Genomic DNA, 57,671 nt, shown 5'->3' with positions numbered 1-57,671 from the left:
CGCATCTCGAGGTGTTCGGCACCGATTACCCGACCCGCGACGGCTCGTGCCTGCGCGACTACATCCAGGTCTCCGACCTCGCCGAGGCCCATATGGTGGCCCTCGATCACCTGCGCCGCGGCGGCGACAGCCTGACCCTGAATTGCGGCTACGGCCGGGGCTACTCGGTGTTGGAGGTGATCGAGGTGGTCAAGCGCATCTCCGGCCGCGATTTCGAGGTCCGGCTCTCGCCCCGCCGTGCCGGCGACCCGGCCCAGATCATCGCCGGCGCCGACCGCATCCGCAGCGAGCTCGGCTGGGCGCCGAAGCACGACGATCTCGACGCCATCGTCGGACAGGCGTTCGCCTGGGAGGATGCCCTGACCAAGCGGAACCGCCGGTGAGGGTTCGGCTCGCCGCGCTCCTCACGGCTCTCCTCGCCGCCACTGCGCCCGCATGGGCGCAGGAGGGCGATTTCCCTGGATTCCTTGCCGGGTTGCGCCCGGAAGCCAAGGCCCGCGGCATCTCCCAAGCGACATTCGACGCGGCCTTCGCCGGCGTGACCGCGCCCGATCCGGAGGTGATCGCCCGCACCCGTCGCCAGAACGAGTTCAGCCGTCCGGTCTGGGACTACCTCGTCGGCGCGGTTTCCACGGGCCGCATCGCGCGGGGCAAGGCGCAGGCCGCGCGGCTCTCGAGCACCCTCGCGGCGATCGAAGCGAAGACCGGGGTGCCCCGCTCCGTCATCCTCGCCTTCTGGGGCGTCGAGTCGGATTTCGGGGCGAGCGCGGGCAGCCTGTCGGTCCTGCGCTCGCTCGCGAGCCTCGCCTATGCCGGTCATCGCGGCCGGCTGTTCCGCGACGAATTGCTCGCCGCTCTCCAGATCCTGGAGAACGGTGACGTGGAACCGCGGAACATGGTCGGCTCCTGGGCCGGCGCCATGGGGCAGGTGCAGTTCCTGCCCTCGGTCTATCTGCGCGAGGCGGTCGATTTCGACGGCGACGGGCGGCGCGACATCTGGCGCTCGGAGGCCGACGCGCTGGCCTCCATCGCGCATTACCTGCGCTCGCTCGGCTGGAACCCCGCCGTGAGCTGGGGCTACGAGGTCAGCCTGCCGAAGGACTTCGACCTGACGCGCTATCGCGGTCCGCTCTCGGATTTCGCCGCCCGCGGCGTGCGCCGCACCGACGGCAAGCCGCTGCCTCCGAAGGGCGAGGCGAGCCTGTTCCTGCCCGGCGGGCTGGGCGCGCCGGTCTTTCTCATCACAGAGAATTTCGAGGCGATCCGCGGCTACAACACCAGCGATTCCTACGCCCTCGCGGTGGGCCATCTCGCCGATCGGCTGGCCGGCGCCCCGGCGCTGGCCGCCCCCTGGCCGAACAACGCCGCGCGCCTCGACGGGGCAGGACTGAAGCGCCTGCAGACCGGGCTCGCCCGCGAAGGTTTCTACGACGGCGAGGCCGACGGGCGGGCCGGGCCGAAGCTGCGCGAAGCGGTCCGGCGCTACCAGATCCGCGAACACATCCCGGCCGACGGCTATGCCCGACCCGCTCTGCTGGAACGTCTGGAGGGTGGCCGCTGATCGCGGATGCCGGGCGGGGCGACAATCCCGCGCGCGGCGGCCTTAGACGGATGCGCCGTCTCGCGTTATCCTCGTTCCTTCGAACCGGGTCGGACATCACCCGGTCCGCGTGTCACCGATCGAGGTTTCTGGATGGCCCGTTGCCCGACCGATCGCCCGGCGCTGCCGCGCCCCGCCGCGATCCTCGGCCTTCTCGCACTCGGCGCCGCTTGCCTCGCCGGCCCCTCGCCGGTCTCGGCCCAATGGGGCGACACCTACGACGCGCCGCAGCAGGATCCCTATTATGCCCCGCGCCGCCCCCGCGGCGGCTACCGCGACGACGGCTATGCCCGCCCCCAGCCCCGCCGTCCCGCCCCGCAGCCCCAGCAGGAATCGCGCTCGTTCTACTGGCCATGGGAGGATCAGCCGCGCAGCCCGCCGCCTCCGCCGCCGGGCCAGGCTGCGCCGGGCGCCGCCCCGCCGCCGGGCTATGCCCGTCCCTCGCGCCCCCGCGCACCGGCGGTGACCAGCCGGTCGGAGGAGGAGCGCGCCGCGCGCCGCCGTCGCCCGAGCCCGCCGCCCGCCGTCGCCCAGCCCAAGCCCGCCGTGCCGAAGGCGGCTCCGACCACGCAGGTCGCCGTGTTCGGCGATTCGCTGGCGAGCTATCTCGGCAAGGGGGTCGACGAGGCGTTTTCCGACAGTCCCGACGTGGCGGTGGTCGATCGCTCCAGAGGCGATAGCGGCCTCGTGCGCCGGGACGTGGTCGATTGGGCCAAGAGCGCCGAGGATTTCCTCAAGGCGAACGCGAACCTCTCCTACGCCCTGATGATGGTCGGCGTGAACGACCGGCAGGCGATCCGCGAGGGAGACCAGAGTATCGAGGCTCTGTCCGACCGCTGGCGCGAGCTCTACGCCACCCGGGTCGATGCGGTGGTCAAGGTCTTCGCCGACGCCAAGGTACCCCTAGTCTGGGTCGGCCTGCCGCCGGTGCGCAGCGAGAGCCTGACCCGCGACTTCGCCAGCATCAACGACCTCGTGCGCGAGCGGGTGCAGAAGGCCGGCCAGACCTATGTCGACATTTGGCAGGGCTTCGTCGACGACCGCAACCGCTTCACCGCCACCGGCCCCGATGTCGAGGGTCAGGAGGCGCGGTTGCGCACGGCGGACGGCATCCACTTCACCAGCGCCGGCGCTCGCAAGGTCGCGCATTTCGCCGATGTGGAGCTGAAGCGCCTCATGGGCGCCCGCGGCGGCCAGCCCTCCGAGCCGCCGACCGCCGCTCCGGTCGCCACCAACAACCCCGCCGAGGGCACCCCCGCTCCCGGCCTCGACGACACCGCCGCCATCGACCGCAAGATCACCGCGATGCTGCCGAGCCTTCCCGAGCCGCCCGGCATCCCGACGCTCCCGGTCAAGCCCGCGGCGGGCCCCGTTGTGCCGCTCGGCCGGGCCGAGACCGCGCCCGGCGGCACGCTCCTCAGCGGTCGCCCCTCCGAGGGCGATGCCACCGGGACCCGCGAGCGCAGCCTCCAGCGCGGTGCCGCCCCCCTGCCCCAGCCGGGCCGGGCGGATGATTTCCGGTGGCCGCCGGGGTGACGTGACCCGCTCCGTTCGATCCGCCTCACGTATGAACAGGTCTTGGGTGGCCGGCGAAGAGCGGGTGCCGGTATCCGTTCGCTCTGAGCCAGAAGAGGAATAACGGTCAACGAAGCGCGAGCTTCGAACCGAACAAGCCGGTTGCTCAAGAAAAAAGGGCCGCCGCTTGCCAGCGACGGCCCCTCGATCGATCCGGACGATGCCGTCAGCGCGGCAACACCGACGAACCCATCAGCGCCTCATCGATCGACCGGGCGGCCTGTCGGCCTTCGCGGATCGCCCAGACCACCAGGGACTGGCCCCGGCGCATGTCGCCCGCGGCGTAGATCTTCGGGTTCGAGGTCCGGTAATCCTGCTCGTTGGCCGAGACGTTCCCGCGACGATCCACCGTCACGCCGGATTCGGCGACCAGACCCTTCTGAACCGAGCCGGCGAAGCCGATCGCCATGAAGACGAGATCGGCGGGCAGCACGAACTCGGAGCCCTCGATCGGCTGGCGCTTCTCGTCCACGCGGGCGCAGACCACGCCGGTGAGCTGGCCCTTGCGGTTGCCCTCGAGCCGCAGGGTCGCGGCCTGGAACTCGCGCTCGGCGCCCTCGGCCTGGCTCGACGACGTACGCATCTTGGTCGGCCAGTAGGGCCACACCGTCAGCTTGTCCTCACGCTCCGGCGGACGCGGGCGGATGTCGAGCTGCGTCACCGAGAGCGCGCCCTGGCGGAACGAGGTACCGACACAGTCGGAGGCGGTGTCGCCGCCGCCGATGACGACGACGTTCTTGCCGGCCGCGAGGATCGGCAACTCACCGTTGCCTGGCATCGGCTCGGCACCGACCCGGCGGTTCGATTGGACGAGGAAGGGCATGGCGTAATGCACGCCGTCCAGTTCCTGGCCCGGCAGCTGCGGGTTGCGCGGATCCTCGGCCCCGCCGCAGAACAGCACGGCGTCGAACTTGGCGGTCAACTCCTCGAGGGGCACGTTGACGCCGATATTCGCCTTGTAATGGAAGACGACGCCCTCGGCTTCCATCTGCTTCACGCGCCGGTCGATGTGGCGCTTCTCCATCTTGAAGTCGGGGATGCCGTAGCGGAGCAGGCCGCCGGCCTTGGGCTCGCGCTCGTAGACATGCACGTCGTGCCCAACCCGGGCGAGCTGCTGCGCCGCGGCCATGCCGGCCGGGCCGGAGCCGATCACCGCCACGCGCTTGCCCGTGCGGGTCTCGGACGGCTCGGGCTTGACCCAGCCCATGTTCCAGGCGCGATCCGCGATGGCCTGCTCGATCGTCTTGATCGCGACCGGCTGGTTCTCGAGGTTGAGCGTGCAGGCTTCCTCGCAGGGCGCCGGGCAGATGCGGCCGGTGAATTCGGGGAAATTGTTGGTGGAGTGGAGGTTGCGCGCGGCCTCCTCCCAGTCCGACTGGAACACGAGGTCGTTCCAGTCCGGGATCTGGTTGTGCACCGGGCAGCCGGTCGGCCCGTGGCAGAACGGGATGCCGCAATCCATGCAGCGCGCCGCCTGCTTCGACAGGTCGTGCTCGTCGAGCGGCAGCGTGAACTCGCGGAAGTGCCTAACCCGGTCCGCGGCGAGCTGATACTTCTGCTCCTGCCGGTCGTATTCGAGAAAGCCCGTGACCTTGCCCATCGATCAACCCTTTGCAGGCGCGGATCCCTCGACCACGCGGCCTTGCCGTCGTTCCGTCATCGCTGTGAAGCGGTCGGCGGCCATCGCCGCCGACCGTATGGTCCGAAAGAACGCAGCCGTGTGACGCTGCCTACTCCGCCGCCACCGGCATCCGCGCCATTTCCATCTCGCGCAGGGCCCGGCGGTACTCGACCGGCATCACCTTGACGAACTTGGTGCGGAAGCCCGCCCAATCGTCGAGGATCTGCTTGGCCTTCGGCGAGCCGGTATACTTGAGATGGTTGGTGAGGAGCTGGCTGAGCCGCTCCTCGTCGTGGCCCGACATGTCGGCGAGGATATCCACCCGGCCCTTGGTCTCCAGATCGCCGTCCTGGTGGAAGCGACGCATGATGTCGTCCTCCTCCTCCACGGGCTCCAGATCGACCATCGACAGATTGCAGCGGTCGCGGAACGAGCCGTCCTCGTCGAGGACATAGGCGAGACCGCCCGACATGCCCGCCGCGAAGTTGCGGCCGGTGACGCCGATGGAGACCACGACGCCGCCGGTCATGTATTCGCAGCCATGGTCGCCCATGCCCTCGACCACCGCGATGGCGCCGGAATTCCGCACGGCGAAGCGTTCGCCGGCCGCGCCGCGAATGTAGCATTCGCCCGCGATGGCGCCGTAGAGCACGGTGTTGCCGGCCATGATCGTGCGGGCGGGCGGCGCCTTCAGCCCCTCGCTCGGACGGATGATCAGCTTGCCGCCGGACAGGCCCTTGCCGACATAGTCGTTGCCGTGGCCGGTGAGGTCGAAGGTCACGCCCGCGGCGAGCCACGCGCCGAAGCTCTGGCCGGCGGTGCCGGAGAGCTTCACCACGATGGTGTCGTCCGGCAGGCCATCGTGGCCATGCGCCTTGGCGACCGCCCCGGAGAGCATGGCACCCGCCGCGCGGTCCGAGTTGCGGATCACGTCGGTGAGGGTCACGGCCTCGCCCGTGGCCAGCGCCTGCTCGGCGCCCGCGATCAGGCGGCGGTCGAGCACCGTATTGATCGGGTGGCTCTGCTTCTCGACATGGCGGATCGCCACCTCCGGCCCGACTTCGGGACGGTGGAACAGCTTCGAGAAGTCGAGCCCGCGGGCCTTCCAATGCTCGATCGCCTCGCGCTTGTCGAGGAGATCCGAGCGGCCGATCAGGTCCTCGATCTTGGTGAAGCCCATCGCCGCCATCAGCTCCCGCAGCTCTTCGGCCACGAAGAAGAAGTAGTTGACGACGTGCTCGGGCGTCCCCTTGAAGCGCTTGCGCAGCACCGGATCCTGGGTGGCGACACCCACGGGGCAGGTGTTGAGATGGCACTTGCGCATCATGATGCAGCCCGCCGCGATCAGCGGCGCGGTCGAGAAGCCGATCTGGTCGGCGCCGAGCAGCACCGCAATCATCACGTCCTTGCCGGTGCGGATGCCGCCATCGGCCTGCAGCGCCACGCGACCGCGCAGGCCGTTGAGCACCAGCGTCTGCTGGGTCTCGGCGAGCCCGGTCTCCCAGGGGCCGCCCGCATGCTTGATCGAGGTGAGCGGGGCGGCACCGGTGCCGCCGTCGAAGCCCGAGATCGTGATGTGGTCGGCGCGCGCCTTGGCGACACCCGCCGCGACCGTGCCGACGCCGACCTCGGAGACGAGCTTCACCGAGATGTCGGCCGCCGGGTTCACGTTCTTCAGGTCGAAGATCAGCTGGGCCAGATCCTCGATCGAGTAGATGTCGTGATGCGGCGGCGGCGAGATCAGGCCGACGCCCGGCGTCGCGTAGCGCACCTTGGCGATCTTGGCGTCGACCTTGTGGCCGGGCAGCTGGCCGCCCTCGCCGGGCTTCGCGCCCTGCGCCACCTTGATCTGGATCATGTCGCCGTTGACGAGGTACTCGGTCGTGACGCCGAAGCGGCCCGACGCCACCTGCTTGATCGCCGAGCGGCGCGAGCGGCCGTCCGGACCGGTGACGAACCGGCGCGGCTCCTCGCCGCCCTCGCCCGAGTTCGAGCGGCCGCCGAACGAGTTCATCGCGATGGCGAGCGTCTCGTGCGCTTCCTTCGAGATCGAGCCGTAGGACATCGCGCCCGTGGCGAACCGCTTGACGATCTCGGCGGCCGGCTCGACGGCCGAGAGGTCGACCGGCTCGCGGCCGAGATCGGCGGCGGTCTTAATCCGGAACAGGCCGCGCAGGGTCTTGAGGTGGTTCTCCTGCTCGTTCACGAGCCGGGCATATTCGCGGTAGCGCTCGTCCGCGCCGAGGCGCACCGCGTGCTGCAGCGTCGCCACGGTGTCGGGCGTCCAGGTATGGGTCTCGCCGCGCAGGCGGTAGGCGTATTCGCCGCCGACATCGAGGGCGTTGCGGTAGATCGGCGCGTCGCCGAAGGCGTCGCGGTGATGCTCCGCCGTCTCGCGCGCTACTTCGGCCATGCCGATGCCGCCGATGGTGGTGGCGGTGCCGAAGAAGTCCCGCGCCACGAAATCGGCGTTGAGGCCGATCGCGTCGAAGATCTGCGCGCCGCAATAGGACTGGTAGGTCGAGATGCCCATCTTGGACATGACCTTGAGCAGACCCTTATCGATCGACTTGATGTAGCGGTAGACGATCTCGTCGTCGGTCAGGTCCGGCGGGAACTCGTCCTTCATCGCCAGAAGCGTCTCGAAGGCGAGATACGGGTTCACGGCCTCGGCGCCGTAGCCCGCGAGGCAGGCGAAGTGATGCACCTCGCGCGGCTCGCCCGACTCGACCACGAGGCCGACCGAGGTGCGCAAGCCCTTGCGGATCAGGTAGTTGTGGACCGCCGCGGTCGCCAGCAGCGCCGGGATCGGGATGCGATCCGGCCCGACCATGCGGTCCGACAGGATGATGATGTTGTAGCCGCCGCGCACGGCGACCTCGGCCCGGTCGCACAGGCGGTCGAGTGCGCCCTCCATCGCCGTGGCACCGGCCTCGGCGGCGTAGGTGATGTCGAGGGTGCGGGTGTCGAAGCGGTCCTCGAAATGCGAGATCGAGCGGATCTTCTCAAGGTCGCCGTTGGTCAGGATCGGCTGACGGACCTCGAGCCGCTTGCGGCGGGAGGCACCCTCCATGTCGAGCAGGTTCGGCCGCGGCCCGATGAACGAGACGAGGCTCATCACGGCCTCCTCGCGGATCGGATCGATCGGCGGGTTGGTGACCTGCGCGAAGTTCTGCTTGAAGTAGGTGTAGAGCAGCTTGGGCTTGTCGGAGAGCGCCGAGAGCGGCGTGTCCGATCCCATGGAGCCGACGGCCTCCTGGCCGGTCACGGCCATCGGGGCCATGAGCAGCTTGAGGTCTTCCTGGGTGTAGCCGAAGGCCTGCTGGCGATCGAGCAGCGACACGTCGGTGCGCGAGGCGCGCGGGCTGATCGGATGCAGTTCCTCCAGCACGATCTGGGTGTTCTTCACCCACTCGGCGTAGGGGTGCGCGCCGGCCAGCTCACCCTTGATCTCCTCGTCGGAGACGATGCGGCCCTTCTCGAGGTCGATCAGCAGCATCCGGCCCGGCTGGAGACGCCAGGACTGGACGATCTTCTCGTCCGGGATCGGCAGCACGCCCATCTCGGAGGCGAGCACGACGAGGCCGTCATCGGTGACGATGTAGCGGGCCGGCCGCAGGCCGTTGCGGTCGAGGGTGGCGCCGATCTGGCGGCCGTCGGTGAACGCGACCGCGGCCGGGCCGTCCCACGGCTCCATCAGGGCGGCGTGATACTCGTAGAAGGCGCGCCGCTCCTCGCTCATGAGCGGATTACCCGCCCAGGCCTCGGGGATGAGCATCATCATCGCGTGGGCCAGCGAGTAGCCGCCGGCCACGAGGAATTCGAGGGCGTTGTCGAAGCAGGCGGTGTCGGACTGGCCCTCGTAGGAGATCGGCCAGATCTTCGAGATGTCGTTGCCGAACAGCTCCGAATCGACGCTCGCCTGACGCGCGGCCATCCAGTTCACGTTGCCGCGCAGCGTGTTGATCTCGCCGTTATGCGCGACCATCCGGTAGGGGTGCGACAGGCGCCAGGTCGGGAAGGTGTTGGTGGCGAAGCGCTGGTGGACCAGGGCCAGAGCCGAGACGTAACGCGGGTCCTTCAGGTCGGTGTAGTAGTGGCCGAGCTGGTGCACGAGCACCATGCCCTTGTAGACGATGGTCCGGCTCGACACGGAGACGGGATAGAACTCCATCAGTCGCTGGTCGCCGTGGCCGTAGACCTTCCCGGAGATCACCTTACGGGCGATGTAGACCCGCCGTTCGAAGGTGTCCTGCTCGGTCACGCTCGACGGGCAGCCGATGAAGACCTGACGGTGATGCGGCTCCGTCTCCTTCACGGCCTTGCCGAGATCGGTCGAGTCGACCGGCACGTCGCGCCAGCCGAGCAGCGGCAGACCCTCGTCCGAGAGCGTCTTCTCGACGATCTCCTCGATGATCGCGCGGGCCTCGCCCGCCTGCGGCATGAAGAACTGGCCGATGGCGTATTGGCCGGCGGGCGGCAATTCGAAGCCCAGGCGCGAGCATTCCTCGGCGAAGAAGCCGTGCGGGATCTGGGTGAGAATGCCGCAGCCATCGCCCATAGTCGGGTCGGCGCCGACCGCCCCACGATGGTCGATATTCTCCAGGATCTTCAGGCCCTGCTCGACGATCGCATGGCTGCGCCGGTCATGCATGTCGGCGACGAAGCCGACGCCGCAGGCGTCGCGCTCATGGGCCGGATCGTAGGCACCCTGCGCCCGCGGCAGGGCGGGATCGCGCAGGATCAGCGGCGCGGGACCAGCCCGCGAGGGAGCCGGAGCCGCCATGGAGGCTTCTTGCTCGACCACCGACAGTTCAGACGGAATTCCACTCATCGTCCGCCAATCTCCGACCCTGCTCGCATGCGAGCATGTTTCGTGCCCGAACACCAACGGTGACCGGGCCGCGCGCTTCTTTAGCCGATCGGATCCTGTCGGGGTCTTCCTGCCGGAATCGCCCGCGAGACCCGCGGGCTGCAGCGTCCGGCTTCGCTCAGCCGTCGCTCGCCCGGATCGCCTTGACGGTCGCCGGTTTGTCAGCTCGTTCGGACGTCACGTCGTTCACGTGAGGAATCCCCAAAGCTCGCCCGGCGGCCAGCGCGACAAATGGGACAGTGTTGCTGTCCTATAGGGGACGTTGCCAGATTTTAGAGTTTCCAGCAAGGGGCGTGGAGCCGCAGCCGCGCGCCTTTCAATCATGCGCCGGAGCATGCCCCCAATTCGCTCGACGCGCCCCTCTGCCCCGGCTTGCGCCACCGCCCGCCATCGGTCGTCGCACGGGGCGGTTGCTTCCGCTTCGCAATCTCGCCCCATTCGGAGTCTTCAACCCACGGCGCCGACACGGAGGGAATGCGGGGATCGCGACCACCCGTGGCGCCGGGAGACCTGCGACCAACAGCGGGCTCCCGGGCTCAAAGTCTTTTCCCGTTTCGCTCTCGCGAGGTCCGTATGGCTCCGAGCCGTCCCGTCCCCGGTCGTGCCGCGAGGATTCTGCGCCGCGCGGGCGTCGCCGCGCTCCTCCTCGGCGTCGGCCTGGAGGGAGCCGCCGCCCAAGGTTTCGCCAGACCCTACTCTTGGGGTCACTCTTTGGGGCACTCTTGGGGTTACGGCCCGGAGGACGTCTATGACGACCGCGCCGAGGCGCCGCTGTCGCCGCGCGCCGTGGCCGGCAGCCTGCAGGATCGCGGCTTCACCGAGATCGGGCGCCCGCGCTTCGATGGGCGTGCCTATCGGGTCGAGGCCACCGGCCCGCGGGGCGCCCGGATGCGTCTCCTGGTCGATGCCCGCGACGGCGCCGTGATCGGCCGCGAGGCGCTGGGCGAGGCCTATTACCCCTCCGCCCTGCGCCCGCGTCCCGTGGCGCCGGGCTATGGCTGGACCGAGGAGGACGACCGGCCCCGTCGTATCCGCGAGGCCGAGCGGCTCGTGCCGCCCGCCGACATCCCCTCCATGGCCCCCTCCGCCGCCCGCTCCCCTGCCCCCTTGGCGCCGCGCGGCCCGTCCCTCGACGACGGCCGTATCCGGTCCGAGCGTGCGGCACCGTCGCGCCCCGTGCTTCCGCGCCAGGAGGCCAATGCCGGTATCGCCCCGCAGATCGCGCCGGACGCCAACCCCTCCGGTCTCAACCCCGACGCGGCCTCCCGCCCGGACGCACCGCGCCGGACCGCGAAGGTCGCGCCGCCGGCCAAGCCCGCGGCCGCCCGCACGGCTCCCCTCGCCCCCGCCCCCAGCCTGCGCCCGGCCGAGGCGGCGGCGCCCCGGGAGATGACGCCGGCGGCGAAGACGGACGAGAAGCCCGTGGATGCGGCGCCCGCGAAGAGTGCCGAGCCCACGGGTCAGCCGGCGGCGGCCAAGACGGCCGAGTCCGCGCCTGCGCCGAAGGACCGCGCTTGGCAGGATCCGCCCGCTGACGGCGCACGCAAACCCGTCCGGGTGATCGGCGGCGCGACCATCGTCCCCGGTGGCACCGGCGAGGCCGGCGCGAACTAGGGCGACGGCCCGAAGAGCCGGAACCGGCTGTCGCGAAAAGCGAATGCGGAACAGAAGCCGAGAGAAACGTCCTGGATCTGACAGTCAGGACGATTCTCGGCGGCGTCAGCCTTCCTCGCCCGCGAGGATCAGGCGTTCACGTCCGGAAAACACCGTCAGGGTGTCCGACCGGGCGATGGCGCAGAGCGTCATGCCGTGGCAGCGCGCCCGCTCGATGGCGAGCGAGGTCGGCGCCGAGATCGCCACCAGCACCGAGGCGCCGAGGGTGGCGGCCTTCTCCGCCATCTCGAAGGAGCAGCGGCTAGTGATGACGAGGAAGCCCTCGTCCGGACGCACGCCCTCCTGCATCAGGGCGCCGATCAGCTTGTCGAGGGCGTTGTGACGGCCGACATCCTCGCGCACGGCGGCGAGCGTGCCGTCGAGCCGGGCCCAGGCTGCGGCGTGAACGGCACGGGTTTCCCGGTTGAGAGCCTGCCGGTCGGATAGGGCATCGAGCGCCGCCTGGATCGCGCCGAGGGCGACCCGCGGGCCGCTCACGGCGCCGTCCTCCCGCACCCGTGCCATGGGCAGGGCCGCGAGGTCGTCGATGCCGCAGACCCCGCAGCCGGTCCGACCGCTGATGGCGCGCTTTCGGGCGAGATGCTCACGCAAGCGCCCCGGCGCCAGATCGACGAGCAGTCGCAGGCCGCCCTCCCCCTCCTCCACCGAGACGGCGCGGATCTCGTCGGGCGTCTCGACCACGCCCTCGGTCAGGCTGAAACCGTAAGCGAAATCGGTCAGGTCGGCAGGCGTCAGCATCATCACGGCGTAGGGAACGGTCCCGTACACCACGTTGACCGGCGTCTCGACGGCGAGCGCGCGCGAATCGGCTTTCGGCGCCGGTGCGTCGTAGGCCAACACCAAAGTGCCGACCCTGACGGAAGACGGCGGAAACGCCGCACCCGTGCCCGCTCCGCCCTGATCCATCGTCACGCCTTCATAAACCGCCGAATGTCATGCCAGTACCATTGACCCGCGTCCAACCGACGCGAAGCGACGCCGTTGCGGTTGCGGTTTTATGATCAGTATGGTTCTACGTCGCGATCGCCCGTCCGGCAGCGCCAGGTCAAGCCGAAGAACTCGGCTTGGCACGTCACGGTCGGGTCGCCCGCGGGATTTGCGACCACGCTGCGCGAATTCAAGGGCTAAGAACTCAACAGGTATTTTGGGGAGCCAGGCGGGGAACATGCGGAAGACGCAGGCGCAACATCGGTCATCGTGGGGGGCCGGCGCGCTCGTCGCCCTCCTCTTCACGTCGTCCTCCGCCCTCGCGGCCGGGATCGGCCAGCCCGAGCCGTGGCAGATGGACCGTCAGGTGGCGGTGACGGCGGAGGCCGCCGACCTTCATCTCTTCGAGAACGGGCTGCATTGGCTCGCGTTCGGCATCTCGCTGTTCGTGCTGGCGCTCATCGTCTACGTGATCTTCAAGTTCAACGAGAAGGCGAATCCGACGCCCTCGCGTACCACCCACAATACGATGATCGAGGTCGCCTGGACAATCATTCCGGTGCTGATTCTCGTCGCCGTGGCGATCCCGTCGTTCCGCACCCTGCGCACTCAGCTTTCCGATCCGAAGGCCGACGTGATGGTCAAGGTGATCGGCCACGCGTGGTACTGGTCCTACGAGTACCCGACCGCGGGCGATAAGGGCGGCTTCACGTTCGACGCCAACGTCGACGAGGACAAGCAGCCCAAGCTCCTGGCCACCGACAACGACATGGTCGTGCCGGTCGGCAAGGTCGTGAAGGTGCAGGTCACCTCCGGCGACGTGATCCATTCCTGGGCGGTTCCCTCTTTCGGCGGCAAGATCGACGCGATCCCCGGCCGCCTGAACCAGTGGTGGTTCCGGGCCGACCGCGAGGGCGTGTACCACGGCCAATGCTCCGAGCTGTGCGGCGCCCGCCACGCCTACATGCCGATCACCGTGCGCGTGGTCTCCGAGCAGGCCTATGCCGAGTGGCTGACCGAGGCGAAGACCAAGTTCGCCGCGATCGACGACGGCTCGCGCCTCGCGGACGCCCGCTGACGCTTCGACGGGCCGGGGCCGCCGCTCCGGCCGACCCTTCAATCGCCAGAGGCGACAGACATCTGAGCAAGGCATAGAGATGGCCACAGCCGCAGCACATGCCGGGCACGACGCCCACGACGACCACAAGCCTTCCTTCTTCGCCCGTTGGTTCCTCTCCACGAACCACAAGGATATCGGCACCCTCTACCTCGTGTTCGCCTTCATGGCGGGCACCATCGGCGCGTTCCTCTCCTTCGGCATCCGCATGGAGATGGAGGAGCCGGGGCTCCAGTACTTCTCGAATCCGGCCACCTACAACGTGTTCGTGACCGGCCACGGCCTCATCATGGTGTTCTTCATGGTGATGCCCGCCCTCATCGGCGGCTTCGGCAACTGGTTCGTCCCGCTGATGATCGGCGCGCCGGACATGGCCTTCCCGCGGATGAACAACATCTCGTTCTGGCTGACCGTGTCGGGCTTCGCCTGCCTCGTCTGCTCGCTCTTCGTCGAGGGGTCGCCCGGCGCGCAGGGCGCAGGAACCGGCTGGACCGTCTACCCGCCGCTCTCCTCCTCGGCCGGCCATCCGGGCCCGGCGGTCGATTTCGCGATCTTCTCGCTCCACCTCGCCGGTGCGGGCTCGATCCTCGGCGCGATCAACTTCATCACCACCATCCTGAACATGCGCGCCCCCGGCATGACGCTGCACAAGATGCCGCTCTTCGCCTGGGCCGAGCTGGTCACCGCCTTCCTGCTGCTCCTGTCGCTCCCGGTTCTCGCCGGCGCGATCACGATGCTGCTCACGGACCGTAACTTCGGCACCACCTTCTTCGCCCCCGAGGGCGGCGGCGATCCGGTGCTCTACCAGCACCTGTTCTGGTTCTTCGGTCACCCCGAAGTGTACGTGATGATCCTGCCGGCCTTCGGCATCGTCTCGCACATCATCGCCACCTTCTCGCGCAAGCCGGTCTTCGGCTACCTCGCCATGGCCTACGCCATGGTCGCCATCGGCGTCGTCGGCTTCGTCGTGTGGGCCCACCACATGTACACCGTCGGCCTGTCGCTCCAGACGCAGTCCTACTTCGTCTTCGCGACCATGGTGATCGCGGTCCCGACCGGCGTGAAGATCTTCTCCTGGATCGCGACCATGTGGGGCGGCTCGATCCGCTTCACCGCCGCGATGCACTGGGCGGTCGGCTTCATCTTCCTGTTCACGGTCGGCGGCGTGACCGGCGTCGTGCTCGCCAACTCGGCGGTCGATAAGTACCTGCACGACACCTACTACGTCGTCGCGCACTTCCACTACGTGCTCTCGCTCGGCGCCGTGTTCATCATCTTTGCTGGTATCTACTACTGGTTCCCGAAGATGACCGGCCACATCATCCCCGAATGGGCGGGCAAGCTGCACTTCTGGCTGGCCTTCGTCGGTGCGAACATCCTGTTCTTCCCGATGCACTTCCTCGGCCTCGCCGGCATGCCGCGCCGCTACGCCGACTACCCGGAAGCCTTCGCCGGCTGGCACAAGGTCGCGACCCTGGGCGGTCACGTCTTCGCCCTCGGCATGGTGGTCTTCGTGATCGGCATCGCCCTGGCGTTCCGCTCCAAGGCCCGCGCCGCGGACAATCCGTGGGGTGAGGGTGCCACCACCCTCGAGTGGACGCTGTCCTCGCCCCCGCCCTTCCACCAGTTCGAGACGCTCCCCAAGATCGTCGACGAGCCGGCCCACTAAACGACAGGATCGCGAGGACCGCCCCGGCGGTCCTCGCCCTTTCCCGGAATTCTTCCGCGCCGCGGGAGGCTTCCGGCAAGGGGCGGCGCCGAACTTGCCTCATGACATTGTCCGCCGGCCGGGCATGGCGTGAGGGTCGCAGACGGCGCGATCCGACATCCCGGACACGCACGCGTTTCCACTCCAAGCGTTCAGAACACGGTTTTCATGACGAGCCTGTCGAACAGCCTCACGGTCGACACCAAAGCCGCGTCGTTCGCCCCCGCCGTCGGCGGCGAGGTGCGCGACTTCTTCGCCCTGCTGAAACCGCGGGTGATGGTGCTCGTCATCTTCACGGCGCTCGTCGGCATGGTCGTGTCGCACGCCACCGTGAACCCGGTGATCGCGGCGATCTCGCTCCTGATGATCGCCGTCGGGGCCGGCGCCTCCGGCTGCCTCAACATGTGGTGGGACGCCGACATCGACGCCCTGATGACCCGCACGGCCAAGCGGCCGATCCCGGACGGGCGTATCCGCCCCGACGAGGCGCTGACCTTCGGCATCGTGCTCTCGGTCGGCTCGGTGCTGATCCTCGGCCTCGCCTCCAACTGGCTCGCCGCGGGGCTCCTGGCCTTCACCATCGTCTTCTACGCCGTCATCTACTCGATGTGGCTGAAGCGGGCGACGGCGCAGAACATCGTCATCGGCGGCGCCGCGGGGGCCCTCCCCCCGGTGGTCGGCCAGGCTGCGGTGACCGGCCATGTCGGCATCGAGTCGCTGATCCTGTTCGCGATCATCTTCATCTGGACGCCGCCGCATTTCTGGGCGCTCGCGCTGGTGAAGAGCGGCGAGTACGCGCGGGCCGGCATCCCGATGATGCCGAACGTCGCCGGTCCCGATTCCACCCGCCGCCAGATCGTCTGGTACACCCTGCTGCTCGCGCCGCTCGGCCTCGCGCCGGTCGTCCTCGGCTTCGGCGGCTGGCTCTACGCGCTCGTCGGCGTGCTGGGCGGGCTCGGCATGCTGGCGGGTTCCGTGCAGGTGTTCCGCCTGCGTCAGGGCGAACCTGAGCGCAAGGCGGCCATGGGCCTGTTCGCCTTCTCGATCCTCTACCTGTTCCTGCTATTCTCGGCGCTGCTGGCCGAGCAGGGGCTCGGCCTCTACCGCGCAGTCCTGGCATGAGGCCCGCCGTGAGTGATCTTCCCGACGGCCTACGTCCGCTGACGCCCGAAGAGGCCCAGACCCGCCGCAAGCGCTCGCTCGCCATCGCGCTGACGCTCGGGGCCCTGGTGATCCTGTTCTTCGTGCTGACCATCGCCAAGCTCGGACCGCAGGTCCTTCAGCGTCCGCTCTGAGGAGGCCGGTGCGATGAGCGGCAGCCAGGACGACGGACGGCAGCGGGCGGCCCGCGGCGTACGCCGCACGGTGGCGGCCTGCGCCGGCATGGTGCTCGCCATGGGCGGCCTCGCCCTGGCCTCCGCGCCCCTCTACGACATGTTCTGCAAGGCGACCGGCTTCAACGGCACGCCGCTGGTGGGCGCCGCCCCGACGGCCGCGACCGGCGAGGCCCTGGCCCCGGTCACGGTCCGCTTCGACACCAACGTGTCCAAGAACCTGTCCTGGCGCTTCCGGCCGGAGCAATCGAGCGTCGAGGCGGTCCCGGGCCAGACCGCGACGGTGTTCTTCAAGGTGACGAATGTCGGCAAGGAGCCCGCCAAGGGCATCGCCGTGTTCAACGTCCAGCCCGACCTGATGGGCAGCTACTTCGTCAAGGTGCAGTGCTTCTGCTTCGACGAACACCTGCTCCAGCCGGGCGAGTCGGCCGAATTCCCGCTGGTCTTCTACGTCGATCCGGCGATGCGGAAGGATCCCGACATCGGCACGCTCTCGGAAATGACGCTGTCCTACACCTACTTCCCGTCGAAGAACGGGGCGCCGGTGGCGGAGATCGCCAAACCGGCACGGACATCGAATTTCTGAGGGCGTCGGTATTTCTGGGACCCCAAGCGTGACAAGGGCGCGGGGGCCGCAGTAGAGCTTCACCGGGACCGGGCGTCGAAACCCGATCCTCAACAAGGCACACAAGGCCCGGGCCGTCGATGCGACGACGGGTTAGGGCGAAGGGAGACCAGTTGCGATGGCCGGGGCGCACGCCAAGAACCACGACTACCACATCATCAACCCGAGCCCGTGGCCCCTCCTCGGTGCGTTCTCCGGGTTCCTGATGGCCTTCGGCGCCGTCTTCTGGATGAAGGGTCTCTCGGCCGGCGGTCTCGCCATCGGCCCCTACGTGTTCGGCGCCGGCACGCTCGGCGTGCTCTACACCATGCTGTCGTGGTGGAAGGACGTCACCCACGAGGCCAATTCGGGCGACCACACCCGCGTCGTGCAGCTCCACCACCGCTACGGCATGATCATGTTCATCGCCTCCGAGGTGATGTTCTTCGTGGCGTGGTTCTGGGCCTATTTCGAGGCCGCGGTCTACACCGCCGACCCGATCCAGGCGACGCGCGTCGAGTTCACCGGCGGCGTCTGGCCGCCGAAGGGCATCGAGGCGTTCGACCCCTGGCACCTTCCGCTGCTCAACACCCTGATCCTGCTCACCTCCGGCACCACCGTGACCTGGGCCCACCACGCCCTGCTTCACGGTGACCGCAAGGGCCTGAAGATGGGCCTGTGGCTGACGATCATCCTCGGCGTGCTGTTCACCGCCTGCCAGGCCTACGAGTACGCCCACGCCCATTTCGGCTTCTCGGGCTCGATCTACTCGTCGACCTTCTTCATGGCGACGGGCTTCCACGGCGCCCACGTCATCATCGGCACGATCTTCCTCGCCGTTTGCCTGCTGCGCACCTACCAGGGTGACTTCACCCCGAAGCAGCATCTCGGCTTCGAGTTCGCGGCCTGGTACTGGCACTTCGTCGACGTGGTGTGGCTGTTCCTGTTCGCCGCGATCTACGTCTGGGGTGCGGGCGCCGGCGGCGGCGCCCACTGAGGCAACCGCCTCTTCGCTGCCCGGGCGCAAGGCGCGGGCGGCGATCGCGAAGGGCGGCGTGAGCCGCCCTTTTTCGTGCGCTTTCGCCACCGGCCCGCCATATCGGGGGAACGCGAGGATCGAGCCCGTGAACCGAGTTGCCTCCCATCCCTCCCCGATCTCGACCGGCCTGCGCGGACGCTGCCCGGCCTGCGGCGAGGGTCACCTGTTCCGCGGCTTCCTCGCGGTCCGGCCGGCCTGCGAGGTCTGCGGCCAGGATTTCTCGCGCTTCGATTCCGCCGACGGTCCCGCATTCTTCGTGATGTCGATCACCGGCTTCGTCGTGGCCGGGACCGCCCTGTGGATGGAATTCGCCTACGAGCCGCCGATCTGGGTCCACGCCCTCGTCGCGGGCACCCTCGCCATCGGTCTGAGCCTGTTGCTGGTGCGACCCCTGAAGGGACTGCTGGCCGCCGTCCAGTTCGCCAACAAGGCCGAGCAGGGGCGCTTCCGCGCATGACCGCCGCCGACCGCTCCGCCCGCCTGCGCGGCCTGATCGCCCCCGGCCTCGCCGCCCTCGTCTGCCTGGCGATCCTCGTCGGCCTCGGCGTCTGGCAGCTCGCCCGCAAGGGCGAGAAGGAGGCGCTGATCGCCCGGATCATCGAACGTTCCCATGCCGAGCCCCCGGCCGCTCCCCCGCCCTTCGCGGATTGGGATCCGAAGGCTGACGAGTTCCGCCGGGTGCGGGCGGTCGGCACCCTCCTCCATGACCGGGAGACGCTGGTGCACGGCCTCGCCCCGGGCGAACCCGGCCGGGCACTCCAGGGCTACTATGTGCTGACGCCGCTCCGGAGAGAGGATGGCACCACCATCCTGATCAATCGCGGTTTCGTGCCGACGGAGCTGAAGGATCCGCAGTCGCGTGCGGCGGGTCAGGTCGGGGGCGAGACGTCCGTCACCGGCATGCTGCGGGGAAGCGAGGTCCGCACGATGTTCGTGCCCGAATCCGACCCCGCCCGCGATGCGTGGTTTACCCGCGAGATTCCGGCCATCGCGGCGGCGCGCGGGCTCACGAATGTCGCGCCCTACCTGATCGAGGCGGACGCGACGCCCAATCCCGGCGGCTGGCCCCGCGGCGGGCAGTTGCGGGTCGATCTTCCCAACAACCATCTGCAATATGCCTTCACGTGGTTCGGCATCGCCGCCTGCCTCGTCGGCGTATTCTCCGTCTTCGCGTGGCGGCGCCTGCACGATCCAATGGAGCCCGGCGCGGCCTGACCGCGTTGGCCCGCCGCCTGCTTCTCTTCGAGCAGGTCGCGCCGGGACCGAATCGTCCCGCGCGGGAAGAACGGAGTGCCCCGCGATGCGCACCGCTGCCGTCCTGATCGCCCTCATCCTCGCCGCCCTGCCCGCCCGGGCGGACGACACCGCCCAGAAGGCCGCTCGCGCCACCATCGAGCGCCAGATCGAGGCGTTCCGGCGCAACGACTCGGCCGGTGCCTACGCCGAAGCCGCGCCGCAGATCCGCAACCTGTTCCCCTCCCCCGACACTTTCCTCGCCATGGTGGAGAAAGGCTACGCCCCGGTCCTGCGTCCCCGCAGCTACCGCTTCGAGACCGCCGAGGAGACGGCCGAGGACGAGATCGCCCAGGGGGTGAGCCTCCAGGACGAGGCCGGGATCGACTGGGTCGCGCTCTACACCCTGCAGCGGCAGGTCGATGGCCAGTGGCGGATCACCGGCTGCCAATTGAAGAAGGCACCGGGCGACGCCGCCTGACGGGCGCCGCGGATACGGGGTCTCGATCGGGGACCTACCGCGCGGCCTCGACCCGCTTGTCCGAGGCCGCGCTCGTTGCCGTACGGTCCTGAAGCCGTTTGACCGCCCCCGCGATGAGATCGCGCGAGGCGTGCAGGGTCCCGAGTTCGACCGCCGACATCGCCCGCATCACCGGCAGGAGGTTCTCCCCCGCCCGCCCGTCTTCCCCGAACAGCCGTAGATCGTCCTCGGGGCCGACGCCGACGCTGCTCGCGATGCGGGCGGCGTAGTTGCGGATGCGCGTCTCGTCGCTGGTGCAGAGCGGGGCCGGGATGGAGAGATCGAGCAGGCTACCCTTCGGCAAGGAGGCGGCGAGCGGCGGCAGCGATGCCGATTCCACCACGAGCCGGTTCGGAGCGAGGAGCGCTGCCGGATCCGCCGCGGCGCGCGTCACTGGACCCGCCGAGGCCGCGGTGAGCCCGGTGGCGATCTCGGTCGCGGGCCTCAGCGCCGGAAGCGCCGCCGCGCGGGGAACGGGGATGCGCCCCGGATGGCCGGCGAGGCGTGCCCGCGCCGACCAGGGCTGTACCCGCAGGCCGCCCGCCACGGGGGGCACCGCCCGCGCCACGCCGCCCCGTCCGTGGCGCGCCAGGAAACGGGCGCGCAGGGTACGGCCGATGCCCTGCGGTGCGATCCCCGCCGAGATTACGGGCCCTGCGGCGGCGCGGGCGATTGTCCCGGCTTTCGGGGCCGCCGCGCGGGTCAGGGGACGCGGCGCTCCGCACTCGGCGGGTGCCCAGCGTCGGACGATGGCGAGCGCCGTGCGGCGGCCGTAATCGCGATAGTAGCGGCGCAGGAGCTGGGCCGCCGCGTCGGCGCCGTCGGCGGCGGTGGCGAAGCCGGTATGCCCCTCCGCGTCGCCGCCGAGCTCCCCCGTCCAGCGGGCCTGCTTCACGCACCAGTAATTGTTGAGCCGCACGCAGCGGGCGACGAAGCCGGGCTCGGCCGCGGCGTAGCGCACCACGAGGGCGAGGGAGGTCGGGGCGAGGTTGTCGCCGGCCTGATCCCGCCAATTCGACACCGCCCGGGCGACGAGGCTGAGGCTCGGCGGCAGGGCCGGGGCGATCGGCGCCGTCGGAACGCTCGGGAGGCGTGCCTGGATCGCCTGCCCGGCGGCCCGCCCGGCCGTCTCGGCCTCGCGCGGCAGCATCGACAGGACGAGGAGAGCTTCGAGGAGCAAGGCATTCCCCAACGGGCGACCGGGCGGTGCGGCCCGTCTGACGGAGGCCGGCCCGTTGGAAACGGCGAGCGGGGCCGGAGGGTTCTCCCGCTTCCGATCCCGCCGCGAGACGGCGCCGTGCATCGAATGCGGGGGGACGCCCGAGGCGATCGGGCCGGATGCGGCGCGCGTCAGTCGTCCTCCATCTCCGCCGCGAGCTGGCGCGGGCGCACGTAGCGCAGGAGCGTCCCGGCCCCGTCGGTGATGGCGGCCCAGTTCTCGATCTCGAAGGTGATCACCGCCAGGGCCGCGGTCGGAAACTTCTCCCGCAGATCGCGTCGCAGATCCTTTGGGCCCTCGCCGACGAGGCGCAGGGCCGCGTCGCCCAGTCCCGGATTGTGGCCGATGATCAGGAGCGTCGCGGCCTCATCCGGTGCGGAGCGGATCGCGTCGAGGATGCGGGCGGAGGGCGCCTCGTAGATCGAGGGCACGGTCTCCTCGCGCGTACCGTCGAGGAAGGGCCGCACGGCCTCCCAGGTCTCCTGCGTGCGCCGCGCGGGCGAGACCATGGCATGGTCCGGCCGAAAGCCCTCACGGGCGATGTAATCGCCCATCAAGGGGGCGGCGTCGCGCCCGCGGGGCGCGAGCGGCCGATCGATATCGGCGACGCCCTGCGGATAGCCGGATTTGGCGTGACGCAGCAGCAGCAGGCGACGCATCAGCGGAAGCCCACCACGGCATGGGGCACGTAGGGCGCTTCGAGCGCCGCAATCTCCTCCGGCGTGAGGGCGAGATCGAGGGCGGCGACCGCATCGTCGAGATGCTGCGGCTTCGAGGCCCCGACGATCGGCGCGGCCACGCCCGGCTTCTGCAGCACCCAGGCCAAGGCGACTTGCGCCCGCGGCACGCCACGGTTTCGCGCGATCTCGGCCACCGCCTCGACCACCCGGCGGTCCGCCTCGACGGTCGCGTCGTAGAGTCCCTTGCCGACGAGGTCGCTGTCCTGCCGGGCGCTGCCCTCGTCGAAATCGCGGGTCAGCCGGCCCCGGGCGAGCGGGCTCCACGGCAGCAGCGGAATGCCCTGGTCGGCGCAGAGCGGCAGCATCTCCCGCTCCTCCTCGCGATGGAGCAGGTTGAGATGATTCTGCATGGTGGCGAACCGCGTCCATCCGTTGAGGTCGGCGGTGTAGAGCGCCTTGGCGAACTGCCAAGCGAACATCGACGAGGCGCCGATATACCGGGCCTTGCCGGCCTTCACGACGTCGTGGAGCGCCTCCAGCGTCACCTCGATCGGCGTCTCGTAGTCCCAGCGATGGATCTGGTAGAGATCGACGTAATCGGTGCCGAGCCGCTTGAGCGAGGCGTCGATGGCGGAAAAGATCGCTTTTCGCGAGAGGCCGCCCGCGTTCGGCCGGTCGGTGAGCGGATAATAGACCTTGGTCGCGAGCACGACGTCGTCGCGGCTGGCGAAATCCCGGAGCGCGCGGCCGACGATCTCCTCCGAGGTGCCATCGGAATAGTAGTTGGCCGTGTCGAAAAAATTGATGCCGAGATCGATCGCCCGGCGGATCAGCGGCCGGCTCTCCTCCTCCCGCAGGGTCCAGGGATGAGGCCCGCGCTCGGGCACGCCGTAGGTCATGCAGCCGAGGCAGAGGGGCGAGATGTCGAGGCCGGTGCGGCCGAGCTTTTTCGTCTTCATGGAGAAGCACCGCGCGGGGTGGGCGACGCGCCCTTATCTGGGGCGGCCGGCGCCATCGTCACGGCGGCCCGGCTCTGTGACGAGCGCGGGGCTCGGTGGGATCTCGGCCCGGGCTTGGCCGAAACAGAGCCTTGCCGGAGGATATGACGCACCCGTGACGGCCAAGCTGCTTGCAAAAGGATTGCGCACAATTCAGGAGGGAGCATGCGCTCCTTGGCGCGATTCCAATGTGAGAGACGTGACGATCATGAGCCGAACCCGCGCGCTCCTCGGCGGCCTCGCCGCGACCGCCTGCCTGCTGACCGCGGCCCATGCCGAGGAGACCGATCCGGCCGCCATCGTCGCCGGGCAGTTCGCGGCGGGCGGCAACCACAAGGGCGTGCGTGCCAGCGGCGCCAAGGGCGTCTGCCTCAAGGGCAGCTTCGCGCCGTCCGCGGGCGCCGCAGCCCTCTCGAAGGCTCCCCACTTCGCGCGTGAGGTGCCGGTGACCGCTCGCTTCTCCATGGGCGGCAGCAACCCGAAGGTGTCGGACAAGACCAAGCCGGTCACCCGCGGCCTCTCGGTGCGCATGAGCGCGGATGCCGGCGACATGGTGTTCGTGACGATCTCGGCGCCGGTCTTCTCGACCAAGACTCCGGCCCAGCTGCTCGAATTCGTTCAGGTCCGCGCCCCGGGCCCGGACGGCAAGCCGGATGCCGAGAAGGTCAAGGCGTTCGCCGCCGCCAATCCCGAGACGACGCGGCAGGCGGCGTGGCTCAACGCCCGCCCGGTGCCGGCGAGCTACGCGGGCGTCGATTACTGGGCGGTCCACGCCTACACGCTGACCAACGCCAAGGGTGAGGCGAAGACGGCCCGGTTGAAGTTCGTCTCCGCCGACAAGGCCGGTCTGACCGATGAAGAGGCGAAGGCCAAGCCCGACAGCTTCTACGCCGACGAGCTGAAGGAACGTCTGGCCAAGGGGCCGGCCAAGTTCGACCTCGTCGCGATCCTGGCCGAGGCCGGCGACACGTTGACCGACCCGACGGTGGCGTGGCCGGAGGAGCAGCGCAAGGCGGAGACGCTCGGCACGCTCTCGATCACGGGGATCGAGCCGGACGCCACCTGCGACGCCCGGACCTTCGACCCGGTGGTGGACCTGCCGGAAGGCATCGCCGGCCCGAGCGACGATCCGATGTTCGCGATCCGCTCGCCGGCCTACGCGGTCTCGGTCTCGCGCCGGGCGAACTGAGACACGGACGGGAACCGGGTCGGGGCGCGCTCAGCCGCCCCGCCCCTCCCGCCGCATCATGAAGGCGAGCTTCTCGAAGAGGCTGACATCCTGCTCGTTCTTGAGCAGCGCCCCGTGCAGCGGCGGGATCAGCTTGCGGCCGTCGCGCTCGCGCAGGGTCTCGGGGGAGATATCCTCGGCCACCAGCAGCTTGAGCCAATCGAGGAGCTCGGAGGTCGAGGGCTTCTTCTTGAGGCCCGGCACCTCGCGGGTCTCCAGGAAGACCCGCAGGGCCTCCTCGACGAGGCGGTGCTTGATGCCCGGATAATGCACCTCGACGATCGCCTGCAGCGTCTGCGCGTCGGGGAACTTGATGTAGTGGAAGAAGCAGCGCCGCAGGAAGGCGTCCGGCAGCTCCTTCTCGTTGTTCGAGGTGATGATGACGATCGGGCGCTTCTCCGCCCGCACCGTCTCGCCGGTCTCGTAGACGTGGAACTCCATCCGGTCGAGTTCGGTCAGGAGGTCGTTGGGGAACTCGATATCCGCCTTGTCGACCTCGTCGATGAGCAGGACGGGCCGGGTCGGGGCGGTGAAGGCCTCCCACAGCTTGCCGCGGCGGATGTAGTTCGCGATGTCCGACACCCGCGGATCGCCGAGCTGCGAGTCGCGCAGGCGCGAGACCGCGTCGTACTCGTAGAGTCCCTGCTGCGCCTTGGTCGTCGACTTCACGTTCCAGGTCAGGAGCGGCGCGCCGAGCCCCTTGGCGATCTCCTCGGCCAAGACCGTCTTGCCGGTGCCGGGCTCGCCCTTCACCAGCAGGGGGCGCTCCAGAACGATCGCGGCATTGACCGCGGTGGTGAGGTCTGGCGGCGCGACGTAGCTGTCGGTTCCGGTGAAGCGCATGGGACCTTCCGGTGCGAGGATGATCCGACCTGAAAGGCAAAATCCCTCGTGTCAACCGCGCGCCGCCGACGGGTCGCCGGCGGTTACAGGGCTTTTCCGTCGTGCCACACGCAGTTGGTGGCCAGGATCCCGAGATTCACGTCCGACTTCTGCGGCTGCGGCAGCGTCCGACCGTCCATGGCGAGATCGATCTTGATCTCGACCTGCCCCTTCGACTCGTTCGAGCGCCGGGAGAAGTAGCAATATTGCTGATAGGGCCGATCCTCGGCGGCCTTGAAGTTCCAGCCCGTCACGATCTGCCCGTCGAGATAGGGCACCTGCTTGAACACCGTGAAGGTGGTGTTGACCGGCGCCTTCGAGGCCGGAGCCGCCTCGGCGCCGAGCTGCGCCTTGGTCGGCGTCGGCACCGCGTCGGCCTTCTGGGCCGGTAGTCCCTCGAGCTTGAGGGTGTTGTCGGTGAGCGTGACCTCGCCCTTGGTCTTGAGGGTCACGTTGGCCAGGGCCGTCTGCATCGCGGCGGCGATCTTCTCCGCGGCCGTGTCGAACTGGTTCATGGTGGCGTAGCCGTAGGAGGCGGCGCCGAAGCCGGCGCCGGCCAGGGCGAGGAAGGCCCCCGCCCCGGTCGCCCGCAGCAGGAACGCCCGGGCGAAGGCCATGCGGGCCTCGGCCCGGAGCCTGCCGTTCACGTTCTGCGCCAGCACGAGGTTCTCGTGCGTCCCGTCGGTGAGGATGCTCATGGTCGAGGACTCGTCGAGAGGCTAGGCGCCGGCGCTGGCGGGCATGGGCATCGCGGCGGGCGGGCCCGGCGGCACGACCGGCGCGGTTCGCCGGTCGAGCGGGATGACCGAGCCCTCCCGGTTCGCCGGCTTGAGGGGATTGGCCGCCATTTCCTGACGCACGGTCTCGGCCACCGAGGCCAGCAGGTAGGGCGCGGCCTCCGCGCTCACCGCGGCGCCGAGATCGTCCTCGTCCATGAAGGTCTTGCGCACCGAGACCGCCGAGAGCGCCAGGATCGTCGAGGCGAAGGCGGCGCAGAGCGCGGGCACGAACACGAAGATGCGCAGGAAGGCGTGCACCTGCGCGTCGCTCACCTCGATCGGATCGACGCCGTAGACCATGGCGGTGAAGGAGTGAAGCTGCGAGCGGTTGACGGCGTTGCGGTAGGCCTGCTCGGCATCGGCGACCTTGCGGTCGGCGGCGCCCCGGTCGAGGAGGCCGCGCCCCTTGCGGGCTTCCTCGAGTTCCTTGACGACGGTGCCGCGGTCGGTGCCCGCCTTGGCCACGGCGGCGTTCAGCGTCGCGGTGCGCGGGTCGGTGACGCATTTCAGGTTCGAGTAGCGCATGCCCCGGCTGTTGGTGCCGTAGACCCGCTCGCAGCGTTGCGCCGGCAGGCCGGCGAGCTGCGAGGCGTTCTCGGCGGAGCGCTTCTCGATCTGCTCCAGCTCGTTGGCATATTGCTCGACGCGGGCATTGGCGGCGCTGATCCGGGTGTCGATGCTGTCGCGGTCGGCCTGGGCATCCTTGAGGGCGGTCTTGGCCTTGGCGGCGTCCATCAGGCGGGGATGGAACATCATCTCGCCGAGCTGCGACACCGATTTGGTGGTCACGCCCGCCGCGAACAGGATGCCGAGCATGGCGAGCGCGCGCACGAACCACGAGCGCTGCGTGCGCGCCAGGATGCCGAGCGGCACACGGCACAGCTCCACCGCGGCATAGACCAGCGGGGCGAGCAGCATGAAGTAGAAGGCGCGGGCGTCGCCGTCGCTGTAGTAATCCGCGAACAGCCATGCGCCGGCGAGGGACGCGCCGATCACCATGAATTCGACGAGGTAGGCGATTCCGACATAGCCCCACTTGATGCGGTAGCCGCGCTCGACGTCGCGCTCGTGCTTCCAGCGGGTCTGGTCGAGCGCCCATTCGCGCCGCTCGCGCTGGGCCTCCCGGTTCGGCAGCTTCCTGAACATCGATCTCGACGGGCCTCTGCGGGGGGCGGCGAACGGGCCATTCCCTAACATCGCGTTACTCAAGCGTAAGCTTGCATTGTGCCGAAGTTGTGCCGGCGCCTACCTTCCGCGGTGGATGGCTCGAATACGAAACGCCGCAGGGATCGGAGCATGATCGAAGCCAAATTTTAGGTTGCTTTAGCTTGCTCCTGCATCCATCGGTAAGATGATGCCGATTTCGCGTTGCGGCGACGGCTTTCCTTCGAGAAGCCAGTGATCCGCCGTCGCCGTTGCGAGCGAAAATGGTTGCTCCGTAGACCCGGGGACGCCCATGATGGCGGCGTCCTCCCGGCTGCTCGGGGGCCCTCTTCCCCCGTGACAGGCGTTCCTCGAACCGAATGACCGTTCCCGTGCAGGCCGCCACCCAGATCGCCGCGGAGGCCGGCGCGCAGGCAGGCGGCTACAAGGAAGCCATCCTCTTCCTCATGACCGCGGGCGTGGTGGTGCCGTTGTTCCACCGCCTGCGTGTGAGCCCGGTGCTCGGCTTCATCGGCGCGGGCGCCCTGCTCGGGCCGTTCGGCCTCGGCCGCCTCGCCGAGAGCCATCCCTGGCTCGGTGCCGTCACCATCGGCAGCCGGTCCGAAATCGCGCACCTTGCCGAATTCGGCGTCATCTTCCTGATGTTCATGATCGGGGTCGAGCTGTCCTGGGAGCGCCTGCGGGTGCTGCGCCGCCTCGTCTTCGGCTTCGGCTCGATCCAGGTGATCGCGTCCGCCGCCATCATCGCCGTGATCCTGGTCGCCCTGGAACAGCCCGTCGCCGGCGCCGTGCTGGTCGGCCTCGCGCTCGCCCTGTCCTCCACCGCCGTGGTGCTTCCGGTCCTGGCCGAGCAGAAGCGGCTCGGCACGCCCGCCGGCCGCACCAGCTTCGCGGTGCTGCTGTTCCAGGACCTCGCGGTGGCGCCGATCCTGTTCGCCATCGCGGTGCTCGGCCGCAACGACGGCGGCAATCTCGGCGCGGCCCTCGCCCTCGCCCTGGGTCAGGCGGCGGTGGCCCTGGTGCTGATCGTGATCGCCGGTCGCGTGGCCCTGCGACCGCTGTTCCACCTCGTGGCGCTGACCCGCTCGCCCGAATTGTTCATGGCGGCCTGCCTGCTCGTCATCGTGGCGACCGCTCTGGTCGCCGCCGCGAGCGGGTTGTCGATGACGCTGGGCGCCTTCGTGGCCGGGCTCCTGCTCGCCGAGACCGAGTATCGCCGCGCCATCGAGGCGACGATCGACCCGTTCAAGGGGCTTCTGCTCGGCGTGTTCTTCGTCTCGGTCGGGATGAGCCTCGACCCGGCCCAGCTCCTCGCCGCCCCCGGCGCGATCCTCGGTCTCGCCCTCGGCCTCCTCGTCATCAAGGGCGGGGTGGTGCTGGCGGGCGCCCGCTTCCTGAAGATTCCCCGGCCCGTCGCCCTGGAGACGGCCCTGCTGATCGGCCCCGGCGGGGAGTTCGCCTTCGTGCTGATCGGCGGCGCCATGGCGGCCGGGCTGGTGCCGGAGCCGGTCGGAGGCGCGGCCCTGATCGTCACCACCGTCACCATGATCGCGATCCCGGCGCTCGCGGTCCTGGGGCGGCGCGTCGGTCGCCGCGTCTCGACGGCGCAGCTCGGCCGGGCCCGCGCCGAGCCGGCGCCGGAAGCGGTGCAGAACCGGGTGATCGTCGCGGGCTATGGCCGCGTCGGCCGCCTCGTCGGCGAGATGCTCAAGCGCCACGCCATTCCCTATCTCGCCCTCGATGCCGACCCCGCCCGGGTCGCCGAGCATCGGCGGCTCGGCAGCCCGGTCTATTTCGGGGATTCGGCCCATCCCGACATGCTGCGCCGCTGCGACATCGCCACCGCCCGGGCGCTCGTCGTCACCCTCGACAATCCGAGCGCCGTCGAGGCCGTGGTGCAGGCCGCCCGCGCCGAGCGGCCGGACCTCACCATCGTGGCCCGCGCCCGCGACGCGCGCCATGCCACGCAGCTCTACGAGATGGGCGTGACCGACGCCGTGCCCGAGACTATCGAGGCCTCGCTTCAGCTCTCGGAGGCCGTGCTGGTCGATGTCGGGGTGCCGATGGGGCTCGTGATCGCGTCGATCCACGAGCGCCGCGACGAGTTCCGCGCCATGCTCAAGCGGAAGGAGGCGGATCAGCGCCCGGCCTTCCGCGCCCGCCGCACGATCGGCAAGGAGGGCGGAAAAGGCAGCGCGCATGCGGGCGGCCCGGCGGATGGGCAAGCCGCGAATCCCGCCGACGGTTCAGGCGATGGCCGGGGCGGCGACCCCGCCGGGGCGCGGGAGTCGCCGGAGCCGGTCGGCCGGAGCGCGTGACGCGACGGACCCGCGGCCGCTCCGTCTCCCGGTGGCGCGGGGGCGATCCGATCGCGCCATCGTCGCCCGATCGGGCCTTGGACGGCCCGCCGGGACCCTATCGGGTCGGGACGGCGGCCGGTCCCCGGTCGGTCCAGTCCGGCGGCAGGCCGATCAGGTCGCCGACGATGCCGTCGACGCCCGGCGCGCGGCCGAAGGCGTCGCAATCGGGATCGAGGGGTGCCTCGCCCAGGGTGGTGATGCGGACGCGGTCGTAGGTCGGGATCTGCAGCTCGCCCCGGAACGGATCCTTGGTGGTGGCGAGGTAGGAGCCGAAATCCTGGCCGAACTCGCCCGCCAGATCGTAGGCATCGGACGCCGCCGAGAAGCGGGCCTGGTTGGTGAAGGCGTTGGCCGCGCCGCCCCAGATCATCGCGGCGCGCTGACGGTTGCGGGCGTCGAGCGCCTCCGCTTCGATCGTGAGGCTGCCGAGACCGATCGGCACGCGCGGCACGGGGATCTTGCCGACGGTGTTGGCGAAGCCCACGCCGACCTGTCCGGCGATGGAGATCGCCGCCGAGGCCCCGATGGTGGCGCCCGCCGCCGGAACGTTGGTCAGATCGATGCGGGTGATCGCCGAGCGCACCGTCAGATCGGCGCGTCCGGAGGAAACGATGTCGTAGCGCAGGGAAAGGTCGTAGCAGAGCGCCCGGTCGGCGGCGTTGGCGATGAGCCGCCGCTCCACCGCGTTGAGGCCGGGCCCGGACACCGCCTCGGTGAAGACGGTGGGCACGATCCGCACGGTGCGCACCGTCGTCGGCAGGGTCGGGTCGATGAACAGCTTGGACTCGGAGGCGACCGCATCGCTCGTCGCGAACTGGTCGCTGCGAGAGAGGGAGCGCCCATCGGTCAGAACCACGTCGCCGCAGCCGGCCAGCAGGCCGAGGGCGGCCACGGCCAGCGAGAGGCGCGCCGCCCGGACGGGCGGGCGGGAAGTTTGCAACCGCAGCATCATTCTCTTTCGCGGATGGACGGGGCCGGCGCACACGGCGTCGTCCCCCCAGGGGCGGAAGTGTGGTGTCGTCTCGGACGGCAAGCCTAGCCGTAGCGGCCCGCCGCAGGAAGGACGCCGTCTCCGCCCGCGGTCTCTACCGGGGCGTATCCGCGGCCCTGTGACCGTTCAGCAACGTTGTTTCCAGTCACTCCAACTCGAAGCATGGGCGCGAGCCGGCCCGCAGGCCGCCCGTCGATCCTGTCGCGCATTCCTGTCGCGCTTGCCTCGATGCCTGCGGCGGTGCAACCGATCCCCCCGCCCCGCGCTTGTCCCCGCCGATGCGTCCCGCTCAGATCGTCCCCCTCGTCGTCGCGACCGCGCTCTTCATGGAGAACACCGATTCGACGGTGATCGCCACGGCGCTTCCGGCCATCGCCGCGAGCCTCAACGAGGACCCGATCGCCCTCAAGCTCGCCCTCACCGCCTATCTCGTGAGCTTGGCGATCTTCATCCCGATTTCCGGCTGGGCCGCCGACCGTTACGGCGCCCGCAACGTGTTCCGCGCAGCGCTCTGCGTGTTCATGGCAGGCTCGCTCGCCTGCGCCGCGTCGAATTCGCTCCTCGGCTTCGTCGCCGCCCGCTTCCTGCAGGGGATCGGCGGCGCCATGATGGTGCCGGTGGGGCGCCTCGTGATCCTGCGCTCGGTGCCGAAATCGGAGCTCGTCGGGGCCTTGGCCTACCTGACGATCCCGGCGCTGATCGGCCCGATCCTCGGTCCGCCGCTCGGCGGTTTCATCACCACCTACGCGGATTGGCGCTGGATCTTCTTCATCAACATTCCCATCGGTTTGGCCGGAATCGTTCTGGCGACGCTTTATATCGGCGACATCCGCGAGGCGGAGCGCCCGCCCCTCGACGTGCCGGGCTTCCTGCTCTCGGGAACCGGGCTCGCCCTCCTGATGCTCGGCTTCGCCGCCACCGGGCGCCATCTCTTGCCCGATGGGGTGTCCTGGGGCTGCATGGGCGCGGGAATCGTCCTGATGGCGCTCTATCTGCGCCATGCCCGGCGCACCGAGCATCCGCTGATCCGCCTCGACCTGCTGCGCTACCCGACCTTTCGGGCCGCGGTGACGGGGGGCAGCCTGTTCCGCATCGGCACCGGGGCCATTCCCTTCCTGCTGCCGCTGATGCTGCAGATCGGCTTCGGTCTCGATCCGCTGCATTCGGGCCTCATCACCTTCGCGGCGGCTGCGGGCGCGCTTCTGATCAAGATCGTCGGACCCCGCATCCTGCGCGCCTACGGCTTCCGCCGGGTGATGGTGACGAATGCGCTGATCGCCTCCGCCTTTCTGGCGGTGAACGGGTTGTTCACCGCCGGGACGCCGCATTGGGTGATCATCGCGGTGCTGCTGCTCGGCGGCTGCGTCCGCTCGCTCCAGTTCACCTGCGTCAACGCCATCGCCTATGCCGACCTCGAGTCGCGGGAGATGAGCGCGGCCACCAGCCTCGCCAGCGTCGCCCAGCAGCTTTCGCTCAGTCTCGGCGTGTCCATCGGCGCTCTGGCGCTCGAGGGCGCGGCGGCCTGGCACGGCCATTCGGGCATCGAGGCGCGGGATTTCTCCCTCGCCTTCCTCGCGGTGGCGGTGATCTCGGCGGGCTCGTTCTTCGTGTTCCGGCGTCTCGCGCCGGATGCCGGGTCCGAGGTGTCCGGTCAGCGACGCGTCCGCGGCGCCGAGGCGGGGCCCGGCGCCGTGCCGCGGCCCGCCGACGGCTCGGTCTCGACGCTTCAGCCGCTCACGCCGCCGCCCGCGCCGGAGCCCGGCCGCCCGCGCGCTTGACCGGCGCCTTCTTCGCGGGCGCCCGCACCGGGGCCCGCACCGGCTCCGAACCGCCGCCCGAGCGGGCGAAATAGCCCTGCCAGCTCCAGGCGCCGGGGCCGGTCATGGCGTACATCAGGAACGCGCCGGCGAGGCCCAGATCGGCCAGGAAGAAGCTGCGCTCGGTCACGGCGCTGCCCCCGACATAGACCCAGAACGGGTGGAGCAGGGCCGCCATCGCGGCGACGAAGAGGGCCATGACGAGCCCGGTGATGCGTGGCATCACGCCGAGGATCAGGGCGAGGGGCCCGAACACTTGGACGATCACCGCCGCCGTCGCGACCGCGTTCGGGGCCGGGCAGCCCGCGCCGGCCAGCGTCAGGGCGAAGCCCGACACGTTGAGCGCCCGCGCGATGCCCGTCGGCAAAAGCGCCGCGGCCATGAGGAGGCGGGCGGCGAGAAGGACGCCGTTCTGGGCAGAACCGAACACGGGGGACGCTCCGAGGCAGGAAAGCTGTCCGCGGAGCGTGTGGCCACAGGCTGAATCGCCGGTTAAGCGGATCGGCTCATCAACCGGAAATCCCTGCGCGATACAGGCGCCCCCGCTCGGTCCAGGCGACGACGAGGAGCGAGAGGCCGCCCAGCGCCGCGTAGCCGATCGCCACCGGCATCACCGTTCCGTCGAAGGCGCGCCCGATCAGCCAGCCGCACAGGGCGCCGAGCATGGTCGTGTAGAAGCCGAGGAACGAGGAGGCGGTGCCGGCGATGGCGCCGAGCGGCTGCAACGCCAGCGCGTTGAAATTCGGCATGACGAAGCTGATCAGGAACTGGTTGAGCGCCAGCACCGCGAGGAACAGCGCGATGGGCGGCTGCCCCTGATAGTGCAGCCCGATCCCGACCTGGACGAGGCCGACCGCGGTGAAGGCGGTGACCCCCGCATGCGAGAGGCTGCGCATGCCGAGCCGCCGCACGATCCGGGAATTGACCAGCGTCGCCGCGCCCATGGCGCCCGCCACCAGCCCGAACGCGACCGGGAACAGGCTCCCCAGATGGTAGAGCCCGGTGTCGAACACCTGCTGGGCCGAGCCGACATAGCCCATGATGCAGCCGGTCATCAGCCCGAGCGCCGTGGCGTAGCCGATGGCGACGCGGGTGCGCAGAACCGTGCCCAGCGCCTGCACCGTCGCCGCGAGGGAGAGCGGGCGGCGATATTCGGGATGCAGCGTCTCCGGCATGCGGGCGGCGAACCACAGGGCCAGCACGCCGCTGAGGGCCAGCATCGAGACGAAGACCCAGTGCCAGGAGCCGAGCAGCAGCATCGTCGCGCCGATCGCGGGCCCCAGCATCGGCACGATCAGGAACACCATCATGATGAGCGACATCACGCTCGCCATCTCGCGGCCCGCGAACCGGTCGCGGACGATGGCGGTGGAGAGCACCCGGCCCGCCGCCGCGCCGATGCCCTGGATGACGCGGGACGCGAGCAGCCACTCGAAGCTCGGGGCCACCATCGCCATCACGCAGCCCGCGGCGTAGATCGCGAGGCTCGCGAGCAGGACCTTGCGCCGTCCGAGCGCGTCCGAGACCGGCCCGTAGACGATCTGCGCCAGCCCGAAGCCGATCATGTAGACGTAGACGAGGAGCTGGAGGCTGTTAGCGTCGGCGACCGCGAAACGGTTCTGGATCAGCGGGAAGGCCGGCAGCAGATTGTCGATCGACATGGCGGTGACCGCCATCATCAGCGCGACGATTCCGACGAACTCGGCAAAGCCCGGTCCCGACCAGGTGGGCCCGGACGCGGGTGCCGCGCTGCCGGGATCGGGCCGGGGGGAGGATGTCACGATCGCGATGCCTTGAGACCGCCAGGCGTGAAACGGCCGGGCGCGGGAATCCCGCCGCTTGTGGTGAGGGGTTGGAGACGGGTCGGTGCGGAAAGGCACCCTGCGCCCCGATCGTTCCCAAGCCGACACCCGGTCCGGCCACCGCCCCCGGGTCGCGTCCGCCGCCTTCGCCGCGCGGCCTACTTTCGGCCGGCAGCCCTGTCGGCAGGTGTCTCACCGGCTCTCTCGGTCGCCATCGCGTCACCCCCGGCATCCGGTCCCAGCGCCGCGTTCAGCCGGTCGTAGTTCTGCGTCACCAGAGCGATGTTGCCCTCCGGCGGCTTGCCGCCCGGCTCGCCTGCGGCGATGGCGCCCTTCAGCTCCTTGACCGCCGCCGCCTTGTCCTTGGCCGGCAGGGTCGTGTCCGCTTCGAGCGCGGCAAGCTGCTTCCTGAGTAACGGCGTCACGCCGACATAGGTCTTGGTCTGCGGATCGACGCCCTCGACCACCGCATCGATGCTCTCGCTGGCGTCCTGGAACGCGTCGAGCGACGCGAACCCGTTGCGCGTCACGATCGCCTCCGCCTCCTCCCGGGCCTCGGCCTTCGGATCGGGCTGGTCGGCGGAGCCAGCATCGATCTTGGCGAGTTCGGGCTGCGCCGCGAGCACACCGTCGATCTGGGCCTGGGTCAGGACGACGGGTTTCGCGGCCTCCGCCGGGATGGCCTTCTCCGCAGGCGCGGCCTTCTGGGCGAGGGCGGGCGCGGTCGCCAAAAGCGCGGGCGCGGTCACCAAGAGCGCGGATGCAGGCAAGCCCGCGCCGACGAGAGAGGCGGCAAGCAGGATGCGCGCGGATGTCGTCATGAATCGTCTGCCTCTGCTGTGTCATCGCCCGCCTGGGGACGAGGGCCGGAAGGGGCCGCCGATCGGAGGTTGCCGGCCCGGACGCGCCGTGGGATCATTTCCCCGGGTCGCGGCGAAACCGTGATCGCCGATCGATGGCGACCCATGATGCGACCCGCCACGTCCGGAGCCCGGAACCGTTGCACGCCGGTCCCCTCGCCGCTCTCCTCGCCGTCTTCGTACTCCTGCCGGGCCCCGCGGGGGCAGCCCCGGCCGACTATGCCAAGCGCGCGGCGGCCCTGATCGAGCCCTATCGCGAATCCGGGCTGATGAGCGGCGTGATCCTGGTGGCCAAGGACGGCAAGCCGGTGTTCCGGCAGGCCTATGGATGGGCCAATCGCGAGTGGAACGCGCGGAACACCCCCGACACGCATTTCCGTATCGGCTCGCTGACGAAGCAGTTCACGGCGGCCGCGATCCTCCAGCTCGTCGACGCGGGAAAGCTGTCCCTCGACGATCTGGTCGTCCGCTTCTACCCGGAAGCGCCCAAGGCCTGGGAGGGCGTGCGGGTGCGCCACCTGCTCAACCATACCTCCGGGATCATCAACTACACGGCCTTGTCCGATTATCTGCCGGCGATCTCGCGCATCGAGCGGCCACCCAAGGCCCTGGTCGAGCTGGTGACGGCCGAGCCGCTGCTGTTCGAACCCGGCGCCCGGGTCGAGTACAGCAACACCAACTATCTGCTGCTCGGCCTCGCGATCGAGTTCGCCTCGGGCGAACCCTATGCGCGCTACCTCTCCGACCACATGCTTTCGCCCCTGGGCCTGAAGGACACCGGCTACGACGACGCCACCGTGCTGCTGCCGCGGCGCGCCGCGGGCTACCGTTTCGGTCAGGGGCAGTGGCGCAACGCGGCGCCGATGGCCTCCTCCGTCGCCTACGCGGCGGGGGGGCTCTACTCCACCGTCGACGATCTGCTGGCCTGGGACGAGGCGTTGTTCTCGGGGCGCGTCATCTCCGACGCCTCGCGTCGAATGATGTTCGACGATGGCGGGCGCGGCTACGGCTTCGGCTGGTATGTCGGCACGGCCCATGGGCGCAGGCTGTGGTCGCACGGGGGCGCGGTCTCGGGCTTCCTCGCCATGACCGACTACTATCCGCAGGAGCGGCTCGCGGTGATCGTGCTGGCCAACAGCGAGAACGCCCCGGCCCAGAAGATGTCGCGCGAATTGGCGGCGCTCTGGTTCGGCGCGCTCGATCTCCCCGAACCGATCGTCCTCGAGGACATGATCCTGGAGCGCTACGCCGGCACCTACCGGCTGGGGCCCCGGTTCTTCCTCGATCTCCGCCGCGACGGCGGGCGGCTGATGGTGCAGGGAACTGGGCAGCCGGCCAACGCCTTCGTGCCCGAGAGCGACCGCACCTTCTTCTCACGGGTGATCGACGCGCGCATCACCCTCGACACCGAGCCCGACGGACGGCCGAACGGTCTGGTGCTGCATCAGAATGGGCGTGATCGCATCGCCCCGCGCATCGATCCAGCCGAGGCCGCGCGCATCCTCGCCGAGCCGCGGCGGAGCTTCGCGGAGGTTCCGGTCGATCCGGCGCGGCTCGCTCCCCATGCCGGACGCTACGCCCTGGCACCCGGCCTCGTCCTGACGATCGGCCTGGAGAACGGGCGGCTCTGGGCCCAGGCGACGGGCGAGCCCCGCCACCTCCTCCACCCGGAGGACGAGCGCAGCTTCTTCATGCAGGATCTCGACGCGCAGGTGACGTTCGAGGGCGACGGGGCCGGGCGGACCACCGGACTCGTCCTCCACCGCGGCGGGCTGGACACCCCCTGCCCCCGGATCCCGGAGAGTCGCCCGCCCCCTGGGCGCGACGCCGTGCCCGGCCGGGTCAAGCCGGACGCCGCCGGGACCTCGTCCCGCAGCTCCGGGGTCGCCAGACGATCGGATCGGGAGTAGAACGCGGACGCACCGGTTCACGGGAAATCTGGAACGGTTCCTTTCTTGATTCGGAAACGCCAAGATCTTCCGTGTCTTGCCGCGCTGCATCTTCGTTTTGGCCTAAAGTCCACCTTGATCCGATGGACCGACTGGCCTTCTCTCCCGCGGAACGCCGATATCGGCGAACCAAGAACGCCACGGAGGAAACGCGATGAACAAGCCGGAGTTCTTAGCCGACGCCAAGACGAAGTCGCCCTTCTCGGCGCGCTACGACAACTTCATCGGCGGCCAGTGGGTTGCCCCGGCGAACGGCCGCTATTTCGAGAACACCTCGCCGATCACCGGTAAGGTGATCTGCGAAGTCGCCCGCTCCGACGCGCAGGACATCGAGAAGGCCCTCGACGCGGCGCATGCCGCCAAGGAATCCTGGGGCCGCACCTCGCCCGCCGAGCGCGCCCGCATCCTCAACAAGATCGCCGACCGGATGGAGGACAACCTCGATCTGATCGCCCTGGCCGAGACCTGGGACAACGGCAAGCCGATCCGCGAGACCACCGCCGCCGACATCCCGCTCGCCATCGATCATTGGCGCTACTTCGCCAGCTGCGTGCGGGCGCAGGAAGGCGCGATCTCCGAGATCGACCACGACACGGTCGCCTACCATTTCCACGAGCCGCTCGGCGTCGTCGGCCAGATCATCCCGTGGAACTTCCCGATCCTGATGGCGGTGTGGAAGCTGGCCCCCGCGCTGGCAGCCGGCAACTGCGTCGTCCTCAAGCCCGCCGAGCAGACCCCGGCTTCGATCCTCGTGGTGATGGAGCTGATCGGCGACCTGCTGCCGCCGGGCGTGATCAACGTCGTCAACGGCTTCGGCCTGGAGGCCGGCAAGCCGCTCGCCTCGAACCCGCGCATCGCCAAGATCGCCTTCACGGGTGAGACGACCACCGGCCGTCTCATCATGCAGTACGCCTCGCAGAACCTCATCCCCGTCACGCTGGAGCTGGGCGGCAAGTCGCCGAACATCTTCTTCGGGGACGTCGCCAACGAGGACGACGACTTCTTCGACAAGGCCCTCGAGGGCTTCACGATGTTCGCCCTCAACCAGGGCGAGGTCTGCACCTGCCCGAGCCGCGCGCTCGTGCACGAGTCGATCTACGACCGCTTCATCGAGCGCGCCATCAAGCGCGTCGAGGCGATCACCCAGGGTTCGCCGCTCGACCCGGCGACCATGATCGGCGCCCAGGCCTCCTCGGAGCAGCTCGAGAAGATCCTCAGCTACGTCGATATCGGCAAGCAGGAAGGCGCGGAGTGCCTCACCGGCGGCGCCCGCGGCAACCGCGACGGCGAGCTCGCCGACGGCTTCTACATGCAGCCGACGGTGTTCAAGGGCCACAACAAGATGCGGATCTTCCAGGAGGAGATCTTCGGCCCCGTCCTCTCGGTCACGACCTTCAAGGACGACGAGGAGGCGCTCTCCATCGCCAACGACACGCTCTACGGCCTCGGCGCCGGCGTGTGGACCCGCGACGGAACCCGCGCCTACCGCTTCGGCCGCGCCATCCAGGCCGGTCGCGTCTGGACGAACTGCTACCATGCCTACCCGGCCCACGCGGCCTTCGGCGGCTACAAGCAGTCCGGCATCGGCCGTGAGACCCACAAGATGATGCTCGACCACTACCAGCAGACCAAGAACATGCTGGTCAGCTACTCGCCGAAGAAGCTCGGCTTCTTCTGAGAGATCGGCCCGATCGGCGCCGCAACGGCTTTCGGGTCGAGGCGGCACCGCGGCCGCGAGCATTTCGAGCCCGAGACCACCTCCAGCCCCGGCCGCAAGGCCGGGGTTTTTTGTGCCTTTGCGAGCGGGCGCCGCTGAGAAAACCCTATTTCCGTGGAGGGGAGAGGGACGGTGCTCGGCTCAGTCTCCCCGTGACCGGATCATCGCGGCTTGTCCCCCGTCCACCAGCACTTCGGCGGGGGTCGGATGGCTCAGGAAGCCGGTCGGGCTGGCCGTGAGCCCATAGGCGCCCGATTGCAGCACCGCGACGAGATCGCCCTCGGCCAGCGTCGGCAGCATCGCCGCGCGGGCGAGCACGTCGAGGGGGGTACAGAGCGGCCCCGACACGGTGCAGGGCGAGACCCCCTCCCCGCCCGAGACGGCCACCAGGGGAAAGTCGCGCTTGACGATCTGGCCGAGATTGCCGCTCGCCGCGAGGTGATGATGCATGCCCCCGTCGGTGATGACGAAGCGGCTTCCCCGCGACACCTTCACCGCCAGCACGCGCGCCAGGTAGACGCCCGCCGGCCCGGCCAGGTAGCGGCCGGGTTCCAGCACGACGCGGGCGCCCGCCAGGAGCGGATTCGTGCCGACCGTCTCGATCAGCGGCGGCAGGCCGGCCCGTAGCGCGTCGAGGTCGAGCGTCGCATCGCCCGAAAAGTACGGGATCCCGAGTCCGCCGCCGAGGTCGATCGTCTCCAGCGGACGCGCGATTTTTCGGGCGATCTGCGCCGCGAGATCGAGGCCATAGGCCCATTGACCGAGCAGCGTCTCGGCCTTCAGCCCCTGCGTGCCCGCGAAGAGGTGGAGCCCGACGAGGCGAAGGCGCGGCTCGGCCTCCACCGCATCGACGGCCTCGGACAAGTCCTCCTCGTCGAAGCCGAAGGGCGAGGGCTTGCCGCCCATGCGCATCGCCCCGCCCTGCGCCGTCGCCCCGGGATTGATCCGCAGCGCCACCCGCACGGTCGTGCCGTGCCGCTCGGCCGCCGCGGCCACGCGACAAAGCTCCTCGCGGTTCTCGAGATGGATCTCGCCGATGCCGCCGCCGATCACCCGGTCGAGATCGGCGGCCGACTTGCCCGGCCCGGCGAACAGGATTTTTTCGGGAGGGACGCCGGCTTCGAGGGCAGCGTCGAACTCGGCGCCCGACGCGATCTCGGCGCCGGCCCCTTCAGCGTGGAAGACGCGGATCACCGCCGGATTGGGATTGGCTTTGACCGAGTAATCGACCTCGGCGAAGCCGGCGACCGCCTGCTTCAGCGCCCGGTAGGCCCGGCGCAGCCCGTCGGCGTCGTAGACGAAGAGCGGCGTGCCGTAGGTGTCGGCGAGTGCGGTCAGCGGCAGGCCGCCGACATGGAGGACACCGGTCGCATCGCGCGAAAAGTTTTCGGCGATCAGGGTGGCGGCGAGATCGGGGGTGGCGGTGTGGTTCATGATACGTTGCCGCCGCTCACGACGCCGCCTCCCACCCTCCCCCTCATCCTGAGGTGCGGCGCGAAGCGCAGCCTCGAAGGAGGGCTCCGGAAGCCGCGACGATCTCTGGAGCCCTCCTTCGAGATCCGCTGGCGCGGGCACCTCAGGATGAGGGTGGTGGTGGGATGAGCGGGAGAAGGCGCCTCACCCATCGGCCCGGATCTCCGCCGCCGCCCGCTCGGCGGTGAGGCGCTTGTAATCGACCTTGCCGTTGGGCGTGGTCGGCAGAGCGGCGACCGTCTCGATGCTGCGCGGGACGAGGTGGGGGGCGAGCGCCTTGCGCAAGGATTGCAGCACCTCGGACGTCGCGGGCGCCGACTCGGCCGGGACGGTGACGGCGTGGATGCGCTGGCCCAGGCTCGGATCGGGCAGGCCGATCACCGCGGCCGCGCGGAAGGCGCCGGTCTCCATCAGGGCGGCCTCGACTTCCGTGGGGCTCACCCGAAAACCCTGCGTCTTGATCATCGCGTCCTCGCGGCCGATGAAACGGAAGAAGCCGTCCGCATCCTCCACCGCGAGGTCGCCCGAGCGGCAGACGAGGCCGGGCGCCGCGCCGTCCGGCGGGAACGGGTCGGGCACCAGCACGCGGGCACTGTCCTCGGGCCGCTTCCAGTAGCCCATCGAGACGGTGGGACCGCGGTGATGCAGGATGCCGGGCTCGCCGGGCTTGGCGCGCCGCCCATCGGGGGTGACCAGGAAGATCTCGGTTTCCGGGATGGCGCGGCCGATCGAGTCGGGCCGCCGGTCGATCTCGGCGGGCGGCAGGTAGGTCGAGCGGAAGGCTTCCGTGAGGCCGTACATCAGCACGACCTCCGTCTGCGGCAGGCGCTGGCGCAGGCGCGCGATGGTCGGCACCGCGAGGCTGCCGCCGGAATTCGTCACGTAGCGCAGGGCCGACAGGTCGGCCTTGGCGAGATGGGGCGCGGCCCGCGTCAGCAGCGTCCACAGGGTCGGCACGCCCGCCAGGCCGGTGATGCGATGGCTCTCCAGGGCACGGACGACGTCATCGCCGAGCCGCGGCGTCAGCAGCACGATCCGAGCCCCCTGCTCGACGGTCGTGAGGAGCTGGTTCAACCCGTAATCGAACGAGAACGGCAGCACCGAGAGGATGCGGTCGTGCGCGCCGATCCCGAGATAGGTCCGCACGATGCGGGTGCCGGCGAGCAGGTTGTCGTGGGAGAGCATTACCCCCTTGGGCAGGCCGGTCGAGCCCGAGGTGTAGAGGATCGCGGCCAACTCCCTAGGCGCCGGCTCGCCGGGGATGAGTGGCGCCTCGTCGGCCTCCGCCGCTTCCCCCGTGAGAATGCGAACGGCCGGAAGATCGTCCAGCGCCCCGTCGAGGCCCTCGGCATGGCCCGGATCGGTCAGCAGCGCGCGGGCACCGCTATCGGCGACGATGTGGCGGACTTGGCGCGGACGAAGACTCGGATGAATCGGTACGAACACGCCGCCGGCCGCGGCAACGGCGAAGATCGCCACGCATTCGCGTATCGATTTCGGCAGCAGGATCGCAACCCGGTCGCCGGTCCCGAGGCCGAGCCCCTTCAGGCGGTCGCGCAGAGCCGCGACGCGGCCCCGGAAGGCGCCGTAGGTGAGGTGCTCGGCGCCGTCCACGACGGCGACCGCCGTGTCCGCGCCGGCCCGGTCGAGCAGGTGGTGCAGCAGGCTCGGCGCCATCGCGAGGATCAGGCGGCGCGCCGGTCGTCGATGAAGTGGGCGAGCGTATCGACGCTCTCGAAATTCGCGAGGTCGAAGCTGTCCTCGTCGATCTCGACGCCGAAGCGATCGCCGAGATGCATCATCAGGTCGAGGATGCCGATCGAATCGAGCGCGTCGCTCGTGACCAGGGAGGTCGTGCCCGTGACCGAGCCCGGAGGAAGGCCCGGGTTGCGGGCCGCAATGAAGGCGAAGATCGCCTCCTTCACGTCGGCCATCGACTGAACCACGGCTGTCGCCTTCCCTCGTACCTTGCGGCGGATCGGGCTCGGGGCTTACGCCCAAACGGGGGGGCAAGTCCATCGCGCGCGAGCCGGTTCACCCCCGGCACCCGCAGCTCACGGCTTGACGCGTCCGGGCAAACCCGTGCCGATTCCTTGGGCGTTTCGGGGGGGGCGGACCGGCGACATGAATGCGGATCGAGACACCGCCCCAGGGCCGCGCCGTGTCCTCGTGCTCGGCGGGACCGGCACGATCGGCCGTGCCACCGTGCGGGCCCTGGTGTCGCGCGGTCACAGGATCGTCTGCCTCGTCCGCCCCGGCGCCCACGCCGATGCAGGCCTCCCCGCAAGCGCGGAGATCCGCTTCGCGGACGTGACCGATCCGGGCTCGCTCGCCCGCGACGGCTTTCGCGGCGAGGCGTTCGACGTCCTGGTCTCGTGCCTTGCCTCCCGCACCGGAGTGCCCGAGGACGCCTGGGCGATCGACCACGACGCGCATCTGAGCGCGCTCGCGGCGAGCCGGGCGGCCGGGGTTGGCCACGTCGTCCTGCTCTCGGCGATCTGCGTCCAGAAGCCGGTTCTGGCCTTCCAGCACGCCAAGCTCGCCTTCGAAGCGGCCCTGATCGCCTCGGGCGTCGCCTACACGATCGTCCGGCCCACGGCCTTCTTCAAATCCCTCTCGGGGCAGGTCGAGCGCGTGAGGCGCGGCAAGCCGTTCCTCGTGTTCGGCGACGGTGCGCTGACGGCGTGCAAGCCGATTTCCGACGACGACCTCGGTGCCTACCTCGCCGATTGCCTCGACGATCCCGGGCGGCGCAACCGGGTGCTGCCGATCGGCGGACCCGGCGCGGCCATCACGCCGAAGGCGCAGGGCGAGGCCCTGTTCGCCCTGCTCGGGCGCGCGCCGCGCTTCCGGCACGTCCCGGTGCGGTTGCTGGACGGGATCGTCGTGGTCCTCACCGTGCTCGGACGGTGGGTCCCCGCGCTCGCCGCCAAGGCCGAGCTCGCGCGCATCGGGCGCTACTACGCCACCGAATCGATGCTCGTCCTCGATCCGGCCACCGGCCGCTACGACGCCGACGCCACCCCCTCGACGGGCTCGCAGACGCTGTTCGAGCATTACGCGCGGCTGATCCGGGGCGAGGTGACGGCCGAGCGGGGCGATCACGCGGTGTTCTGATTCTTTTTCGAACCGCGTCGAGCAGGCTGTCAGAACGCCTCCTCGTCCTCCGGGATCACGTCCACCTCAACCGTCAGCTTCTGCGCGCCCGCCGAGGAGACGATGCCGTCGATGGGGGCGACGTCGCCGTAATCGCGCCCGCGCGCCACGACGATATGGTCGTCGCGCACCACGCAATCGTTGGTCGGGTCGAGGCCGATCCAGCCGAGTTCCGCCCCGCACCACAGCGCGACCCAGGCGTGGCTCGCATCGGCACCGCGCAGGCGCGGGCGGCCCGGTGGCGGGCGGGTGCGGAGATAGCCGCTGACATAGGCCGCGGGCAGACCCAGACCGCGCAGCCCCGCGATCATCACATGGGCGAAATCCTGGCAGACGCCCGCCCTCAGGGCGAAGGCTTCGGCGAGAGGCGTCGAGACGGTCGTGGCCTTGGCGTCGAAGCGAAAATCCGTACGGATGCGGGTCATTAGCTCGACGGCGCCGCCATAGGCGCTGCGGCCCGGCGCGAAGCTCGCGCGGGCATAGTCGGTCACCGCCGGATCGAGGGGCACGCGCTGGCTGCGGAACTGGAAATGGGCGGGTCCGTCCGGGCCGAGGCTCGGCAGCGCCAGCGCCGCGTCGCGCACGGCCTCCCAGGACGGGCCGGATTCCGGCGGCGGCGGCGGCGGACGCTCGACCGAGACGCGCGAGAAGGCCTCGACCGTGAAGGTCTCGTGCGGCTCGTCGAGGACGAGGCTGATCGTGTCGAGGCCGAAGAAGTCGCGCCGCTCCAAGCGGCTCTTCGGGGCGGGGCTGACCGCGACATTGCTCTCCAGCACGGTCTGCCCGCCCCCGTCGCGGGGGCGCAGGCGCAGGGTGCAGCGCGCGTAGCGGACCTTGCGGGCGTAGCGGTAGGTGGTGAGGTGGCGAAGTCCGTAGATCACGCGAGACCCGTCAGCTTCTCGGGTCGCAACGCCTCGGCGCCGCTGGGGAAGTAGCGGCCGGCGATGCCGTCGGCGAGGCGCTCCAGCTCGTTGGCGAGGCGCTCCAGGGCCGGGCCGTCGATCTCGGCGGCCTGCCCGGTCTGGAAGGTGCCGGCGAGGGTCAGGGCTTGGCGGCGATGGGGCTCGGGCAGGCCGTCCGCGGCGATGGCCGGGAGCGCGTCGAGATGGGCGACGATCGCGGCGACCTGGAAGGCGGCCGAGCGCGGGTTGTAGGGATCGAGCACGCCCATGTCGCAGACCGCGTCGCGGCTGACGCCGGCGAGGTAGCGGGCGCCGTAGGCGATCTGCGAGTCGACGAGGGCGAGCATCACGCCGAGATCCTCGGCGGTGGCATCCTCCCCGCAGAAGGTGGCGGCGAAGCTGCAGGTGTTGATCGCCCGCTCGACCCGACGGCCCATATCGACGAAACGCCAGCCCGCCCCGTGGTTCATGTTCTCGTGGGCGAGGCCGGTGAGCGCCGAGAGATGGCCGAGCGCCCGCTCGGCCCGGCCGCGCAGCTGCGCCTCGGTCGGGGTGAAAACCTCGCTGAAGACCAGCGTATCGCGCAGGTCCGCGAGCGAGCGCCACGCCTCCGCCGGCAGCCGCTCGCGCAGCGAGGCGGCGATGCGGCGCGCCTCGAGGGCATGGTTGAGGGCCGAGCCGTAATGGGCGCGCCCGCTCAGCGCCTCCTGGGCCAGGATGGCGGTGGGGAGATCGGCGGCCTCGACGCTGTGCCATTCCATCAGCAGGGCGCGGATGCGCTTGGCCGTCGGCGCGTCGTCGGCGGCGCAGGGATCGGCGGTGATCGCCTCGCCGAAACCGCCGAGATGGGCCTGGACGAGGCGGATCACGGCCTCGGCGCGCTCCAGGTAGCGCCCGAGCCAGAACAGGTTGTCGGCGGCCCGCGACGGCAGGTGCCCGGCGACGCGGCGGATGCGGGGCGGCGTCGAGATCACCAGGCTCGGCGCGTCGACGGGGGTGTCCGACAGGATCCAGACATCGGCCGCGCGGATGCCGGCCCGCATCTCGCTGGGATCGGCGTCCTCGCGCTCGGCGACGCGGCAGAAGGCGCTCGGCAGCACCCGCCATCCCTCCGGCGTCGCGGCGGCGAAGACCCGCATCACGAAGGGCCGCGCGACGAGGCGGCCGTCCTGCCAGGTCGGCATGGTCGAGAGGGGCACCGGCTCCTGGGCCACCCAATCGAAGGCGCGCTCGTTCAGCGCGGCGAGCGCCGTCTCGCGGGCCGCGCCGAAGGCGACCGGCGCGAGGATCGCGTCGCGCTCGGGGCCGCGCACGGCGGTCGCGGCCGGGCGCAGGGTCAAGGCGTCGAGATGCGCCAGGGTGTGGGCGAGGCCCTGGGGATCGCCGCACCACCAGGTGCGGGGGCCGGACAGGCGCAGGCTCTCGCCGGTCAGCGCCTCGGCGATCCGCGGCAGGTAGGGGCTGAGCGCTGCGGATTCGAGCACGCCGGCACCCGGCATGTTGCCCATCACCACGCCGCCCCGGCGCATCACCTCGAGGATGCCGGGCACGCCGAGGCGCGAATCGGTGCGCAGTTCCAGCGGATCGAGATAATCGGCGTCGATCCGTCGCCAGAGCGCGTCGGCGCGCTTCAAGCCGGCGACGGTGCGCACGTGGACGAGGCCGTCGCTGACCACGAGGTCGTCGCCCTCGACGAGGAGGAAGCCGAGATAGCGCGCGAGGGCGGCCTGCTCGACATAGGTGCTGCTGTAGGGGCCGGAGGTCAGCAGGCAGATACGCGGATCGCTGCGATCGCAGGCGGCGGCGAGGCCGGAGCGGAACGCCTGGAAGAAGCCCGGCAGGCGGACGACGTGGAGGTCGGCGAACAGGTCCGGGAAGGCCCGGGCCAGCACCATGCGGTTCTCGAGGGCGTAACCGAGGCCCGACGGCGCCTGGGTCCGGTCGGCCAGAACCTGCCAGCGCCCATCCGGTCCGCGGCCGATATCGGCGGCGTAGATCGGCAGCCAGCGTCCGCCCGGCGGGCTCATGCCCTGGGCCGGGCGTAGATATTCCGGGCTGCCGGCCACGACGCCGGCGGGCAGCAGCCCCTCGGCCACGAGCCGGCCCGGCCCGTAGATGTCGGCGACGATGCGCTCCATCAGCCCGGCGCGCTGGACGATGCCCGCCGACAGCTCCGCCCATTCGGCCGCGTCGATGACGAGCGGCAGCGAGCCCAGCGGCCAGGGATGCTCCTGCTTGTCGCCGTAGACCCGGTAGGAGATGCCCGCATCGCGGATATGCCGCTCGGCGGAGAGGAAGCGGGCGCCGATCTCGCGGTCGTCGAGGCGGCCGAGCCGGTCGAGGAAGCGCGGCCACGCTCCGTGAAAGCGACCGTCCGGGCCGACGAGCTCGTCGGCGAGGCCGGAGCGCGGGGCATAGCCCTCCGTCCAGCGGCGGATGCGCGCCGCCGCATCGTCGGCCGCCCAGGCCGGGTCGGGCCGCGCGGGCCCGTCCGCGAGGGCGGCCGAGGCACTCATCGGGGCGCGGGGGTGCGCAGGTCGAGGGTGAGCGGGAACTCGGTCGTCCGCTCCTCGGGCGGCATCGCCACGGTCCCGGGGGTGTGGCCCATGGCCTCGAAGCGGGCCAGGCGCCGGCCTTCCGCCTCGTAGGCGTTGACCGGGAAGCTCTCGTAATTGCGCCCGCCGGGATGGCTCACATGGTAGCGGCAGCCGCCGAGCGAGCGGCCGCTCCAGGCGTCCAGGATGTCGAAGGTCAGCGGACCGTGCGGCGGAATCGTCGGGTGGAGGGAGGAGGCCGGCTGCCACGCCTTGAAGCGCAGGCCGGCCACCGCCTCGCCGCTGGCGCCGGTCGGCGTCATCGGCAGGCGTCGCCCGTTGCAGGCGATCACGTGCCGGCCGGGCACGAAGCCCTCGACCTTCACCTGAAGCCGCTCGACGGATGCGTCCACGAAGCGCACGGTCCCCCCGGCGGTCCCTTCTTCGCCCAGCACGTGCCAGGGCTCCAGGGCCTGGCGCAGCTCCAGGCCGACCCCGCCCTGCTCGACCCGGCCGAAGACGGGGAAGCGGAACTCGCGCTGCGCGACGAAGGCCTGGGGATCGAACTCGTAGCCGCCCGCGCGGAGGTCTTCCAGCACCGAGAGGAAGTCCGCCCAGAGGAAATGCGGGAGCATGAAGCGATCGTGGAGCGCCGTGCCCCATCTGACACAGGAACCCGTCTGCGGCTCGCGCCAGAGCCAGGCCACGATGGCCCGCAGCAGCACCTGCTGGGCGAGGCTCATGCGCGCGTCCGGCGGCATCTCGAAGGAACGGAATTCGAGGAGGCCGAGCCGCCCCGTGGGACCGTCCGGCGAGAACAGCTTGTCGATGCAGATCTCCGCCCGGTGGGTGTTGCCGGTCACGTCCGCCAGGATGTTGCGGAACAGCCGGTCGACCAGCCAGTGCGGGATGTTGGCCTCCCCCGGTCCCGGCACCTGGGCCATGGCGATCTCGAGTTCGTAGAGACCGTCGTGGCGCGCCTCGTCCATGCGCGGCGCTTGGCTCGTCGGGCCGACATAGAGGCCCGCGAACAGGTACGAGAGCGAGGGGTGGCGCTGCCAGGTGAGCACGAGGCTCTTGAGCAGATCCGGCCGGCGCAGGAACGGTGAATCCGCCGGGCTCGCGCCGCCGAGCACGACGTGGTTGCCTCCGCCCGTGCCGGTGTGGCGCCCGTCGATCATGAACTTCTCGGCGCCCAGCCGGGTCTGGCGCGCCTCGTCGTAGAGGCCGCGGGTGATGTCGACCGCCTCGCGCCAGGAGGCGGCGGGATGGACGTTCACCTCGATCACGCCGGGATCGGGCGTCACCTTGATGACGGAGAGGCGCGGATCGTAGGGCGGCTCGTAGCCCTCGATATGCAGGGTCCGGCCGACCGTCTCCGCCGCCCGCTCCAGATGGCCGACGAGGTCGAGATAATCGTCGGCCCGCTCCAGCGGCGGCATGAACACGCAGAGCACGCCGTCGCGCGGCTCGATGGCCAAAGCCGTACGCACGGCGACGCCCGTGATGCCGGCGCCGTTGGCACGGTCGGCGCCCTTCGGCAGCGGCGCCCCCGGCTCCCTCGGCAGGTCGCCACGATCCTCGAGCGGGTCCTGCGGGTGGTAATAGGGGTAGGAATCCGGCGGCACGTAGGGCAGCGAGCCGAGCGGCAGGCGAAAGCCCATCGGCGAGTCGCCGGGGCTGAGATAGGCCCCGCCCCGGCGGAACGCCCAGCTTTCCGAGATCCAGGCCCGCCCCTCGCCCGCGGCGAGGTTGGCCAGCGGCAGCACGTAGCCGACCGGCTCGCCGAGGCCGCGCTCGAACACGCGCTTGAAGCGGGCATCGGCCTCGACGCTGCCGGTGCGGGGCGCCGTGGTCGTGACATTGACCGGAAGCTCGCTCTCGCGGCTCTTCCAGTAGACCGCGTCCTCGTAGGCCGGAAAGATGAAGCGGGCGAGGTCGAGCCGCTCGGCGAGCGCCCCGATCAGCGCCTTCGCATCCGCGATGGTGGCGCCCTTCGGGCCGTTCTCCGCCGCGATCAGCGCGGCATTCTTCCAGATCGGAAGCCCGTCCTTGCGCCAGTACAGGGCGAAGGCCCAGCGCGGCAGGCTCTCGCCCGGATACCATTTACCCTGGCCGTAATGCAGCATGCCGCCCGGCGCGAACCGGTCGCGCAGGCGCCGGATCAGCGTATCGGCGCGGCCGCGCTTGGTCGGCCCCACCGCCGCGACGTTCCACTCGGGCGATTCGAAATCGTCGATCGAGACGAAGGTCGGCTCGCCGCCCATGGTGAGCCGCACGTCCTGGGCGGTCAGATCGGCGTCGATGCGCTCGCCGAGCGCGTCCATGGCCGTCCAGACGCCGTCCGAGAACGGCTTGGTGATACGCGGGGCTTCGGCCACGCGGGTAATCTTCATCTCATAGGAAAAGTCGACCTCCGCCGGCTCGGCGAGGCCGGAGATCGGGGCAGCCCCGTGATAATGGGGCGTGGCGGCCAGCGGAATGTGGCCCTCGCCGGTCAGCAGCCCGGAGGTGGCGTCGAACCCGATCCAGCCCGCGCCCGGCAGATAGACCTCGGCCCAGGCATGCAGATCGGTGAAGTCGGTGGTGGTGCCCGCAGGTCCGTCGACCGCCGTGGTGTCCGGCACGAGCTGGATCAGGTAGCCGGAGACGAAGCGGGCCGCGAAGCCGAGGCGGCGCAGCACCTGCACCAGCAGCCATGCCGAATCGCGGCAGGAGCCGCTGCCGAGCGTCAGCGTCTCGGCCGGCGTCTGCACGCCGGGCTCCAACCGCACGCCGTAGGCGACGTGCGCGCGCACCAGCTCGTTGAGCGCGACGAGGAAGGTCACCGTGTGGGTCTCGTCCGGCACCCGCTTCAGGAAGGCGTCGATCTCCGGCCCGCGCGCATCATCGAGGGCGAGATAGGGGGCGAGCGCGATCCGCAGGTCGTCGTCGTAGGCGAAGGGATGTCGCTCGGCGTAACTCTCGACGAAGAAGTCGAACGGGTTGATGACCGCCAGATCGGCGGTGAGATCGATCTCGACCCGGAACTCGGTAGTCTTCTCCGGAAAGACGAGGCGGGCGAGCCAATTGCCGCTCGGATCCTGCTGCCAATTGATGAAGTGGTTTTCGGGGGTCACCTTCAGCGCGTAGGCCGGCACCCGGCTGCGGGTATGCGGCGCCGGACGCAGGCGGATCGTCTGCGGCCCCAGCGCGATCGGCCGATCGTAGCGATAATGCGTGACGTGGTGCAGGGCGGCTTGGATCGACACGGAATCTCCGGGCGTCTCGTCTGATCTCGAACGGTCTCGCGGCGCGGCCGGCCGAATGGGTCTGTCGCGCTTATACGCCCGCAGCGGGGCGGAGCGTGCGGGAAAAGCAAGAAGCATGCATCGGAGGCTGCCTGAGCGACATTGGTGGAACCGCTGCCGCGATCGGCTCTTTGAGTCCTGCAGGGGCCCGATCCTTGCGGGACCGCAAGTCCTGCGGGGCTCTGCGCCTCACCGGATGCCCGAACGATTCACGCTCTCGGCGGGAGCGGAACCCATGAAAATCTTCCAGTGTCAGGCCTGCGACCAGCCGGTCAGCTTCGAGAGCACCGTGTGCGAGAGCTGCGAGCGGCGGCTCGGCTATGTCTGCGACCGGCATGCCGTCTCGGCCCTGGAGCCCTGCGGCGAGGACGGGCGCGGGCCGCTGTTTCGCGCCTACGCGCATCTGGGGCGCAAGTACCGCTTCTGTGCCAACGCTGCCTACGATGCCTGCAACTGGATGGTGCCGGAGGAATCCGACGAGCCCTACTGCGTCACCTGCCGCCACAACCGCGTGGTGCCGGACCTGACCGTCTCGGCCAATGTCGTGCGCTGGCGCCAGATCGAGGCCGCCAAGCATCGGCTGTTCTACTCCCTGCTGCGGCTCGAACTGCCGCTGGTGACGCGGGTCCAATATTCCGACGGCCTCGCCTTCGATTTCTTGGTCGATCCCGCCGAGACGCAGTCTCCCGGCCCCCCGGTCATGACCGGCCATCTCGACGGCCTCATCACCCTCTCGATCGCGGAGGCCGACGACGTCGAGCGCGAGCGGCGGCGCAAGCTGTTCGGCGAGTTCTACCGGACGCTGCTCGGCCATTTCCGCCACGAGATCGGACATTACTTCTGGAATCTACTGGTCCGGTTCGATGCGAGCCTGCCGCTCTTCCGCGCTCTGTTCGGCGATGAGAGCGTCGATTACGGCCTGAGCCTGCAACGCTACCACGCCAACGGACCGACGCCGCGCTGGGAGGAATCCTTCGTCTCGGCCTACGCGACCGCCCACCCATGGGAGGACTTCGCCGAGACCTTCGCCCATTACCTGCACATCGTCGACACGCTGGAGACGGCCAACGCCTTCGAGATCCGGGTGCGCCCGAAGCTTCGCAACGGCGGCGATGGGGCGAGTGCGGTGACGGTCGATTTCGACCCCTACGAGACGCCGGACTTCCAGCGCGTGATCGAGGCGTGGATGCCCCTGACCTACGCGGTCAACTCGCTCAACCGCTCCATGGGCCAGCCGCCGCTCTACCCGTTCACCCTGACGCCCGCGGTGATCGCCAAGCTCGCCTTCGTGCACGAGCGCATCTACGCCGCGCGCATGCCCGGCGGGATGGAGATCGCCAGCGCCGAGATGCTGAAGGCGGTCATTGCCGGCCTGCGCCAACGGGTGGCGGCGCCGACGCTCTGAGCGGCTTTCGGGCTCTCCCCGTCATCGCGAGGCGGAGAGCCGGAACGATCCGGGGCGCGCCTCCCCTCAAAAGGCGGGACCGTGCCGTCGGGACGGTCTCCGCGCGCCCTTCCTGAACCATGCGGAGCACGGGTGTGCTTCAGCCCCGCCCCGCAATCACGGGGAAGGGTTTGATTCCCCTTCCGCGATCACTCCGCCGGCGCTGCGGCCTTCGGCGCGGCGGGCTTGGGCGCGGCGGGCTTGGCGGGAGCCGGACCGGTGGTGCCCGTGGCGGTCGGGCCGTTGGCGCTCGCGGCGGCCGGGGGCTTCGGCGCCCATTCGGCATCGGCGCGCGGACCGTTCGGGCCGTTGGTCGGGCCGGCAAGCTGACCGGGCGCCATGTCGGAGACCTTCTTCCAGGTCTGCGATTGGCACAGGAAGGCGATGAGGCAGCCCTTGACGGTCAGCTCCTCCGGCTCTTCCGACCAGATCGTCACGTCGTAGAACTTGCCGTCCTCGGCGTTGTAGATCTTGCCCTCGTAGCGGGCATCCTCGTTGAGCTTCAGCCCGAGGATGAGCTGATGCCCGAGCGAGGCGCGGGCGCGCTTCTTGGGATCGGGATTGCGGAAATCCACCCGTGGCTTGCCCTCGTCGTTGTTGGGCACCTTCAGCCACACGGCGTAGCCGCACAGGTTCTTCTCCTGCGGGCCGCATTTCTCGACGCGGATGCGCGCCTTGCCGTCCTGGGTCAGCCACGTGCCGGAGGGATCGCGATGCGGCGCGGCTGCGGCGGGCGCGGCCATGACGGCCGTCAGGGCGGCGAGCGCGGCCGCGCCATAAGCCGTGCGAAAGGAGGCTAGGGCCGCCGAGAGTCCAAAGATCATGAAGTCATCCCCGTTTCGGCACGGCGGCCTGCGCCGCCCGTTCCGACATCAGTCCGGCCGCGATGGGTCCGGGTGGCGAGGGGCTCGATTTCCGCAGCCCGTTGCCGTCTGGCCGCAGCCATCGAACGGGAAGGTGACCGGATCATGACCGTATGGCGGCGTCCGGAAGCAATTCCCAGCACCATCCGCCGCGGCACAGCCGCAGCGAGGGTTGCGGCCAAGCCTTCAACGAGAAAGGGGCCGGCGCGTCGGCGCCAGCCTCATTCGTTCCACGCGAGACGTCTCCGGCCGGGTCATTACCCCGGCGCGAATTACTCCGCCGGGGTGATGTCGGCGGTGAAGTGACCGCACCAATCCTTGGAAGCCACCACCGGCCACAGGCCCTGGCTCTGCGGCTCGGGCTGGCTCACCGGCGGGTTGAAACGGCACAGGCCCACATCGCCCGAGCCCTGGCCGGCATTGGTCTTGTGCTCGTCGAAGAAGCGGCAGCTCTGGCAGGCGGCGCTGGTGTTGCTCGACATGAGGTCACTCCGTTGGTTCTGGCGGCGTCCGGCACGAACCCGGTTGCCTTCAAGTTTGTAATTAGAGTGATTCCAATAAGGCGTCAAGCAGCTTAGAACGATTCTCGTTTGTGAGCCGGACACACGATTGCGTGCGCAGCCGATGCGCCGGTTCGATCCGGACATGCAGAAAAGGCTTTGCTGCGCGCGGACGCCGCGCGCGGCGGACAGCGGCGCCCGCGACAAGAGGTTAAGATCCGGTTAACGTCGGCCCCGCTCTTGCACGATGATCCGTGTCGGAGCCGGAGTGGCGAGCATGGATCGATCCAGGACGCGGGACAGTGCCGAAACGGATCGCGTTCGTGCCGATGCGAAACCGGCGGGTCGTTCGCTCGTCGTGGTGGCCCAACCCGGTCCGTCGTCCCGGATCCGGGGCGGACGCCCGCTCGCGGAATTTCTCACCCAACTGATCGTCAGCGCCGATCCGGCCCTGCGTCCGGCCCGGTCCGAACGCACGAAGGCCGCGGTCGCGCTTTACGCGCGGACCGCGGCCTTCGAACGGGGCTGACGCCCCTAAGACTTTGGAAGTCCGAATAGGCGCCGAGGCGCCGGGCCGATCAGGCTTCGGCCGACTTCACCTTCAGCACCTGGCGACCGCGATACATGCCGGTCTTCAGGTCGACGTGGTGCGGACGACGCAGCTCGCCGGAATCCTTGTCCTCGACATAGGTCGGGGCCTTCAGGGCGTCGGCCGAGCGGCGCATGCCGCGGCGGGAGGGGGAAGTCTTTCGCTTCGGAACGGCCATGGGAGTACCTCAGGCTAATAGGGCGCCCGAGGGATCCTCATCCGAGGATCGCCGACGGCACCGCGTGCGTGACGGAGATTCGAGGCGGGCTGTATAGCGACACCGATGGCGACTGGCTAGTCGTTCCGGGCGGGTGTCCTACGCAGGCTGCCGAGGGGCGGATCAGGGCGTGCCGGGGAGGGCCGAGGCTTCGAGAACCGGGGCGGCGGCGGGCTTGCGGGCGACGGTCACCGGGCGAGCGGCGGCGGCCAGCACGATTTCCGAGGGACGGCGCGGAGGCAGCGGAACCTCGACGGCATCGTTGGCCGCAAGCGTGTGCGGATCCGCCTGGGTCGGGGCGGTGGCGGCCGGGGCGGCGGTATAGGCGACGGGAGGGGTCTGAACGAAGGCGCCCTGAGTCGTTGCGAACTGGGCCGAAGCGACTTGGACGGGCTCGGAGGCGCCGGAAAGGGCGGCCGGCCGGCGCGGGGGCAGCGGCACCTCGACGGCATCGGCCGGGGCGGTGCCGGGCGCAGCGTAGGCCAAGGCCTGGCTGCCGACGGCGGGCGCGCTGCCGCGCAGGGCGAACATACCATCGAAGCCGGTGGCGGATTTCGCCGTCGAGGCCGCGGCCACGCGTGTGACGGTCGGCGCCGCAACGGGCTCTTGCGGCACGTCCGCCTCGATCCCGAGGCGCTTGGCGACGTAATAGTAGCCGCGATTGTAGTAGCGGTAGGCCTGCTCCAGGTCGCCCTTGGCGGCGCGGTAGGCGCCGGCCAGATAGGCGATGCCGTATTTCAGGTTGGTGTCGGGATCGTAGAGTCCGGCAGCGTCGCCGCTATAGCCGAGGCCGCGGGCGGTGGCGTGCTTGATCTGCATCAGGCCGAGGGCCGAGCCGCCCTTGGCGCGGGAATTGTAGTTGCTCTCGCGCTTGACCACGCGGTGCACGAACTCGGCGGGCACCTTGTTGGCGCGGGCATGCTCGGCGATCAGCGCGTCGATGTTGTCACGTGCCGCGCCCTCTTGGACCGCCTGGGCGAGAACCGGCGCCGGTACGGCGGCGGCGAGCAGGGCGGCGAGGATAAGGCGCATGCGAGACCCGTGGTTTTTTCTACGGCTCAGTTTGTGCCCCGAGCGGTCGGGTCGAAATGAGGCGGGAACGTGAATTTCCGGCGCCGGGGCCCCTCTATCCCCGGCCTTGGCTCTCCCCTGTCGCCGGAATGGCACAGCTTTGGCCGATGACGGCGCCGCCTTAGGCCCCGTGCGGTCTCACACGGCGCCGAGGACGAGGCGCTCGATCGCCTGCGCGAAGCCATCCGAATCGTTGTCGCCGGTCACGGCGTGGGCGGCCTCCCGCACCGTCGGGTCGGCATTCCCCATGGCGATGGCGAGACCGCTCGCGCGGAACATCGCCACGTCGTTGCCCGCATCCCCCAGCGTCGCGATCCGCTCTATGGGGATGCCCAGGCGCCGCCCGAGATCGCGCACGAAGCCGCCCTTGTCGGTGCCGGGCGGGGTCACGTCGAGATAATAGGCCTGCGAGCGATGCACCGCCGCCCGGGTGCCGAGATCGCCCGCAAGCGCCGTCTCGATCGCGGCGAGCCGGTCGTGGTCGCGGCTGACACCGACGATCTTGGCCGCATGTGTCAGGAGCGGCGCGAGGTCGGCGGTCACCTTCGGCTCCGCACGGAGCGTGCGCCGCTCCAGATCGACATAGGGCGCCTTCGGGTCGCGCAGGTGCCAAGCGCCGCCGGCGAAGACCCAGGCATCGATTCCCTCGGCCGCGAACCGCGCGACCGCCGCGCGCGCGGCCGCCTCCGGGATCAGCACCTCGGACAGGATGCCGAGATCGGGCCCGCAGACGGTGCTGCCGTTGAAGGCGCCCATCGGCAGGCGCAGATCGAGGGCGTCGACGAGGCTCGCCAAGCCGACCGGCGGGCGGCTCGACGCCACGGTGAAGCCGATCCCCGCCTCGCCCAGCCGGCGCACCGCCGCGATGGCTGCCGGGGTCAGGTTCTTGTCGGTGGTCACCAGGGTGCCGTCGACGTCGGAGACGACGAGGGCGATGCCGGCCGGCTTGCGCATTCCGTATCCTATCCGCAGAGGTCGCCGGGCGAACGCCCGAGCCGGGTCGCCACCGCCGCGACGATGGCCTCGGGCCCCTCTTCGATGCCCACCGTGATCGGATCCTCGTCCGGCCCGGGCGGCTCGAGGGCAGCGAACTGGCTGTCGAGGAGGGCCGCCGGCATGAAGTGGCCGTGCCGGGCCGCGATCCGCCGGCCGATCAGGTCACGGCTCCCTTCGAGGTAGACGATGCGCACCCGCGTCGGGTCCCCGATCAGCGCCCGGCGATAGCGGCGTTTGAGGGCGGAGCAGGCTACCACCCCGCCCTCCCCGGTCGCGAGCTGCCGGTCGATCCAGCCGCGGATGAGCGCGAGCCAGGGCCCGCGGGCTTGATCGTCGAGGGGATGGCCCGCGGACATCCGCGCGACGCTCTCCGGCGTGTGGAAATCGTCGCCGTCGACGAAGGGCAGGCCGAGCCGCTCGGCGAGCAGCGAGGCGACCGTGCTCTTGCCGGAACCCGACACCCCGGTCACCACCAGCACGATGGGCATGGCGGCTTCGCCCTCACCCATGCCGGACCGCCCTGGCCTCGCGCATGAACTCTCTCTTCTTCGTAGGCACGTCCGAATCCTGCTCGTCATCGGCGTCGAGAACGCGGTCGAGCAGGCGGCGCGGACCGAGGATCATGTCGAAATAATCGTACTCGCCCGGTCGGTCGTTCGACATCAGGAACTGGAAGTGCATCCGGAATGGCCGGAAGCGGACCTTGGCATAGGTCTCCGGGGAGATGATGTCGCGGAAGCGCGCCGAGCGGATGATCGGGTTGGCCACGATCGTGTCCGGTGCCAGGCCGAGATCGAGGTCCGAAGCCGGGTTGAAGCCCGGGAAGTTCATCCAGTCCTGTGGCGCGCAGTAATCGACCCAGATCAACCGGCGGCAGGTGACGAGACGCGCGACCTCCGCCCGCAACCCCCGCGCCCGAGGCTTCAGGGCCGCCAGCGGCAGAGCGGAACCGAGGGTGACGAGCCCGAGGCTCGGGCCGTCGGTCGCGCCGAGGCGGGCGTCGCGGGCGATCACGCGGGCCGCGACCTCCACGGCGGTGAGCGCGCCCGAGGAATGGCCCACGATCAGGATTTCGTCCGGCGGGCCCGGGAGATCGGGGGCACGCAGCCGCGCCAGCACGTGATCGGCGAAGCTGTCGAGGCGGCGCTCATAATCATCGCGCGAGCCCCGGCCATGCTGCCACTTGAACACCCAGTCGTTCACGAGCTGCCAGAAGAAGATGCGATTGAGCCTCGCCTCCATCGCGACGAACAGCGCGATCACGACGAGGAGGCCGATCGGCACCATGGCCAGGGCTGGCAGGTTCAGGCCGATGGCACCGCCCTCCCCCAGGACGGCATGGGCCGCGCAGGCCATTCCGCCCGCCGCCGCGGCGAAGATCAGGATCGTGACCAGCGGGTAGACGATGACGTTCCCGAACTTCCAGTTCAGCCGGTAGTACGCAATCAGCAAACCGGCTTGCACGATATAGGCCGTGCAGGCGAGCGCCACGCTGAGGAACTTCGAGCGGGCGAAATCGCAGGCGACGATGTCGTCCCAGAGCAGAACTTCGTAGGTGGTCTCGGCTCCCCCGGTCTCGGCATGCGCGCCGATGCGCCAAGTTTGCACGAGAGGCGCTTGCACGAGAGGCGCTTCGACGAGGGGGGCTGGTGCGGGAGGCCCGCCCGGCGCCGAACCCTCCGCCGTCGTGCGGAGCGCCCCGGCCTCGGCCCGGCCGATCTCGCGCCGCGTCTGGCCGAACACCTTGGCGTAGCGGGTCAATTCGCGCACGAAGAGCAACCGGTAGCGGCTGCGCGCCTCGGGGTCATAGCCCGGCAGGTAGAAGACGTGGCGTCGCCTGACCGCGCCCGGGCGCGGATCAGGCACGCCGGGCGGTGTGTGGCTGACGCGTTTCGACATCCCTGCCTGCGGATCGGCCGCGCGGTTCGGCCTGGCACTCCGCTTAGCGCAACCGCGCCGTGCGGCAAATGCCCTTCGAGGCCCGGGACAAGTGTGGGCAACGGGGACGGCGAGACGGAGGATACGGTCCCGAAGCCGGTGTGGCGGCGTCGCCACGGACAGCTTGACCGTTTTCGCGCTAGGCAGCCCATGAGAGAAACCGTCAGGCAAACCTGAATGCGCGTCACTGCAACTCTCCTCGTCACCGCGTTCGCGGTGTCGGGGTGCTCGATGCTTCCGACCTCGGGTCCGACGGCGCGGGCGATCGATGGCGGTGCCGACATCGCCACCGCCGAGGGCGTGCTGGCCCGCTACGAGATCATCGACGTCGATCCCGCCATCGTCGAGGCCCTGCGCACCCGCCCGCTCGACAGCCTCCTCGTCACCTTCGGCGACAACCGCCCCGCCGCCACGCCGCTCATCGGCG

At 70.0% G+C, this 57,671-nt stretch carries 47 protein-coding genes and 1 pseudogene (1 of these 48 running past the window's edge); 22 read left to right on the top strand and 26 right to left on the bottom strand.

The genetic code is table 11. The annotated features are described in order from the left end of the window. From galE to OWC43_RS09790, 3 genes are all read left to right on the top strand, one after another. Positions 1–383: the end of a UDP-glucose 4-epimerase GalE gene (gene galE, locus OWC43_RS09800; RefSeq protein WP_393956509.1), read on the top strand. Its footprint begins 610 nt before the window's first position; 383 of the gene's 993 nt are visible here — the last part of the coding sequence; the start codon falls outside the window, past its left edge; the stop codon is at positions 381–383. Continuing rightward, the gene (locus tag OWC43_RS09795) at positions 380–1,561 is read left to right on the top strand and encodes a lytic murein transglycosylase (RefSeq protein ID WP_393956508.1); all 1,182 of its coding nucleotides are present in this window, start codon (positions 380–382) and stop codon (positions 1,559–1,561) included. The genes galE and OWC43_RS09795 overlap by 4 nt, the downstream gene beginning before the upstream one ends. A 132-nt stretch (positions 1,562–1,693) precedes the next feature. After that, entirely contained in the window at positions 1,694–3,136 is a 1,443-nt protein-coding gene (locus OWC43_RS09790) for a DUF459 domain-containing protein (protein ID WP_393956507.1), read from the top strand. 205 nt (positions 3,137–3,341) lie between these two features. On the opposite strand, the gene OWC43_RS09785 is transcribed toward OWC43_RS09790, so the two are convergent. Next, a complete protein-coding gene (locus tag OWC43_RS09785; protein ID WP_137831733.1) occupies positions 3,342–4,775 on the bottom strand; it encodes a glutamate synthase subunit beta in 1,434 nt (477 codons plus the stop codon). 130 nt (positions 4,776–4,905) lie between these two features. Further along, positions 4,906–9,630, bottom strand: coding sequence for a glutamate synthase large subunit (gltB, locus tag OWC43_RS09780; RefSeq protein WP_393956506.1), 4,725 nt, complete (start codon positions 9,628–9,630; stop codon positions 4,906–4,908). A gap of 612 nt (positions 9,631–10,242) precedes the next feature. On the opposite strand from gltB, the gene OWC43_RS09775 reads away from it, so the two are divergent. Next, the gene (locus OWC43_RS09775; protein WP_393956505.1) at positions 10,243–11,283 is read left to right on the top strand and encodes a hypothetical protein; all 1,041 of its coding nucleotides are present in this window, start codon (positions 10,243–10,245) and stop codon (positions 11,281–11,283) included. A gap of 105 nt (positions 11,284–11,388) precedes the next feature. Here OWC43_RS09775 and fdhD read toward each other — a convergent pair whose 3' ends face one another. Beyond that, a complete protein-coding gene (gene fdhD, locus OWC43_RS09770; RefSeq protein ID WP_137830517.1) occupies positions 11,389–12,249 on the bottom strand; it encodes a formate dehydrogenase accessory sulfurtransferase FdhD in 861 nt (286 codons plus the stop codon). 259 nt (positions 12,250–12,508) lie between these two features. Here fdhD and coxB point away from each other — a divergent pair, with 259 nt between their 5' ends. From coxB to OWC43_RS09725, 9 genes are all read left to right on the top strand, one after another. Beyond that, positions 12,509–13,348, top strand: coding sequence for a cytochrome c oxidase subunit II (gene coxB / locus OWC43_RS09765; RefSeq protein ID WP_137830518.1), 840 nt, complete (start codon positions 12,509–12,511; stop codon positions 13,346–13,348). A gap of 79 nt (positions 13,349–13,427) precedes the next feature. Further along, the gene (gene ctaD, locus OWC43_RS09760; protein ID WP_137830519.1) at positions 13,428–15,056 is read left to right on the top strand and encodes a cytochrome c oxidase subunit I; all 1,629 of its coding nucleotides are present in this window, start codon (positions 13,428–13,430) and stop codon (positions 15,054–15,056) included. Positions 15,057–15,263: 207 nt separating this feature from the next. Continuing rightward, positions 15,264–16,217, top strand: a complete 954-nt coding sequence (locus OWC43_RS09755) for a heme o synthase (RefSeq protein ID WP_393956504.1) — start codon at positions 15,264–15,266, stop codon at positions 16,215–16,217. Between the two features lie 8 nt (positions 16,218–16,225). Further along, on the top strand, positions 16,226–16,390 hold the full coding sequence (locus tag OWC43_RS09750; protein ID WP_171015517.1) for a hypothetical protein: 165 nt from the start codon (positions 16,226–16,228) through the stop codon (positions 16,388–16,390). A gap of 13 nt (positions 16,391–16,403) precedes the next feature. Continuing rightward, positions 16,404–17,015 (top strand): cytochrome c oxidase assembly protein, encoded by a 612-nt coding sequence (locus tag OWC43_RS09745; RefSeq protein ID WP_137830521.1) that lies wholly within the window; start codon positions 16,404–16,406, stop codon positions 17,013–17,015. Between the two features lie 157 nt (positions 17,016–17,172). Continuing rightward, positions 17,173–18,030: a cytochrome c oxidase subunit 3 gene (locus tag OWC43_RS09740; protein WP_137830522.1), complete on the top strand. Its 858-nt coding sequence runs from the start codon at positions 17,173–17,175 to the stop codon at positions 18,028–18,030. Between the two features lie 127 nt (positions 18,031–18,157). After that, positions 18,158–18,529, top strand: coding sequence for a DUF983 domain-containing protein (locus tag OWC43_RS09735; protein WP_393956503.1), 372 nt, complete (start codon positions 18,158–18,160; stop codon positions 18,527–18,529). After that, entirely contained in the window at positions 18,526–19,287 is a 762-nt protein-coding gene (locus tag OWC43_RS09730) for an SURF1 family protein (RefSeq protein WP_393956502.1), read from the top strand. Before OWC43_RS09735 ends, OWC43_RS09730 begins: the two co-directional genes overlap by 4 nt. 85 nt (positions 19,288–19,372) lie before the next feature. Continuing rightward, a complete protein-coding gene (locus tag OWC43_RS09725; protein WP_137830525.1) occupies positions 19,373–19,786 on the top strand; it encodes a DUF4864 domain-containing protein in 414 nt (137 codons plus the stop codon). Between the two features lie 34 nt (positions 19,787–19,820). Here OWC43_RS09725 and OWC43_RS09720 read toward each other — a convergent pair whose 3' ends face one another. The 3 genes from OWC43_RS09720 to OWC43_RS09710 all read right to left on the bottom strand — a co-directional run bounded on the left by OWC43_RS09720 (position 19,821) and on the right by OWC43_RS09710 (position 22,683). Next, positions 19,821–21,005: a hypothetical protein gene (locus OWC43_RS09720; protein ID WP_393956501.1), complete on the bottom strand. Its 1,185-nt coding sequence runs from the start codon at positions 21,003–21,005 to the stop codon at positions 19,821–19,823. A 170-nt stretch (positions 21,006–21,175) separates the two neighbouring features. Continuing rightward, complete coding sequence (locus OWC43_RS09715; protein ID WP_393956500.1) at positions 21,176–21,703, bottom strand: SixA phosphatase family protein; 528 nt, start codon at positions 21,701–21,703, stop codon at positions 21,176–21,178. Beyond that, positions 21,703–22,683, bottom strand: coding sequence for an aldo/keto reductase (locus OWC43_RS09710; protein WP_393956499.1), 981 nt, complete (start codon positions 22,681–22,683; stop codon positions 21,703–21,705). The genes OWC43_RS09715 and OWC43_RS09710 overlap by 1 nt, the downstream gene beginning before the upstream one ends. Positions 22,684–22,930: 247 nt before the next feature. Between OWC43_RS09710 and OWC43_RS09705 the strand changes: the two genes are divergently transcribed. Further along, complete coding sequence (locus OWC43_RS09705; protein ID WP_137830529.1) at positions 22,931–23,911, top strand: catalase family peroxidase; 981 nt, start codon at positions 22,931–22,933, stop codon at positions 23,909–23,911. Between the two features lie 30 nt (positions 23,912–23,941). Here the strand turns inward: OWC43_RS09705 and OWC43_RS09700 are convergent, their stop codons facing one another. The 3 genes from OWC43_RS09700 to OWC43_RS09690 form a co-directional block, all read right to left on the bottom strand. Then, positions 23,942–24,793, bottom strand: a complete 852-nt coding sequence (locus OWC43_RS09700) for a MoxR family ATPase (RefSeq protein ID WP_137830530.1) — start codon at positions 24,791–24,793, stop codon at positions 23,942–23,944. 83 nt (positions 24,794–24,876) lie between these two features. Then, a complete protein-coding gene (locus tag OWC43_RS09695; protein WP_393956498.1) occupies positions 24,877–25,530 on the bottom strand; it encodes a hypothetical protein in 654 nt (217 codons plus the stop codon). A 21-nt stretch (positions 25,531–25,551) separates the two neighbouring features. Continuing rightward, positions 25,552–26,757 (bottom strand): ATPase, encoded by a 1,206-nt coding sequence (locus OWC43_RS09690; protein WP_393956497.1) that lies wholly within the window; start codon positions 26,755–26,757, stop codon positions 25,552–25,554. Between the two features lie 377 nt (positions 26,758–27,134). Between OWC43_RS09690 and OWC43_RS09685 the strand changes: the two genes are divergently transcribed. Then, positions 27,135–29,093 (top strand): cation:proton antiporter, encoded by a 1,959-nt coding sequence (locus OWC43_RS09685; RefSeq protein WP_393956496.1) that lies wholly within the window; start codon positions 27,135–27,137, stop codon positions 29,091–29,093. A 97-nt stretch (positions 29,094–29,190) separates the two neighbouring features. On the opposite strand, the gene OWC43_RS09680 is transcribed toward OWC43_RS09685, so the two are convergent. Then, complete coding sequence (locus OWC43_RS09680) at positions 29,191–30,084, bottom strand: DUF3313 domain-containing protein (protein ID WP_393956495.1); 894 nt, start codon at positions 30,082–30,084, stop codon at positions 29,191–29,193. A gap of 320 nt (positions 30,085–30,404) precedes the next feature. Here OWC43_RS09680 and OWC43_RS09675 point away from each other — a divergent pair, with 320 nt between their 5' ends. Then, positions 30,405–31,904, top strand: a complete 1,500-nt coding sequence (locus OWC43_RS09675) for an MFS transporter (RefSeq protein WP_393956494.1) — start codon at positions 30,405–30,407, stop codon at positions 31,902–31,904. Here OWC43_RS09675 and OWC43_RS09670 read toward each other — a convergent pair. The 3 genes from OWC43_RS09670 to OWC43_RS09660 all read right to left on the bottom strand — a co-directional run bounded on the left by OWC43_RS09670 (position 31,861) and on the right by OWC43_RS09660 (position 34,566). Further along, positions 31,861–32,373, bottom strand: coding sequence for a DoxX family protein (locus tag OWC43_RS09670; RefSeq protein ID WP_393956493.1), 513 nt, complete (start codon positions 32,371–32,373; stop codon positions 31,861–31,863). The two genes, OWC43_RS09675 and OWC43_RS09670, sit on opposite strands and share 44 nt — an antisense overlap. 79 nt (positions 32,374–32,452) lie before the next feature. Beyond that, positions 32,453–33,619, bottom strand: coding sequence for a multidrug effflux MFS transporter (locus OWC43_RS09665; protein ID WP_393958533.1), 1,167 nt, complete (start codon positions 33,617–33,619; stop codon positions 32,453–32,455). Positions 33,620–33,903: 284 nt separating this feature from the next. Next, positions 33,904–34,566: a hypothetical protein gene (locus tag OWC43_RS09660; protein WP_393956492.1), complete on the bottom strand. Its 663-nt coding sequence runs from the start codon at positions 34,564–34,566 to the stop codon at positions 33,904–33,906. 179 nt (positions 34,567–34,745) lie between these two features. Between OWC43_RS09660 and OWC43_RS09655 the strand changes: the two genes are divergently transcribed. Beyond that, complete coding sequence (locus OWC43_RS09655; RefSeq protein ID WP_393956491.1) at positions 34,746–36,515, top strand: serine hydrolase; 1,770 nt, start codon at positions 34,746–34,748, stop codon at positions 36,513–36,515. Positions 36,516–36,708: 193 nt separating this feature from the next. Next, positions 36,709–38,232: an aldehyde dehydrogenase gene (adh, locus tag OWC43_RS09650; RefSeq protein ID WP_137830538.1), complete on the top strand. Its 1,524-nt coding sequence runs from the start codon at positions 36,709–36,711 to the stop codon at positions 38,230–38,232. Between the two features lie 180 nt (positions 38,233–38,412). Here the strand turns inward: adh and OWC43_RS09645 are convergent, their stop codons facing one another. The 3 genes from OWC43_RS09645 to OWC43_RS09635 all read right to left on the bottom strand — a co-directional run bounded on the left by OWC43_RS09645 (position 38,413) and on the right by OWC43_RS09635 (position 41,678). After that, positions 38,413–39,705 carry a type III PLP-dependent enzyme gene (locus tag OWC43_RS09645; protein WP_393956490.1) on the bottom strand — a complete coding sequence of 431 codons (1,293 nt, stop codon included), beginning with the start codon at positions 39,703–39,705 and terminating at the stop codon, positions 38,413–38,415. A 183-nt stretch (positions 39,706–39,888) separates the two neighbouring features. Then, complete coding sequence (locus OWC43_RS09640) at positions 39,889–41,421, bottom strand: AMP-binding protein (RefSeq protein WP_393956489.1); 1,533 nt, start codon at positions 41,419–41,421, stop codon at positions 39,889–39,891. Between the two features lie 8 nt (positions 41,422–41,429). After that, positions 41,430–41,678 (bottom strand): acyl carrier protein, encoded by a 249-nt coding sequence (locus OWC43_RS09635; RefSeq protein WP_137830553.1) that lies wholly within the window; start codon positions 41,676–41,678, stop codon positions 41,430–41,432. Between the two features lie 235 nt (positions 41,679–41,913). On the opposite strand from OWC43_RS09635, the gene OWC43_RS09630 reads away from it, so the two are divergent. Next, on the top strand, positions 41,914–42,861 hold the full coding sequence (locus OWC43_RS09630; protein WP_393958532.1) for an NAD(P)H-binding protein: 948 nt from the start codon (positions 41,914–41,916) through the stop codon (positions 42,859–42,861). Between the two features lie 29 nt (positions 42,862–42,890). On the opposite strand, the gene OWC43_RS09625 is transcribed toward OWC43_RS09630, so the two are convergent. From OWC43_RS09625 to OWC43_RS09615, 3 genes are read right to left on the bottom strand one after another with little or no spacing between them, the layout of a single operon-like run. After that, positions 42,891–43,781 (bottom strand): transglutaminase N-terminal domain-containing protein, encoded by an 891-nt coding sequence (locus OWC43_RS09625; protein WP_393956488.1) that lies wholly within the window; start codon positions 43,779–43,781, stop codon positions 42,891–42,893. Further along, complete coding sequence (locus OWC43_RS09620) at positions 43,778–46,318, bottom strand: circularly permuted type 2 ATP-grasp protein (protein ID WP_393956487.1); 2,541 nt, start codon at positions 46,316–46,318, stop codon at positions 43,778–43,780. Before OWC43_RS09620 ends, OWC43_RS09625 begins: the two co-directional genes overlap by 4 nt. Continuing rightward, positions 46,315–49,587, bottom strand: a complete 3,273-nt coding sequence (locus OWC43_RS09615; RefSeq protein WP_393956486.1) for a DUF2126 domain-containing protein — start codon at positions 49,585–49,587, stop codon at positions 46,315–46,317. Before OWC43_RS09615 ends, OWC43_RS09620 begins: the two co-directional genes overlap by 4 nt. A 274-nt stretch (positions 49,588–49,861) precedes the next feature. Between OWC43_RS09615 and OWC43_RS09610 the strand changes: the two genes are divergently transcribed. Continuing rightward, the gene (locus tag OWC43_RS09610) at positions 49,862–51,031 is read left to right on the top strand and encodes a putative zinc-binding metallopeptidase (protein WP_393956485.1); all 1,170 of its coding nucleotides are present in this window, start codon (positions 49,862–49,864) and stop codon (positions 51,029–51,031) included. A gap of 188 nt (positions 51,032–51,219) precedes the next feature. On the opposite strand, the gene OWC43_RS09605 is transcribed toward OWC43_RS09610, so the two are convergent. Both OWC43_RS09605 and OWC43_RS09600 read right to left on the bottom strand, forming a co-directional pair. Then, positions 51,220–51,894, bottom strand: coding sequence for a DUF2147 domain-containing protein (locus OWC43_RS09605; RefSeq protein ID WP_393956484.1), 675 nt, complete (start codon positions 51,892–51,894; stop codon positions 51,220–51,222). A 311-nt stretch (positions 51,895–52,205) separates the two neighbouring features. Next, complete coding sequence (locus tag OWC43_RS09600; protein WP_137830546.1) at positions 52,206–52,415, bottom strand: hypothetical protein; 210 nt, start codon at positions 52,413–52,415, stop codon at positions 52,206–52,208. A 295-nt stretch (positions 52,416–52,710) separates the two neighbouring features. On the opposite strand from OWC43_RS09600, the gene OWC43_RS09595 reads away from it, so the two are divergent. Beyond that, positions 52,711–52,962 (top strand): hypothetical protein, encoded by a 252-nt coding sequence (locus tag OWC43_RS09595; RefSeq protein ID WP_137830547.1) that lies wholly within the window; start codon positions 52,711–52,713, stop codon positions 52,960–52,962. A 49-nt stretch (positions 52,963–53,011) separates the two neighbouring features. Here OWC43_RS09595 and rpmF read toward each other — a convergent pair whose 3' ends face one another. The 5 genes from rpmF to OWC43_RS09570 all read right to left on the bottom strand — a co-directional run bounded on the left by rpmF (position 53,012) and on the right by OWC43_RS09570 (position 57,205). Beyond that, positions 53,012–53,200, bottom strand: a complete 189-nt coding sequence (rpmF, locus tag OWC43_RS09590; RefSeq protein WP_091945606.1) for a 50S ribosomal protein L32 — start codon at positions 53,198–53,200, stop codon at positions 53,012–53,014. Between the two features lie 162 nt (positions 53,201–53,362). After that, the gene (locus OWC43_RS09585; protein ID WP_393956483.1) at positions 53,363–54,271 is read right to left on the bottom strand and encodes a transglycosylase SLT domain-containing protein; all 909 of its coding nucleotides are present in this window, start codon (positions 54,269–54,271) and stop codon (positions 53,363–53,365) included. A gap of 177 nt (positions 54,272–54,448) precedes the next feature. After that, the gene (locus tag OWC43_RS09580; RefSeq protein ID WP_393956482.1) at positions 54,449–55,264 is read right to left on the bottom strand and encodes a Cof-type HAD-IIB family hydrolase; all 816 of its coding nucleotides are present in this window, start codon (positions 55,262–55,264) and stop codon (positions 54,449–54,451) included. Between the two features lie 8 nt (positions 55,265–55,272). After that, positions 55,273–55,794 carry a gluconokinase gene (locus OWC43_RS09575; RefSeq protein ID WP_393956481.1) on the bottom strand — a complete coding sequence of 174 codons (522 nt, stop codon included), beginning with the start codon at positions 55,792–55,794 and terminating at the stop codon, positions 55,273–55,275. Between the two features lie 13 nt (positions 55,795–55,807). After that, the gene (locus OWC43_RS09570) at positions 55,808–57,205 is read right to left on the bottom strand and encodes an alpha/beta hydrolase (protein ID WP_393956480.1); all 1,398 of its coding nucleotides are present in this window, start codon (positions 57,203–57,205) and stop codon (positions 55,808–55,810) included. A gap of 216 nt (positions 57,206–57,421) precedes the next feature. Between OWC43_RS09570 and OWC43_RS09565 the strand changes: the two are divergent. Next, a pseudogene (locus OWC43_RS09565) lies at positions 57,422–57,671 on the top strand (sugar transporter); the annotation flags it as partial.

Origin of the sequence: Methylorubrum sp. POS3 (assembly GCF_043352485.1) — a bacterium.
Classification (GTDB): Bacteria; Pseudomonadota; Alphaproteobacteria; order Rhizobiales; family Beijerinckiaceae; genus Methylobacterium; species Methylobacterium suomiense.
The sequence above is the reverse complement of the archived record's forward strand: the minus strand, read 5'-3'. Positions and strand labels throughout refer to the sequence as shown.

Coding starts and splice junctions, on each gene's coding strand:
- OWC43_RS09715 (WP_393956500.1), bottom strand. CDS start 21,703: ATGCGTCGCCTGCTGCTGCTGCGTCACGCCAAATCCGGCTATCCGCAG.
- OWC43_RS09665 (WP_393958533.1), bottom strand. CDS start 33,619: ATGGCGGTCACCGCCATGTCGATCGACAATCTGCTGCCGGCCTTCCCG.
- OWC43_RS09755 (WP_393956504.1), top strand. CDS start 15,264: ATGACGAGCCTGTCGAACAGCCTCACGGTCGACACCAAAGCCGCGTCG.
- ctaD (WP_137830519.1), top strand. CDS start 13,428: ATGGCCACAGCCGCAGCACATGCCGGGCACGACGCCCACGACGACCAC.
- OWC43_RS09740 (WP_137830522.1), top strand. CDS start 17,173: ATGGCCGGGGCGCACGCCAAGAACCACGACTACCACATCATCAACCCG.
- fdhD (WP_137830517.1), bottom strand. CDS start 12,249: ATGGATCAGGGCGGAGCGGGCACGGGTGCGGCGTTTCCGCCGTCTTCC.
- OWC43_RS09575 (WP_393956481.1), bottom strand. CDS start 55,794: ATGCCCATCGTGCTGGTGGTGACCGGGGTGTCGGGTTCCGGCAAGAGC.
- OWC43_RS09700 (WP_137830530.1), bottom strand. CDS start 24,793: ATGCGCTTCACCGGAACCGACAGCTACGTCGCGCCGCCAGACCTCACC.
- OWC43_RS09610 (WP_393956485.1), top strand. CDS start 49,862: ATGAAAATCTTCCAGTGTCAGGCCTGCGACCAGCCGGTCAGCTTCGAG.
- OWC43_RS09680 (WP_393956495.1), bottom strand. CDS start 30,084: ATGCTGCGGTTGCAAACTTCCCGCCCGCCCGTCCGGGCGGCGCGCCTC.
- coxB (WP_137830518.1), top strand. CDS start 12,509: ATGCGGAAGACGCAGGCGCAACATCGGTCATCGTGGGGGGCCGGCGCG.
- OWC43_RS09660 (WP_393956492.1), bottom strand. CDS start 34,566: ATGACGACATCCGCGCGCATCCTGCTTGCCGCCTCTCTCGTCGGCGCG.
- OWC43_RS09695 (WP_393956498.1), bottom strand. CDS start 25,530: ATGAGCATCCTCACCGACGGGACGCACGAGAACCTCGTGCTGGCGCAG.
- OWC43_RS09620 (WP_393956487.1), bottom strand. CDS start 46,318: ATGAGTGCCTCGGCCGCCCTCGCGGACGGGCCCGCGCGGCCCGACCCG.
- OWC43_RS09725 (WP_137830525.1), top strand. CDS start 19,373: ATGCGCACCGCTGCCGTCCTGATCGCCCTCATCCTCGCCGCCCTGCCC.
- OWC43_RS09745 (WP_137830521.1), top strand. CDS start 16,404: ATGAGCGGCAGCCAGGACGACGGACGGCAGCGGGCGGCCCGCGGCGTA.
- OWC43_RS09570 (WP_393956480.1), bottom strand. CDS start 57,205: ATGTCGAAACGCGTCAGCCACACACCGCCCGGCGTGCCTGATCCGCGC.
- OWC43_RS09675 (WP_393956494.1), top strand. CDS start 30,405: ATGCGTCCCGCTCAGATCGTCCCCCTCGTCGTCGCGACCGCGCTCTTC.
- rpmF (WP_091945606.1), bottom strand. CDS start 53,200: ATGGCCGTTCCGAAGCGAAAGACTTCCCCCTCCCGCCGCGGCATGCGC.
- OWC43_RS09705 (WP_137830529.1), top strand. CDS start 22,931: ATGAGCCGAACCCGCGCGCTCCTCGGCGGCCTCGCCGCGACCGCCTGC.
- adh (WP_137830538.1), top strand. CDS start 36,709: ATGAACAAGCCGGAGTTCTTAGCCGACGCCAAGACGAAGTCGCCCTTC.
- OWC43_RS09635 (WP_137830553.1), bottom strand. CDS start 41,678: ATGGCCGACGTGAAGGAGGCGATCTTCGCCTTCATTGCGGCCCGCAAC.
- OWC43_RS09640 (WP_393956489.1), bottom strand. CDS start 41,421: ATGGCGCCGAGCCTGCTGCACCACCTGCTCGACCGGGCCGGCGCGGAC.
- OWC43_RS09605 (WP_393956484.1), bottom strand. CDS start 51,894: ATGATCTTTGGACTCTCGGCGGCCCTAGCCTCCTTTCGCACGGCTTAT.
- OWC43_RS09785 (WP_137831733.1), bottom strand. CDS start 4,775: ATGGGCAAGGTCACGGGCTTTCTCGAATACGACCGGCAGGAGCAGAAG.
- OWC43_RS09690 (WP_393956497.1), bottom strand. CDS start 26,757: ATGTTCAGGAAGCTGCCGAACCGGGAGGCCCAGCGCGAGCGGCGCGAA.
- OWC43_RS09645 (WP_393956490.1), bottom strand. CDS start 39,705: ATGAACCACACCGCCACCCCCGATCTCGCCGCCACCCTGATCGCCGAA.
- OWC43_RS09595 (WP_137830547.1), top strand. CDS start 52,711: ATGGATCGATCCAGGACGCGGGACAGTGCCGAAACGGATCGCGTTCGT.
- gltB (WP_393956506.1), bottom strand. CDS start 9,630: ATGAGTGGAATTCCGTCTGAACTGTCGGTGGTCGAGCAAGAAGCCTCC.
- OWC43_RS09580 (WP_393956482.1), bottom strand. CDS start 55,264: ATGCGCAAGCCGGCCGGCATCGCCCTCGTCGTCTCCGACGTCGACGGC.
- OWC43_RS09730 (WP_393956502.1), top strand. CDS start 18,526: ATGACCGCCGCCGACCGCTCCGCCCGCCTGCGCGGCCTGATCGCCCCC.
- OWC43_RS09685 (WP_393956496.1), top strand. CDS start 27,135: ATGACCGTTCCCGTGCAGGCCGCCACCCAGATCGCCGCGGAGGCCGGC.
- OWC43_RS09710 (WP_393956499.1), bottom strand. CDS start 22,683: ATGAAGACGAAAAAGCTCGGCCGCACCGGCCTCGACATCTCGCCCCTC.
- OWC43_RS09600 (WP_137830546.1), bottom strand. CDS start 52,415: ATGTCGAGCAACACCAGCGCCGCCTGCCAGAGCTGCCGCTTCTTCGAC.
- OWC43_RS09775 (WP_393956505.1), top strand. CDS start 10,243: ATGGCTCCGAGCCGTCCCGTCCCCGGTCGTGCCGCGAGGATTCTGCGC.
- OWC43_RS09790 (WP_393956507.1), top strand. CDS start 1,694: ATGGCCCGTTGCCCGACCGATCGCCCGGCGCTGCCGCGCCCCGCCGCG.
- OWC43_RS09585 (WP_393956483.1), bottom strand. CDS start 54,271: ATGCGCCTTATCCTCGCCGCCCTGCTCGCCGCCGCCGTACCGGCGCCG.